Source organism: Candidatus Synchoanobacter obligatus (genome assembly GCF_024259865.1).
In the GTDB taxonomy this organism is placed as follows: Bacteria; Pseudomonadota; Gammaproteobacteria; order Comchoanobacterales; family Comchoanobacteraceae; genus Synchoanobacter; species Synchoanobacter obligatus.
Window position 1 is genome coordinate 82,672 of record NZ_JAKUDN010000002.1, and the last position, 57,671, is coordinate 140,342.

The 57,671-nt window shown below is 42.0% G+C and carries 58 protein-coding genes (2 of these 58 only partly in view); 24 read left to right on the forward strand and 34 right to left on the reverse strand.

Translation table 11 applies throughout. From position 1 onward, the window contains the following. Positions 1-413, forward strand: the 3' portion of a protein-coding gene (gene ung / locus MKS91_RS02140) for a uracil-DNA glycosylase (protein ID WP_258569195.1). It extends 226 nt beyond the left edge of the window; the window shows 413 of its 639 coding nt (coding positions 227-639); its start codon lies beyond the left edge, outside the window; the stop codon is at positions 411-413. Here the strand turns inward: ung and MKS91_RS02145 are convergent. From MKS91_RS02145 to rpsB, 11 genes are read right to left on the reverse strand one after another with little or no spacing between them, the layout of a single operon-like run. Beyond that, positions 403-4,152 carry a hypothetical protein gene (locus MKS91_RS02145; RefSeq protein ID WP_258569196.1) on the reverse strand — a complete coding sequence of 1,250 codons (3,750 nt, stop codon included), beginning with the start codon at positions 4,150-4,152 and terminating at the stop codon, positions 403-405. The genes ung and MKS91_RS02145 overlap by 11 nt on opposite strands. 38 nt (positions 4,153-4,190) lie before the next feature. Beyond that, the gene (dnaE, locus tag MKS91_RS02150) at positions 4,191-7,559 is read right to left on the reverse strand and encodes a DNA polymerase III subunit alpha (RefSeq protein ID WP_258569197.1); all 3,369 of its coding nucleotides are present in this window, start codon (positions 7,557-7,559) and stop codon (positions 4,191-4,193) included. A gap of 3 nt (positions 7,560-7,562) precedes the next feature. Next, complete coding sequence (locus MKS91_RS02155) at positions 7,563-8,126, reverse strand: ribonuclease HII (RefSeq protein ID WP_258569198.1); 564 nt, start codon at positions 8,124-8,126, stop codon at positions 7,563-7,565. Beyond that, on the reverse strand, positions 8,105-8,617 hold the full coding sequence (locus tag MKS91_RS02160) for an OmpH/Skp family outer membrane protein (protein WP_258569199.1): 513 nt from the start codon (positions 8,615-8,617) through the stop codon (positions 8,105-8,107). The genes MKS91_RS02155 and MKS91_RS02160 overlap by 22 nt, the downstream gene beginning before the upstream one ends. A 54-nt stretch (positions 8,618-8,671) precedes the next feature. Beyond that, positions 8,672-11,014, reverse strand: coding sequence for an outer membrane protein assembly factor BamA (gene bamA, locus MKS91_RS02165; RefSeq protein ID WP_258569200.1), 2,343 nt, complete (start codon positions 11,012-11,014; stop codon positions 8,672-8,674). A gap of 16 nt (positions 11,015-11,030) precedes the next feature. After that, on the reverse strand, positions 11,031-11,798 hold the full coding sequence (locus tag MKS91_RS02170; RefSeq protein WP_258569201.1) for a phosphatidate cytidylyltransferase: 768 nt from the start codon (positions 11,796-11,798) through the stop codon (positions 11,031-11,033). Beyond that, complete coding sequence (gene uppS, locus MKS91_RS02175) at positions 11,795-12,487, reverse strand: polyprenyl diphosphate synthase (RefSeq protein ID WP_258569202.1); 693 nt, start codon at positions 12,485-12,487, stop codon at positions 11,795-11,797. Before uppS ends, MKS91_RS02170 begins: the two co-directional genes overlap by 4 nt. A 1-nt stretch (position 12,488) precedes the next feature. Continuing rightward, positions 12,489-13,034 (reverse strand): ribosome recycling factor, encoded by a 546-nt coding sequence (frr, locus tag MKS91_RS02180; RefSeq protein ID WP_258569203.1) that lies wholly within the window; start codon positions 13,032-13,034, stop codon positions 12,489-12,491. Positions 13,035-13,044: 10 nt separating this feature from the next. Then, positions 13,045-13,746: a UMP kinase gene (pyrH, locus tag MKS91_RS02185; protein WP_258569204.1), complete on the reverse strand. Its 702-nt coding sequence runs from the start codon at positions 13,744-13,746 to the stop codon at positions 13,045-13,047. Positions 13,747-13,767: 21 nt separating this feature from the next. Beyond that, positions 13,768-14,574 (reverse strand): translation elongation factor Ts, encoded by an 807-nt coding sequence (tsf, locus tag MKS91_RS02190; protein ID WP_258569205.1) that lies wholly within the window; start codon positions 14,572-14,574, stop codon positions 13,768-13,770. A 3-nt stretch (positions 14,575-14,577) separates the two neighbouring features. After that, a complete protein-coding gene (gene rpsB / locus MKS91_RS02195; protein WP_258569206.1) occupies positions 14,578-15,582 on the reverse strand; it encodes a 30S ribosomal protein S2 in 1,005 nt (334 codons plus the stop codon). Positions 15,583-15,714: 132 nt separating this feature from the next. Here rpsB and MKS91_RS02200 point away from each other — a divergent pair, with 132 nt between their 5' ends. Beyond that, positions 15,715-15,987 carry a hypothetical protein gene (locus MKS91_RS02200; RefSeq protein ID WP_258569207.1) on the forward strand — a complete coding sequence of 91 codons (273 nt, stop codon included), beginning with the start codon at positions 15,715-15,717 and terminating at the stop codon, positions 15,985-15,987. A 134-nt stretch (positions 15,988-16,121) separates the two neighbouring features. Here MKS91_RS02200 and wrbA read toward each other — a convergent pair whose 3' ends face one another. Further along, positions 16,122-16,691 carry an NAD(P)H:quinone oxidoreductase gene (gene wrbA / locus MKS91_RS02205; RefSeq protein WP_258569208.1) on the reverse strand — a complete coding sequence of 190 codons (570 nt, stop codon included), beginning with the start codon at positions 16,689-16,691 and terminating at the stop codon, positions 16,122-16,124. A 329-nt stretch (positions 16,692-17,020) separates the two neighbouring features. On the opposite strand from wrbA, the gene MKS91_RS02210 reads away from it, so the two are divergent. The 3 genes from MKS91_RS02210 to MKS91_RS02220 are packed head-to-tail and all read left to right on the forward strand — an operon-like array spanning position 17,021 to position 20,287. Then, on the forward strand, positions 17,021-18,214 hold the full coding sequence (locus tag MKS91_RS02210) for an aminopeptidase P family protein (RefSeq protein ID WP_258569209.1): 1,194 nt from the start codon (positions 17,021-17,023) through the stop codon (positions 18,212-18,214). Further along, entirely contained in the window at positions 18,211-19,239 is a 1,029-nt protein-coding gene (locus MKS91_RS02215) for an FAD-dependent monooxygenase (RefSeq protein WP_258569210.1), read from the forward strand. The genes MKS91_RS02210 and MKS91_RS02215 overlap by 4 nt, the downstream gene beginning before the upstream one ends. Next, positions 19,226-20,287 (forward strand): FAD-dependent monooxygenase, encoded by a 1,062-nt coding sequence (locus tag MKS91_RS02220; RefSeq protein WP_258569211.1) that lies wholly within the window; start codon positions 19,226-19,228, stop codon positions 20,285-20,287. The genes MKS91_RS02215 and MKS91_RS02220 overlap by 14 nt, the downstream gene beginning before the upstream one ends. On the opposite strand, the gene MKS91_RS02225 is transcribed toward MKS91_RS02220, so the two are convergent. From MKS91_RS02225 to MKS91_RS02255, 7 genes are all read right to left on the reverse strand, one after another. Next, the gene (locus MKS91_RS02225; protein WP_258569212.1) at positions 20,288-21,085 is read right to left on the reverse strand and encodes a DUF2807 domain-containing protein; all 798 of its coding nucleotides are present in this window, start codon (positions 21,083-21,085) and stop codon (positions 20,288-20,290) included. Between the two features lie 8 nt (positions 21,086-21,093). Beyond that, positions 21,094-21,561 (reverse strand): OmpA family protein, encoded by a 468-nt coding sequence (locus MKS91_RS02230; RefSeq protein WP_258569213.1) that lies wholly within the window; start codon positions 21,559-21,561, stop codon positions 21,094-21,096. Positions 21,562-21,651: 90 nt separating this feature from the next. Further along, on the reverse strand, positions 21,652-22,491 hold the full coding sequence (prmC, locus tag MKS91_RS02235; protein ID WP_258569214.1) for a peptide chain release factor N(5)-glutamine methyltransferase: 840 nt from the start codon (positions 22,489-22,491) through the stop codon (positions 21,652-21,654). Beyond that, positions 22,484-23,569: a peptide chain release factor 1 gene (prfA, locus tag MKS91_RS02240; RefSeq protein ID WP_258569215.1), complete on the reverse strand. Its 1,086-nt coding sequence runs from the start codon at positions 23,567-23,569 to the stop codon at positions 22,484-22,486. Before prfA ends, prmC begins: the two co-directional genes overlap by 8 nt. Before the next feature lie 65 nt (positions 23,570-23,634). After that, on the reverse strand, positions 23,635-24,327 hold the full coding sequence (tatC, locus tag MKS91_RS02245; RefSeq protein ID WP_258569216.1) for a twin-arginine translocase subunit TatC: 693 nt from the start codon (positions 24,325-24,327) through the stop codon (positions 23,635-23,637). Beyond that, positions 24,324-24,491 carry a Sec-independent protein translocase subunit TatA/TatB gene (locus MKS91_RS02250; protein ID WP_258569217.1) on the reverse strand — a complete coding sequence of 56 codons (168 nt, stop codon included), beginning with the start codon at positions 24,489-24,491 and terminating at the stop codon, positions 24,324-24,326. The genes tatC and MKS91_RS02250 overlap by 4 nt, the downstream gene beginning before the upstream one ends. 8 nt (positions 24,492-24,499) lie before the next feature. Beyond that, positions 24,500-24,706, reverse strand: coding sequence for an HIG1 domain-containing protein (locus tag MKS91_RS02255; RefSeq protein ID WP_258569218.1), 207 nt, complete (start codon positions 24,704-24,706; stop codon positions 24,500-24,502). 122 nt (positions 24,707-24,828) lie between these two features. Between MKS91_RS02255 and MKS91_RS02260 the strand changes: the two genes are divergently transcribed. From MKS91_RS02260 to MKS91_RS02280, 5 genes are read left to right on the forward strand one after another with little or no spacing between them, the layout of a single operon-like run. Continuing rightward, positions 24,829-25,449 carry an SURF1 family cytochrome oxidase biogenesis protein gene (locus MKS91_RS02260; RefSeq protein WP_258569219.1) on the forward strand — a complete coding sequence of 207 codons (621 nt, stop codon included), beginning with the start codon at positions 24,829-24,831 and terminating at the stop codon, positions 25,447-25,449. A 4-nt stretch (positions 25,450-25,453) separates the two neighbouring features. Next, on the forward strand, positions 25,454-25,906 hold the full coding sequence (locus MKS91_RS02265; RefSeq protein ID WP_258569220.1) for a hypothetical protein: 453 nt from the start codon (positions 25,454-25,456) through the stop codon (positions 25,904-25,906). A gap of 1 nt (position 25,907) precedes the next feature. After that, the gene (locus tag MKS91_RS02270; protein ID WP_258569221.1) at positions 25,908-26,870 is read left to right on the forward strand and encodes a COX15/CtaA family protein; all 963 of its coding nucleotides are present in this window, start codon (positions 25,908-25,910) and stop codon (positions 26,868-26,870) included. Next, positions 26,828-27,706 carry a heme o synthase gene (gene cyoE, locus MKS91_RS02275; protein WP_258569222.1) on the forward strand — a complete coding sequence of 293 codons (879 nt, stop codon included), beginning with the start codon at positions 26,828-26,830 and terminating at the stop codon, positions 27,704-27,706. The genes MKS91_RS02270 and cyoE overlap by 43 nt, the downstream gene beginning before the upstream one ends. Further along, positions 27,703-28,377 (forward strand): class I SAM-dependent methyltransferase, encoded by a 675-nt coding sequence (locus tag MKS91_RS02280; protein WP_258569223.1) that lies wholly within the window; start codon positions 27,703-27,705, stop codon positions 28,375-28,377. Before cyoE ends, MKS91_RS02280 begins: the two co-directional genes overlap by 4 nt. Here MKS91_RS02280 and MKS91_RS02285 read toward each other — a convergent pair. The 5 genes from MKS91_RS02285 to MKS91_RS02305 all read right to left on the reverse strand — a co-directional run bounded on the left by MKS91_RS02285 (position 28,374) and on the right by MKS91_RS02305 (position 33,624). Then, the gene (locus MKS91_RS02285) at positions 28,374-28,739 is read right to left on the reverse strand and encodes a hypothetical protein (RefSeq protein ID WP_258569224.1); all 366 of its coding nucleotides are present in this window, start codon (positions 28,737-28,739) and stop codon (positions 28,374-28,376) included. The two genes, MKS91_RS02280 and MKS91_RS02285, sit on opposite strands and share 4 nt — an antisense overlap. 98 nt (positions 28,740-28,837) lie before the next feature. Further along, the gene (locus MKS91_RS02290) at positions 28,838-30,331 is read right to left on the reverse strand and encodes an NTP/NDP exchange transporter (protein WP_258569225.1); all 1,494 of its coding nucleotides are present in this window, start codon (positions 30,329-30,331) and stop codon (positions 28,838-28,840) included. A 118-nt stretch (positions 30,332-30,449) separates the two neighbouring features. After that, positions 30,450-32,312, reverse strand: coding sequence for a DNA topoisomerase IV subunit B (gene parE, locus MKS91_RS02295; protein ID WP_258569226.1), 1,863 nt, complete (start codon positions 32,310-32,312; stop codon positions 30,450-30,452). Positions 32,313-32,415: 103 nt separating this feature from the next. Next, positions 32,416-33,123, reverse strand: coding sequence for a bacteriorhodopsin-like (locus MKS91_RS02300; RefSeq protein ID WP_258569227.1), 708 nt, complete (start codon positions 33,121-33,123; stop codon positions 32,416-32,418). 24 nt (positions 33,124-33,147) lie between these two features. Then, the gene (locus MKS91_RS02305; protein WP_258569228.1) at positions 33,148-33,624 is read right to left on the reverse strand and encodes a hypothetical protein; all 477 of its coding nucleotides are present in this window, start codon (positions 33,622-33,624) and stop codon (positions 33,148-33,150) included. Between the two features lie 123 nt (positions 33,625-33,747). Here MKS91_RS02305 and MKS91_RS02310 point away from each other — a divergent pair, with 123 nt between their 5' ends. Further along, entirely contained in the window at positions 33,748-35,058 is a 1,311-nt protein-coding gene (locus MKS91_RS02310) for a TolC family protein (protein WP_258569229.1), read from the forward strand. Here MKS91_RS02310 and MKS91_RS02315 read toward each other — a convergent pair. The 5 genes from MKS91_RS02315 to petA are packed head-to-tail and all read right to left on the reverse strand — an operon-like array spanning position 35,021 to position 39,826. Beyond that, a complete protein-coding gene (locus MKS91_RS02315) occupies positions 35,021-35,782 on the reverse strand; it encodes a 1-acyl-sn-glycerol-3-phosphate acyltransferase (protein WP_258569230.1) in 762 nt (253 codons plus the stop codon). The two genes, MKS91_RS02310 and MKS91_RS02315, sit on opposite strands and share 38 nt — an antisense overlap. A gap of 16 nt (positions 35,783-35,798) precedes the next feature. Beyond that, positions 35,799-37,409, reverse strand: a complete 1,611-nt coding sequence (locus MKS91_RS02320; protein WP_258569231.1) for a hypothetical protein — start codon at positions 37,407-37,409, stop codon at positions 35,799-35,801. Beyond that, a complete protein-coding gene (locus MKS91_RS02325; protein ID WP_258569232.1) occupies positions 37,406-38,059 on the reverse strand; it encodes a cytochrome c1 in 654 nt (217 codons plus the stop codon). Before MKS91_RS02325 ends, MKS91_RS02320 begins: the two co-directional genes overlap by 4 nt. Then, positions 38,056-39,231 carry a cytochrome b gene (locus MKS91_RS02330; RefSeq protein WP_258569781.1) on the reverse strand — a complete coding sequence of 392 codons (1,176 nt, stop codon included), beginning with the start codon at positions 39,229-39,231 and terminating at the stop codon, positions 38,056-38,058. Before MKS91_RS02330 ends, MKS91_RS02325 begins: the two co-directional genes overlap by 4 nt. Positions 39,232-39,247: 16 nt before the next feature. After that, positions 39,248-39,826, reverse strand: a complete 579-nt coding sequence (gene petA / locus MKS91_RS02335; RefSeq protein WP_258569233.1) for a ubiquinol-cytochrome c reductase iron-sulfur subunit — start codon at positions 39,824-39,826, stop codon at positions 39,248-39,250. A gap of 115 nt (positions 39,827-39,941) precedes the next feature. Between petA and MKS91_RS02340 the strand changes: the two genes are divergently transcribed. Continuing rightward, the gene (locus MKS91_RS02340; RefSeq protein ID WP_258569234.1) at positions 39,942-41,291 is read left to right on the forward strand and encodes an NAD-binding protein; all 1,350 of its coding nucleotides are present in this window, start codon (positions 39,942-39,944) and stop codon (positions 41,289-41,291) included. Positions 41,292-41,294: 3 nt separating this feature from the next. After that, positions 41,295-41,564, forward strand: coding sequence for a hypothetical protein (locus tag MKS91_RS02345; protein WP_258569235.1), 270 nt, complete (start codon positions 41,295-41,297; stop codon positions 41,562-41,564). A gap of 1 nt (position 41,565) precedes the next feature. Here MKS91_RS02345 and MKS91_RS02350 read toward each other — a convergent pair whose 3' ends face one another. Next, entirely contained in the window at positions 41,566-44,319 is a 2,754-nt protein-coding gene (locus MKS91_RS02350; protein ID WP_258569236.1) for a hypothetical protein, read from the reverse strand. Between the two features lie 117 nt (positions 44,320-44,436). Between MKS91_RS02350 and MKS91_RS02355 the strand changes: the two genes are divergently transcribed. The 9 genes from MKS91_RS02355 to MKS91_RS02395 all read left to right on the forward strand — a co-directional run bounded on the left by MKS91_RS02355 (position 44,437) and on the right by MKS91_RS02395 (position 52,691). After that, on the forward strand, positions 44,437-44,655 hold the full coding sequence (locus MKS91_RS02355; RefSeq protein ID WP_258569237.1) for a hypothetical protein: 219 nt from the start codon (positions 44,437-44,439) through the stop codon (positions 44,653-44,655). A gap of 87 nt (positions 44,656-44,742) precedes the next feature. Further along, positions 44,743-46,536, forward strand: coding sequence for a translation elongation factor 4 (gene lepA / locus MKS91_RS02360; RefSeq protein ID WP_258569238.1), 1,794 nt, complete (start codon positions 44,743-44,745; stop codon positions 46,534-46,536). Positions 46,537-46,585: 49 nt separating this feature from the next. Next, on the forward strand, positions 46,586-47,491 hold the full coding sequence (lepB, locus tag MKS91_RS02365) for a signal peptidase I (protein ID WP_258569239.1): 906 nt from the start codon (positions 46,586-46,588) through the stop codon (positions 47,489-47,491). 57 nt (positions 47,492-47,548) lie between these two features. Continuing rightward, positions 47,549-48,211 (forward strand): ribonuclease III, encoded by a 663-nt coding sequence (gene rnc / locus MKS91_RS02370; RefSeq protein ID WP_258569240.1) that lies wholly within the window; start codon positions 47,549-47,551, stop codon positions 48,209-48,211. Continuing rightward, positions 48,204-49,067: a GTPase Era gene (era, locus tag MKS91_RS02375; protein WP_258569241.1), complete on the forward strand. Its 864-nt coding sequence runs from the start codon at positions 48,204-48,206 to the stop codon at positions 49,065-49,067. Before rnc ends, era begins: the two co-directional genes overlap by 8 nt. Continuing rightward, positions 49,057-50,382 carry a lipopolysaccharide biosynthesis protein gene (locus tag MKS91_RS02380; RefSeq protein WP_258569242.1) on the forward strand — a complete coding sequence of 442 codons (1,326 nt, stop codon included), beginning with the start codon at positions 49,057-49,059 and terminating at the stop codon, positions 50,380-50,382. The genes era and MKS91_RS02380 overlap by 11 nt, the downstream gene beginning before the upstream one ends. A gap of 56 nt (positions 50,383-50,438) precedes the next feature. Then, complete coding sequence (locus MKS91_RS02385) at positions 50,439-51,728, forward strand: hypothetical protein (protein WP_258569243.1); 1,290 nt, start codon at positions 50,439-50,441, stop codon at positions 51,726-51,728. Beyond that, on the forward strand, positions 51,725-52,345 hold the full coding sequence (recO, locus tag MKS91_RS02390; protein ID WP_258569244.1) for a DNA repair protein RecO: 621 nt from the start codon (positions 51,725-51,727) through the stop codon (positions 52,343-52,345). The genes MKS91_RS02385 and recO overlap by 4 nt, the downstream gene beginning before the upstream one ends. Then, positions 52,326-52,691: a hypothetical protein gene (locus MKS91_RS02395; protein ID WP_258569245.1), complete on the forward strand. Its 366-nt coding sequence runs from the start codon at positions 52,326-52,328 to the stop codon at positions 52,689-52,691. The genes recO and MKS91_RS02395 overlap by 20 nt, the downstream gene beginning before the upstream one ends. Here MKS91_RS02395 and MKS91_RS02400 read toward each other — a convergent pair. Together MKS91_RS02400 and MKS91_RS02405 are read right to left on the reverse strand one after the other, a co-directional pair. Next, positions 52,679-53,740, reverse strand: coding sequence for a tetratricopeptide repeat protein (locus MKS91_RS02400; RefSeq protein ID WP_258569246.1), 1,062 nt, complete (start codon positions 53,738-53,740; stop codon positions 52,679-52,681). The genes MKS91_RS02395 and MKS91_RS02400 overlap by 13 nt on opposite strands. Continuing rightward, positions 53,737-54,267: a hypothetical protein gene (locus MKS91_RS02405; RefSeq protein WP_258569247.1), complete on the reverse strand. Its 531-nt coding sequence runs from the start codon at positions 54,265-54,267 to the stop codon at positions 53,737-53,739. Before MKS91_RS02405 ends, MKS91_RS02400 begins: the two co-directional genes overlap by 4 nt. 267 nt (positions 54,268-54,534) lie before the next feature. Between MKS91_RS02405 and MKS91_RS02410 the strand changes: the two genes are divergently transcribed. After that, entirely contained in the window at positions 54,535-55,476 is a 942-nt protein-coding gene (locus MKS91_RS02410; RefSeq protein ID WP_258569248.1) for a P-loop NTPase, read from the forward strand. Here the strand turns inward: MKS91_RS02410 and MKS91_RS02415 are convergent, their stop codons facing one another. Next, the gene (locus tag MKS91_RS02415; RefSeq protein ID WP_258569249.1) at positions 55,477-56,226 is read right to left on the reverse strand and encodes an adenylate kinase family protein; all 750 of its coding nucleotides are present in this window, start codon (positions 56,224-56,226) and stop codon (positions 55,477-55,479) included. Positions 56,227-56,380: 154 nt separating this feature from the next. On the opposite strand from MKS91_RS02415, the gene dcd reads away from it, so the two are divergent. After that, complete coding sequence (gene dcd, locus MKS91_RS02420; RefSeq protein WP_258569250.1) at positions 56,381-56,950, forward strand: dCTP deaminase; 570 nt, start codon at positions 56,381-56,383, stop codon at positions 56,948-56,950. Between the two features lie 55 nt (positions 56,951-57,005). On the opposite strand, the gene MKS91_RS02425 is transcribed toward dcd, so the two are convergent. Beyond that, on the reverse strand, positions 57,006-57,671 hold the 3' portion of the coding sequence (locus MKS91_RS02425; RefSeq protein WP_258569251.1) for a hypothetical protein. The gene runs 108 nt beyond the window's last position; the window shows 666 of its 774 coding nt (coding positions 109-774); its start codon lies off the right edge, out of view — the gene reads right to left on this strand; the stop codon is at positions 57,006-57,008.

Here is a 57,671-nt window from a genome sequence, read left to right on the forward strand (position 1 = left end):
AAAACATTAAGCCCCCACCATCCCTAAAGAACATATTTAAAGAGCTAGAAGCAGACCTAGGCATTAAAAAACTGCATGGGAACCTTGAGAGCTGGACCCGACAAGGGGTATTACTACTCAATACAAGCTTAACTGTTCAACAAAAAAAACCTGCATCACACAGCAATATTGGCTGGCACCATTTCACCAACCGAGTCATACAAGCAGTAAGCCACAATCAACCCTTTGTGGTTTTTATCCTCTGGGGAAATCATGCGCAAAAAAAACAGGCCCTCATAGATGCACATCATGCTATTGTAACATCAGCACACCCATCACCACTTTCTGCCTATCGAGGCTTTTTTGGTTCCAAGCCATTCTCTACAACAAACACCTTACTCAAATCCAATCACTTACCTGAAATTATGTGGTAATACTTTTATACCCCCAAAACTTGATCATGCCTACAGTCTTCTGAGTGGCGGGGCCTGTTTGAGGGGGCGGACTCATCTCTCCCTTGATACCTGTACTAGCGGTGCCTTTAAAACACACCAATAACGTATAGGACGATTTCATCAGTTGAATACACTTTGCCTTAGCAAGCCACAAGAGCGTCGATACTATTGAGCGTAAGTCTGATATGAATGGTGCCACCTGGGCACTAACATCGGTGAATAATGCCAACAAAAAGTCTTTTAACACTGCAGGAAATTGCAGCAACTCAGATTCCTTGCCACAACTCACAATACCCATAAGAAAGCGCGCCAAAGTCATGGGCAATTGAATCACACAAGCAACCACTGCCACAGCGAGTTGTAAAAGTTTTGAGGCGATAAAACACATGTCTTGTACCAATATCCAGTCTACAGCAAGGCAAAATACAATGGCGACTGCAATCTCCTGCCCATAGACCAGTGCTGCTGAAATCGACAACATAGAAGATGCACAATAAATGGGATATGCCAACATGCCTATGATTGCCGCCATAGAGACATACCAGCCTACAGAATAACCGAAGCCTTTAATATCACGAATTAATTCCTGCAATGCAGCAAGCATCATCCAAAATGACAAAATATGCGGCCAAACCAGCAGGTGTTTATACGACTGTATGATAGTCAGCAAACGCATCATGTGAATCGTAACAATGCTTTTCCCCAGCAAAAACACACTCAAGCCAGAGAGAAGGACAACAGCATAAAACACAACACGACGCCATAATGGCACAACATAAGTGCCCTCCGGTGCAGCCCACTGAGATCTTCTTAGGGCAGCAGGGACGCTCAATAAAATGCCCAGAAGATTTTGGACATGTAACAGCACTTTCCATAGGCCACAAACTTCTATCGCAAATTGCTTAAAATAAGCCCTCGCATCGTTAACACTACTCGTTGCTGAAGCTTCAATAATACCTGTCTTTGGCACTAAGTAACCATACTTTGCCATTGCAAGGACATACAGCATATGCTTTTGCTTTTGAATTGCCTGAGATTCCGTTCCAGTAAGCTCATATCCCAACGTATGTAACATACTCGCCCATATTGTTTCAAATTCTAATAGTAATTCTTCATCTAAATATTCTACAATCATACACGCGGCTAAGCGCTCACGATTAACCAGAAGCAACCATTTGAGGGCACGCAATCTCTGATCAATCCCGCTTTCTGTGTCTTCAAATACTCTAATAGTGTCTTCATAGCCCGGTATGATACGCATCAATGCATTTGAAGCAAAGCTACCCCAGTCATCAATCTGGCGAGCCACGCCACTCTCCTCAAGCAAAATCATGATTTCTATAACATCAATAGCACTCATATTTTTGATATGACTGCTCAAAATTCTATACCAAATCTTCAACATAATTTCTTTATCTCGACTGTCTGCTTCTTCTAGCTTTTGAAGATATTGGTTAATATTATTTCTTTCCCTCTCGAACAGCTTAACCGGTGAAAAAAAGGCGTAAAGATCGGACTCAAAACCTGCACTAATTGAACTTCCAATATCTGAATCTGCTACCTGAAAATCTATTGACCGAAACTCTTGACAAAAAAGAGAAACGCTATGGTTATATCGATGCTGGTCTTCTTCTGATCCTGTATGCGTGAACGCTGAGCACTTCAAAAAACACAGAGAAAACATTTCAGACGGACTCTTGATGCTGACACCTTTTGGAACAAGATCTACTTTGCCCCTACCCTGATCCGTCACGCCAGAAAGATGCGGGTAGTAATCATTCAAGAATATATCTCTCTTCCTCTGGCCTAAAGCAAGGTCAACATCTCCTTGCAATATGTCATCATCACTAAGCCCAGAATCTTTCATCGTGTCTTCAAAAGTTTCTGCCAGCATAGATTGTAGGCCTCCTAAGTAGGCCACACCGCATGCATCAAATATCTCACCAAAACGACACAGTAGCTTTTTTGCTTTCTGACCATCCGTATGAATCGTATCTGCTAAATGCTTATATAGAAATGACAGCTGGCCTAAAATGACACTCGTGTCCTGTATGCCCCCTAGCATCTCCGCCCTTAATCTGCTCTCAGAATAATCTTCGCTAGGCCAAACGGCTTTAAAAACACTCTCAGAAATCCCCACCCTACACGCCTCGTTAGCACGTAATATTCCTTTTTCCTTCACCGCCTTAATGGCTGTAATCAATTCAAAATCAGATACTCCAGCATCAGCCAACCAATGCGGTGAAACCCCTCCTTCAATTAGCGTGAGCACACTATACCCTCGTCTGATGAGCGCTTTTGCTAAATTAATAACCGGCACCTCTGACTGCCCTACCTGCTGTCTGATAAAGCCAACAAACAAATATTGTTTAAGAACACAAGGAGACACACCCATTTCCCGGTTATCATTTACTGCATAAATATCATGTCTACCAATATCCCACGTAAGAAGGACTTCAACTAGCGCTTCAAAGTTCTCTTGAAAAAGGTGAGCATCACCCTGTTTTTCTAAAATCCTAGCATCCGGTTCGCTTACAAAAAACTTGTCTGTTAACTGTAAGAAGTTAGAAAAACGCATCACCTTAGAAAGCTTATGAATGGTTATCTCACCAGTAGTGCTGCCATCAAGCCTTTGGTCATGGCGATGACTTAAGTCCGCAAAAAGGTCTCTATAGAAGGTGATACCTTCTTTGGTTGAAGACCATATCATAAAGGGACCCTGAAGCACTTGTACTAGAAATCTATACAGGGAAAACTTGTTTAACCACTTCACAATAAAAGAATTGGCCACCACTTTATAAGGGTATGTTATAGCATAAAAAACCTGCAGCCATACGCGCTGAATCGTTTTGTGTCGAAAGACAGCCTTGATAAGTGATCGCAATGCTGGTGACACTTTCAGTGGCGATGCCAGCAACAAGATTATTCTGGCCAAAACGCCACATGATAGCTGATGAATCATCATCGATCCCTGCTGAAGCCATAAGAAAGAGTTTTGTAACTTCCCTCCATCTTCTGGATGATACCAGCCCTTATATACGACTTCCGACAAAAGCAATGAGCACAGCATAACCACAGAAACAAACGACACCCCCGTCACCGCTAGCTCATATATTGAAATAGACAACAATAAATAAAATATAATATCAGGACACAACTTCATCAAAGACAGAGTAAACAAATATAATGCAGACTCTTCCCTCCCCCCTTTAGGAGGTCCGAAATTGGGTGTTGCGTTCCCTTTAGTATCCTGATTTTTTGCGTCTTTTGGGTCTGGTCGTCGCCACCTTTTGGCTGTAGATGGTGAATCAAAGCTTGATTGTGATGCATCATCACTCACCTTGGCTCCCAGAGTCACTTCAACGGTCAAAAAATATGAAAGAATTAATTGTACTACCTGTATGCCATATATAGGAAAAAACTGCATTGACTGGACAAACGTATTGAGCATTTTTGGGATTCTATCTAATCTCAAATACGCGTAAAAGATATGAATAAAAATGACGACAAGGGCAACATACGATTGATACAAAAGAAATGACGGTGCTGCCCACACCACTATCAACAATGCCTGAATGAGTAATCCCAAAATTTGCTCAATAATAATGGAAGGATCGCCGCTCTTTCCTTGATGTTGTCCTTGTATTGATGTCCTCAAAGATTGAATACTGTATCCAGACATGATGCATGCGGAGACAGCTACAATGTCACTTAACATGTAAAACCATAATAATATTATCCTTTAAGCTGGCTTTATTATACATACTCACCGTAGGCTACACAACAGCTTTCAACACCATTCAATGATGCGATGCCTTCAATGAGAGCATCGCTAGCCATCACTTTAAAGGGCAAACTAAATTCCGCAATACCGTCTTGACTCAAATACTTGATAGTCACCTCACTTCTCCCTGGCTGACCTGATAACTTTGCAACAATCTCATTCACATTGATTGGCGCGCTTGCTTCTAACACAATTTCTATCTTTGGTGCTGATTTCTGACGACACTCATCTAAAGATTGGGCTTTAAGACATTGTAGACGCGTATTTTGAGTAAACTGGTCAAGGCTTGTTGCTCCTTCTGCTAAAATAATACCAGGCTGACTGAGCAACTCATATGCCTGTGTATAGACTTCATCAAAAAACGCGACATCAATTTTGCCGGTTTCATCTGACAATTCAACAAAAGCGATCCGCCCGCCCTTCTTCGTTTTAATCACTTTGATTTTATTCACCACGCCAGCAATTCGTACAGAAGACATGGATACACCCACTTGTGCAATCCGTTTAACCCCAAGACAATTTAATTCATCACGAGACTCTGCAACTGGATGACCTGATTGATAATAACCCAGCGTATCTTTTTCATATTGTAATGCCATTCTTTTAGGCATTGGTGGCACTTGTTTATAACGAAAAGAAACCTCCCCACCTAGTAAGTCCTGCTGTCCTTGTAGACTATCTGACGATTGTCTTTGAAACGTTTGTACCGCCGTGTTAATCGATGCTAACAATGTTGCTCTATTCTGACCAAATACATCACAAGCCCCTGCCTTAATCAATGACTCTAATAACTTTTTATTAACCTTTCCTCCTGAGGCACATACATCCAGTAAGTCCTGAAAACCTTCACTTGGACGGTCTTTAACCAACTGCATTGCAATACTGTGACCAACACCCTTTATCGCAGATAAACCATAACGAATCACACCCTCTTTAACCACCGAGAACATTTGCTGACTTGCATTGATATCCGGTGACAACACCGATATACCCATACCCGCCACATCCTCAAGGAAAATCATCACCTTCTCGGTATTATCCATATCTGAAGACAACACAGCCGCCATAAACTCAGTAGTATAGTTGGCTTTTAACCACGCCGTTTGGTAAGAAATTAATGCATAAGCTGCTGAGTGTGACTTGTTAAAACCGTAACCTGCAAACTTCTCCATTAGATCAAAAATTTCTTTAGCAATAGCAACATCGATCTTGGCTTCTATTGCCCCTGCAGAGAATATTTCTCTTTGCTTCTCCATCTCTTCAGGCTTCTTCTTACCCATAGCACGTCTTAATAAATCCGCACCGCCAAGAGAATACCCTGCCATATCCTGAGCGATCTGCATCACCTGCTCTTGATAAAGAATCACACCATAGGTATTGTTCAATATCGGTTCTAGTAAAGGATGTTGGTAAACGACCTCATCAATACCATGCTTACGTTTTACAAAATCATCGACCATTCCAGATTGAAGCGGCCCAGGACGATACAGTGCAACCAATGCAATAATGTCTTCAAAGCAATCCGGAACCAAACGATCAATCAGCTCTTTCATTCCCTGCGATTCAAGCTGAAAAACACCTGTTGTTAAGCACCCCTGCAAAAGCTCAAAAGCTTTTTTATCATCCAGCGGAATGGTTGCTATATCAATTGAAAGCCCTTGAGACGACTGAATATTTTTTAGCGCCCAATCAATAATAGTGAGCGTCCGTAACCCCAAGAAATCAAACTTCACCAACCCTATTTTTTCAATATCATCTTTATCATACTGGGTCACAATACCTGCTTGTGATTCATCTCGATAAACCGGAGAAAAGTCACTAATCTCTGAAGGTGCAATCACCACACCCCCCGCATGGGTCCCCACATTCCTAACCAAGCCTTCTAGTACAAGACAAAAGTCAATTAACTGACGGACCTCCTGCTCTTCAGCATAACGCTTTGTGAGCATAGGCTCTTGAGCCATGGCTTTTTCCAAAGTAATCCCCAAATCAAATGGAATTAGCTTAGCCAACTTATCTACAAACCCGTAGGGATGACCCATAACACGCCCAACATCCCGGATAACCGCTTTTGCTGCCATACGACCATAAGTTATAATCTGAGAAACATTCAGCCTCCCATACTTTTTAGCTACATAATCAATCACCCGATCTCGCCCGATCATACAGAAATCGATGTCAAAATCCGGCATTGAAACCCGCTCAGGGTTCAAAAATCGTTCGAATAATAAGTCATACACCAGCGGATCAATATCGGTTATCTCTAAGGCATATGCCACCAATGATCCCGCACCAGAACCTCTACCTGGACCTACAGGCACTTGGTTTAATTTTGACCACTTGATAAAGTCTGCAACAATTAAGAAGTAACTTGAAAAGCCCATTTTGGTAATGGTCTCTACCTCTCGTTGCATTCTATCATAATAGAGCTGTTTGTCTTTAGGAGGCTCAGCCATTACTGAAAAACGCCGCTCTAGGCCTCGTAATGACTCTTGTAAAAAAAAGTCTTTATCTGATACCGCAGCAACCTCAGGAAGATAGACTTTTCCCATGCTTAATGTCACATTACAGCGCTTCGCTAGAATATTGGTATTTTCTAATACTTGCTTTGCATCAGAAAAAACCTCATGCATTTGAATGGCACTCTTAAAATACTGTTCTTTACTATGTGACTGTGCTCTAGTTTTATCCTGAATAACCCGGCCTTGGTGAATGCATAACCGAATCTCATGCGCTTGATAATCCGCTTGCGCCATAAAGCACACATTATTCACAGCCACCAATGGTAACTCATACTGATACGCAAACGCTGTCCATGCATAATTTGCTTGCTCATACGTTAAATTTAACCGTGTCAAAGAACCGAATAAACGTCTTTTAAGCAACAAGGGTTTAAATGGCTCTAAAAGCTCAGCCAGTGCATTATTTTGTGTTGAGATTAAAGATTCTAAACCATTTAAATGCAGAATTACCGCAACACCATCAGATTGAATCACATGTTGGTGATTGACAACTGGACGTGAGTCAATTCTAACATCAGACAGATAAGCATCACTCAACAACCGAACAACCTGCTGATACCCATTGTCATTTAAACACAATAGCGTGGCTTTAATAACCGAACCATCAAGATCAAAGATAACGTCAGCACCTGGAATAGGCTTAATGCCTGCTTGACGCATTTTTTGGTAAAATTTTACCCAACCAAACATATTATCTATATCGGTTAAAGCAACAGAAAATATACGCTTCTCAGCAGAAGCTGATGACAATTCTGATAATCGGCACAATCCTTCAGATAAGGAGTGATCCGAATGCACTTGTAAATGGGAGAAATTCAACCTCTAGTTCTCCGGAACTTTGCAAAATGATTTTCTATGGTGTGGCAACACACCCAGAGCCCCTATCGCAGCCCTATGCTTTACCGTCCCATAACCTGCATGAGTATGAAAACCGTAACCTGGATAACGCTGCGACATTGCGTCCATTATATGATCTCTAATATGCTTTGCAACAATAGAGGCTGCCATTATTGCAAGTTCTTTTTGATCGCCCTTTACAATTGCCTGACATGGCATAGGAATATCAATCGTATCTCTACCATCAACTAAGACCTTATCTGGCACGATTAACAATTGATTAACCGCTCTTGCCATCGCCAGCTTTGTTGCCTGAAGAATATTGACTCTATCAATCTCTGCAACCGAGCCAACCGCAAAAGACCATGCGCGAGATTCTTTGGTGATCACTGAGAAAAGCTGGGCTCTTTTTAATCGCGTGAGTTTTTTAGAGTCATTCAAACCCAAAATGGGCTGCTCTAATATCACCGCCGCCGCAACAACAGGACCTGCTAATGGCCCTCGCCCTGCTTCGTCAACACCCGCAATTATTTCAGAGAACGTATACACTCTTCTGTCAGGCTAAAGTCGCTGTCCACATAAAGCAACGCCTGCTTTGGATAAACAACTTGAATTTTATACTTCTTAGCCAATTTTTCAGAAATTTCAGAAACTTGATTCATGTAATTTGACTTAATCTCTTGCTGACGTGAGTAGTATTCTCCGCTCATTTCAGAACCTTGCTGAGAGAGTTTCGTTGCCATTTCACGGATTTCACGCTCTCGATTCTCACGCACAATATCCGTCATAGTAGGCGCGTCTTTCTCTAAATCTACCTGCATCTGTTCTAAACGCTTCTTAGCCGCTTCAAAATCCGTATGCCTTGATTCAAAATCTTCTCTTAATGAGTCAATCTTATTACTAATAACCTGTGAAGAGAACACTTCTTCTAGGTCTATGTATGCAATGTGAAACTGCTTAATTGCCACACTTTCTGCTGATGTTAACGTGCTTAATGAAAGCAAACTTGCCAAAACTGCACTCGAAAAAAACCTCTTCATAACTAACTCCTCCTTCGTTCAATACATACTGCCAAATATAGCAGTTATAATCAATTAAAACATTCTACCTGGGCTTAATGAAAAGCTTTTAAACTCTTCCGAACTTTCTTTGTTAAATGGAATCCCCAACGACACAGTAAAATCTCCCATTGGTAATGCAATTGTCCCTGAAACACCTGCTGACCCCCTTAGTTCTGATAAAGAGATTGACTGTCCTTCTTCAAAAACATTCCCGACATCTACATACACGTAGGTTCTCACTAAATCAGGAAACGGGGATGGCGTTTGAACCTCTAAGTTTGCAACAAACAACTTATCTCCACCCTTACTGCGCTCAACCTTTGAATAAATATTCTTTGTCTGTTTTTTTGTTTCTTCATCAATTTCATAGGTAGTATCGATATATTTAGGACCTAACTGACCATAACCACGAACAGAACCTAGTCCACCTGCAAAATACCTTGCAAAAAATGGTACATCTGCACCTTCATTTTTATAGTCATTCACATACTTCGCCATTAAACGGCCTCTAAGAACAAATGGCTGTTCAAACATTTCACCTAAAGGGTAATAGCCCGTTACGCTACCTTCAACATCATAGTATGTCACCGCATCACCAAATGGCAAAGCGACTCCAACATGCGCATCAGCAACAATACCCTTCGTTGGTAAATAAGCACTATCAATATCCCTATAAGTAACACCAAAACCAGTTTTAACCTGAGTGACATCATCACTATCACGGTTTTCAAAAAACTTTCTAACCAATGATGACGCTTTATCCACTTCGTAATATTTGTTCATCTTATAACCCAATATTGTATTTGCACGCAAATGTCTCGATATAGGCATTGTGTATGCCGCTCCCAAGCCAAACGCATCAGAATGATATGTGAGTGTCTCCTTGTTTTCTTTGTCCATTTTGCTGTACGTCGCAGAGAACCCTAGAGAATGACCAGATAGCGTTATATTCGGGATCAGATACTCGAACGCCAGGTCACGCTTTTTGCTACCAACAGATGCTTTCGCACTCAAAGAGTGACCATAACCTAGTAGGTTTGTCTCCGACAATGAGGCTTTTGCAGAAATACCACCAACAAACTCCGCCCCTAACTCACCACCGAAAGTACTTGGGAGTTCTTCAATATTGACAAATACATCATAAACACCCTCTTCCACCTCTACAGTTGAAATAGCCACATCCTTAATGTATGGCAAGTTTTTTAAGGACTGTTCAGACTGTCTAAGCATGCTCTTATCAAATACTTGTGCTTCACCCACTTTGAGCACTCGTCTTAAAGGCTCATCTTCTGTACTTCTATTTCCCCTGAAAAATATCATGCGCGTCTTGGCAACGCTTTTATCTAACGTAACGGTCAGTTTAGACGTGTCCGCACCAACAATCACATCATCGACCAAAACTTTGTAGAACCCAGCATGCTTATCATCAGAAAAGAAATCTATCACCTCATGACGCAATGCCTGATGAATATTTACCGTATATGAGGCTCCAATTAACTTTTCTAAAATCCTTGCTTTTAACACTTCTGGCCACGGGGCCTGATCATTAACAAAATCAACCTCTGAGATAGTAAACTTGGGTCCTGGCACAATGTCAAATATCACTTTTTTATAGGTTGACCGCCAAATACGCTGCGTTGGCGTCACATCAACCACGCGGAATGTCACTTTTGGTGCCCTGTATCCCTTCGCTTTATAAAAGTCTACCAAACGCAGACGATCTTGTTCAATCATATAAGGGTTATATAAATCATCATACATTATAAAGGACAGTAACCCTGTTGTACCTGACCGGATTATCCGCTGTAAATCGCGATTCGCAAGATTAAAATCTCCAGAAAACTCAACCGCTTTCAACTTAATGGCGTCGCCTTCGTCTAAATGAATTTTCAAGGACACGACCCCTTCTGACAGCACTTCGCGATCAATTTTAATCACAGCATGTTCAAAACCACTGCCTCTCAAACCTGTCTGCTTCGCTATTCGCCATTCTTCTAAAGCTCTTTCATTAATCAGCTCGCCTTTAAGGACACCAATCGAGGCTAACTCTTTCTCAACAGACTCTGCACTAACAAACTCTGCCTCAACTGATACATCACCAACAACAGCATCTTCTGTCAAAATAATGGTTAAAACATGATCTTGTAGCTTGATCTCAACTTGAGAAAAGTATCCTGAACTATAAAGCTGCTGAATCTGATTTTTAATATCCTGACTGTCAACGTCTTGCCCAACAGAAACAGAGATATAGTGATCAACAGCCTCTTGAGGAAGAACACTAACCCCTTCAATATTAATTCGATCAATGACCTCGGCATGAGCAATGGAATATGCTAACAATGACACGAACAAAGGGAAAAAGGTCTTAAAATTCACCGCAAAACTCCAAGTTTTAATTTATTAACGCGATTAAATACACAAAAGGAATGACATACATCCAACTGTCAAATCTATCCAGCAATCCCCCGTGACCAGGTATCATACTCCCTGTGTCTTTTACACCCAAAATTCTCTTCTGGTAGCTTACGAGCAAATCACCTGTTATTGCCAATACGTATACCATGCTCAAAAACAATGTCAAGTATAATATCTGGATATCACGCACTATCAGCAGCATGAGAAAACAAACCATCAACCAAACGAAAGCTCCCATATATCCTTCTAAAGTTTTATTTGGACTTATTGCGGGAATGATACGCATCTTGCCATAAAACTTCCCAGCAAAGTAACCACAACTATCAATGCCCGCGATCAATCCTGCTGATATTAAGAGATAATCTGTATTTAAAAAATATAGCTGCTGCAAACAAAAGGTGAATACCGCGATATCAATCCATCCAATCCAAGTAAGCATATAACCCATATAATGATGCTTATGCCCATACAACATCAGTACAGATCTGATCAACCATGTAAATGCCACAAAACCCAACATCACATCAAAATAATGATGACACAATAGGTAACCTGGAACACCAAACACTCCCGCAAACAATCCCGGCAAAGGCATATCGAGCATCTGCATTGACTCTAGCAAAATCAGACCCCCAAAAGCGAGAAAAAGCCACCAGACCCAAGTATCCGGAAATACTGCGAAAACCAATGCGAATACAGACACTAATAATAGGGCTGAGATAATACGAGTTTGAGTTTGACTCACACGCTTACTCCTACGTTTCCGAACCGGCGTTCTACCTTTGCATATGAGGCCAAAACAGACTCTAAATGCTCTTGCCTAAAGTCCGGCCATTTCACATCAAGAAAATACAGCTCTGTATACGCCAAATGATACAACACAAAGTTACTTAAACGACGCTCTCCCCCTGTCCGAATCAAAATATCCGGATCAGATGGCAACAGCTGAGAAAAGGCTTGTTCAATCTGATCATCGCTCAAACTGACAGGGTTTTCCAATAGCTTTTGGGTCGTATGGTGTATGTGCCATTTGCCGCTAAAATTTAAAGCCACCGTAAGGGTTAACACCTTATTTGTTTTAGTTACCTCCTCCGCGTCTCTAACCGCTTTTGAAAGCTCACACCCCAATCCCTGAACATCACCTATAACTTTTAAACACACACCCATGTCATGCATCTCTTGAGTATACTCTTGTAAGCTACGCATAAAGACGGACAGCAAATAATGCAACTCCTCTTGCGGCCTAGCCATGTTATCACAACTTAAACCAAATACTGTCAATTCTTGAATACCCAGCCTAACCGAGCACTCAACAATTTCCCGGATAACCTTTGACCCTACTTGGTGCCCCACATGCCTAGCTTTGCCCAAAGAAGTTGCCCAACGGCCATTACCGTCCATAATAATGGCTATATGTTTTGGCTTCTTAGACATTCTAAACTGTCATTAACTCTTTTTCTTTCTCATTCGTTAGCCGATCAATTTCGGCCACCATCTGATCCATCACTTTTTGCACCTCAGCGCCAATTCGCCGCTCATCATCTTCTGATAGCAACTTGTCTTTGACTTGGTTTTTAGCTTCAGACAATGTGTTTCGACGTACATTTCTTAAACCTATTTTGGCATTCTCAGCCTCAGACTTTAAGTGTTTCACCAACTGCTTACGACGCTCCTCTGTTAAGTCAGGAATCGGAACCCTCACCGCATCACCTGCTGCCACTGCATTCAAACCCAAATCAGAAACCTGAATGGCCTTGATAATTAATGGTACCGCCTGCTTATCCCACGGCGTCACCATCAACATTCTTGCATCCGAGACACTGACATTGGCCATTTGATTTAGTGGTGTTTGACTTCCATAGTAATCCACTGTCACCTTATCTAACAAACCTGAATGCGCCCTTCCTGTTCTTAATGAAGAAAGCTCATTTTTATATGCATCAATAGAATTCTGCATAGTATTTTTCATCTCATCAATCATGAGTATACTCCTAACTTATTAATGTTCCCTCGCCACTGCCTCTTAAAACATCCAGAAGCGCATTTGGCTTGTTTACATCAAACACAAAAATCGGCAACGAATACTGTTGACATTGAATAAATGCTCCCATATCCATTACCCTTAACTCTTTGGCAATCACATCATTAAAGGATATTTTATCAAACTTATTTGCCATCGCTTCCTCCAGTGGATCACGATCGTAGACACCATCAACACGAGTGGCTTTCAGCAATAACTCTGCCCCAATCTCTACTGCCCTTAAGCTGGCAGCGGAATCAGTTGTGACCAAAGGATTCCCGGTCCCTCCCGCAAAAATTACAACGGTTCCCTTTTCCAATAGCTGGCAAGCTTTTTTTGCATTAAATGGCTCCGCCAAACCTGGCATAGGCAATGCCGACATGACTTCACAAGGCATATGGTTTTGCTCAAACATATCAGCCAAAACCACTCCATTAATCACGGTCGCTAGCATCCCTGCCGTATCTGCAGACAACCTTCCAACACCTTGATCAGATAACGACGCACCTCTGATCATGTTCCCACCACCTACAACGATGGCAACCTGAACACCTCTATCGACTGCAGAAGACACTTCTTTTACAATACGACTAATCCATACAACATCAACCGAGTCTTCTATGCTTCCCAGAAGCTCTCCGCTTAGCTTAATTAAAACCCGGCGATACTGCATAATAAAACCTATATAACTATCCTAAGATAATTCTACACGTTTAAAGCCTAATACACGAGCATTAGATTTAGCCAAATACTCATTAATTGTCATAGTTGTATCTTTTACAAAGGCTTGATCCAAAAGACACTTTTCCTTCAGGAACTTAGCAACCTTTCCTGCTACAATCTTTTCAACCAACTCTGGTTTGCTCATTTCTTGCGCTTGCGTCACAAAGATTGCTTTTTCTCTTTCAACAATCTCTTGTGGCACATCAGCCCCAGACACGGCCAATGGGGACATCGCAACAACATGCATTCCAATATCTTTGCCTAATTCAGCGTTATCAACATCTAGCAGCACTGCACACGCCACTTTATCACCATGACTATATACTGAAACAAACTGATCATCACTTTGATGGAAATAAACAGATGACAACTGAATGTTTTCACCAACACGTCCAACCAACTCAACACGCGCAGCCTCGACAGTTTCATCACCAAGACTTATTGCTTTTAAAGCCTCAAGATCAGACACACCTTCAGAGAAAACTGCTGAAACAACTTTATTAACAAACGCCTGGAAATCGTCCCCATTTGCGACAAAGTCAGTTTCACAATTCACCCCGACTATCGCAATACGGTGCGCATCAGACTGAATGCCTATCTTCCCTTCAGTTGCAGAACGGTTCGCTTTACTTTCAGCGCTCTTACCAAACTTAGCGCGAATTGCATCATAGGCTTTCTCTAAATCCCAGTCCGCCTCAACCAGCGCTTTTTTACAGCTCATGATTCCAGCACCGGTACGCTCACGCAGCTCTACAATTAATTTTGTGTTCCCACTCATCACTTACTCCTCCGTTGATTTTTTGGCACTTTCTTTTGCTGCTGGTTTCTTCGCAGCTGGTTTCTTCGCAGCTGGCTTCTTAACAGCCTTCTTAGGCGCCTCTGCTCCTTCCGCTTTAGCTTTCACAACTTTCTTTACAACCTTTTTCTTTGGCTCTTCAGAGACCACCTGAGCTTCAGCCGCCTTCTTCACAACTTTTTTCACAACCTTCTTCGCTGATGAAGATTCGGGCTCTTCCTGCTCTGACTTCTCAGCAACAACTTTTTTAGCTTCTTGTTTTTTCTTGATCACAGGCTTATTCTTCGCTTCAATCTTTTCACGCTCTTTTCTAAAGTCATCTGCTGCAGCCTTTACCACTGAAGACAAGCACTCTAAATAGTACTGAATCGCGCTCATCGCATCATCATTACCAGGCACCACATAATTGATGCCATTTGGTGAACAGTTGGTGTCTACAATACCAATCACAGGGATACCTAGCTTATTCGCTTCATTCACAGCAATCCGCTCTTGTGCGACATCAATCACAAACAACGCTTCTGGCAATGAGTCTAGATCTTTAATACCACCGAGGTTAACCGTCAACTTTGCACGTTCACGCTGTAAAATTAATCGTTCTTTCTTCGTTAATCCTTCGAGTCTGCCGGACTGAAAGCGCTCTTCCAACTGCTCAAGGCGGGCTACAGAGGAACGAACTGTTTTGAAGTTTGTCAAGGTTCCACCCAACCAACGCTGATCTACAAAGGGCATCCCCATCTCTTCACCATGCTTTTGCACCAAAGCTTGTGCAGACTGTTTTGTTGAAACAATCACAACCCTACCACCAGATCTAACAATCTGATCCACATACGTTAATGCTTCTGTGAACATCTCCGCTGACTGCGTAATATCAATGATTTGCATACCATTTTTTTCTGCAAATACATACTCAGCCATTTTAGGGTTAGAAAAACAAGAACGGTGACCATAATGGACACCACATGCAAACATATCTTTAATATCAATCATTTATACTCTCCTAGGGTTAGTCTTCCGTAGTAGCATTTTTCGAATCATAATACCATGACACCCCGAAAAAAGTTCATCACTACGTGCGTTTTGCCCATGTTATAACACAACACATACTATAATACAATGCTGATGGAAAAAAAAACCACTAAAACAGAAGCCTACTTGACGTATTGGCCATTATGTCAACATTATTCCACTGTCAATGTAGTACTCATTATCAGCCACAACGCTGCTGATTACCTTAGGTTTAGAACTTATAATGGTGCACGTGTAACACCCCCGAAACACCCTGGTGTAGCAAGCCTCTGGAATACTGAACAGAGCTCAAGAGATATAGATGCAGGAGAACATTTTTTAGAGCGTTTTTTTGCAAGGCCAATCAATGGCTCAACTTTACTCTGAATCAAGGCGCCTTTCCAGCAGCAAAACATAAACAAACATAGAACCCAATTAAGATACTGAATAATAGCAAAGCGCCGCTAGTATCTGTGAGATTTTCGTCAAAACAACGTTATGGGGCGGCCAATATAACCTACCTACTGTAACTTCTTAGCAATATTTGCCAAGCGGCGACCCAGAGCAATACATACGTCTCTCTCATGCCCATCCATCTCATGACCATACTGGTCACCAGTGACTGTTGAAGCACCGTAAGGTCCTCCTCCTTTTGTGGTATCATGAATGGCTTTTTCTGAATATGGGATACCGACAATAAGCATGCCATGATGAATCATGGGCATCATCATCCCCAATAACGTTGATTCTTGACCGCCATGCATCGATGCTGATGAGGTGAAGACAGCACCAGGCTTACCGATCATTTCCCCTGAGTGCCAAATATCCCCTGTTTTATCCCAAAATAAACGAACCGCAGCTGCCACTTGCCCAAAACGTGTTGGAGACCCTAAAATCATCCCTGCACAATTGGCAATATCCTCTTTAGCGACATACAATGGACCCAAAGCATCTCCCTTCCCTATGGGTTCAATTCTTCTAACCCTTGCTTCTAGCCCTGCTTGCTCAACGCCTTTTGCAATATATAGAGCCATTTTCTCTACTGATCCACTAGCACTGTAGTAAGGTATTAGTATATAGGGGCGCATCAATCATCCTAATTTTAACTACTGTGAGTATAGATGAGATCGAATTTTAATTCAAAATAAAAGTGTTCAGGTAGCATTTTGCTCTGAACTGATACGTTCAATTGTGGACATATTGGAAACGACTTATCAGGCGTCCTAACTCAATAGGCTTGCACAACAAAGCGCTTGTCCTCAGTCCCCAGTTATGGTTTGATTCGAGAGCAAACCTGCTACCAGAACATAATCATTATAACACACATTGAATAAATGTCAGAATTTTTTTACCCTGGATCCGTAGAGTTATTTTCAGCACGGAAGATTTATGCTACATTAGCACAAAAGGAAGGATACCTATGAAACACTTTACCCAGCGGCGCTCTAGAATACAAAACTCACTTCAAAAAAATGAGGTTTTATTGGTAAGACAACCTGCCGAAACCATTAGAAATAATGATGTTCACTACCCTTACCACCCAAATAGATACTTTTACTATTTAACCGGCTTCACTGAGCCGGATGCTTCCTTGCTCATCAGCAAGACAACCTGCATCTTATTTTCCCAGCCCAGCGATAGCCAAAGAACTTTATGGGAAGGTGCCCTGATAGCAGAACAAGCTGTAGCAAGGTACAATATAGATCAATGGTATGCAAACAATCACATTAAAGATCGTTTAGAAAAAGACCTCAAGACCGTTGAAACCATTCATATGATCGGCGATCACCCGCATACTCCAAAACACTGCAGCGTACAACCAGGGGAGAAAATACTTGACCCAATGCGCCTTATCAAAGATGCGCACGAAATATCCTGTATCAGAAAAGCCTGTGAGATTTCTGCACAAGCGCATAATGCGTTACTCCAGCACCTTGACCCACTACATGAAAGCGCCTTAGACGGTGAATTTATCAAGCAAACCATGCAAGCAGGATCAAGATCATTGGCTTATCCGTCTATTGTTGCCTCTGGCATGAACGCTTGCACACTACACTATACAAAAAACAACAACCCTATCGCTAAAGGTGATATTGTTCTTGTTGACGCAGGGTGCGAGTTTCAGCAATATGCTTCAGATATTACAAGAACATTCCCGGCAGACAAACACTTTACTGCACCACAACAAGCCCTCTATGAAGCGGTCTTAGATACCCAAAAATCCACCATTTTATTAGCAAAACCTGGCAATACCTTATCGCAACTCCACCAGCACGCCGTTAAACAATTAACCCGCCATCTCCTCGACCTAAAAATCATCAACACAAGTCTTGAAGACGCGATTGAATCAAAAGCTTACCTTGAATACTTCCCACACAATATTGGCCATACCATGGGATTGGATGTGCATGATATCAGAATTGAAGATGACATCTTAAAGCCCGGCATGGTCATCACTGTAGAGCCAGGACTCTATGTTCGCTCAAAAGGCGTATTCAAAGCCACGGGTATTCGCATAGAAGACGACATCCTCATCACCGATTCAGGTCATGAAAACCTCAGCAAAGATGCCATTAAAGAAGTCTCTGACATACACACAGCACGAAATACATGATTCATATTATTGGAGGAGGACCAGTAGGCTTGATTATGGAGCGCATTTGCCAATTAAAACAATGGCCCCATTTATTAATTAGCCCGCCTAATCAAACTGTTGGCAACAAGCACTTCCTCTTAACAGAAAAGAGTCGAGAATTCTTAGAGCACATCGGCTTCACACTTCCTGTGACACAAACGTATTCTCAATTAAAAATCCGCCAAAAAAACACATTTAGCCATATAAGCATTGAGGCCAAACACTACCACTCCCAGGCTCTTTGCTATGGCATCAAACAAAAGCACCTTGAAGGTTCGCTAGCGTCATACAGCAGACCACTTCAAGAATCTGTTGCGGCGCTTCAACCAATAACAGAAGGTTTTGAACTGAAAACTCAATCAAAAACCCTAGAATCGTCGTTTTTGATTGGCTGCGATGGCTATCACTCTCGAACCAGGAACAACTTAGGCATCCATCATCAAACAAGAGGCACTTACTATTGCAAAGTTATCTCTGGACAAATAGACGGTGACCACCTACTGCAAAAGTTTTCAGGCGATACAACCATAGGCGTTATCCCTGGATTGCACGGCACCATCATCCTATCTTCTCACAAACCACTTGATTTAACCCCACTGTCCCGAAGGATATTGCAAGATATGGTCGGTTTTCATGTCGATGTTAAAAACATCGTTAACACCTCTAGTTACCAGCTTGCTCCTTTAGTCGCAGAACAATACGCATTACCATGCTTACTCCTAGGAAATGCAGCCCTCGCGATTGAGCCTACTGCAGCACAGGGACTTAACCACCACATCCGACAACTAGAACAAATATATAACCTTGAGCACTGGTGTCCCACGACAATCTCACGCCTTAGCCAAAAACTGCAATCTGACAACCATAAACTTTATCATCAAATGTCTTATATAACAGGATACGGTTTCATCAACTCTTTACTAAAAAAACACATATTATCCCTTCCACTCCCATTTATACAAGATATCATTTATGACTTTGGAGCTGGCAATGACACACCCTAATACCATCATAGGAGCAGGCCTCGTTGGACAACTGATGGCCATAAACTTGGCACAGCATGGCGCAAAACCACTCCTTATCGGCCCACCACCAAAGTTTTTAAAAAGCATGGTTTTGGCCATTCATCCATCTCATATGCATTTTTTTCAACAACTGGGGTTAGACATTCCGTCTAAAGCCATTAAAAAAATGGTCCTACAGACTCACCATAACCTTCAAATTGACCAGAAGTATTCTAAGCACGCCCATTTATGCCACATAGTTCACTACGGAACCCTGGTCCACCATATTGAAAACAAGCGCAGACTTCATCAAATAGCTTGGCTGAAAGAGCAACCCAAAGCCCTAAATCAAGGGCGCATAAAAATAGGAGATGCTTGGATCGAACCTGAAAATATTATTGCGTGTGATGGCAGTCATTCGTGGACAAGATCACACACTCCAATATTGGTACAACGCGAACAATATGACCAATATGCCCATATTGCCATGATATCACATACCGCTGCCCATGAAATTGCATACCAAGCATTCCTGCCTCAAGGAACGTTAGCGTTACTCCCCACCAACAACCCCTATCTAACAGCAGTTATCTGGTCGTGCGACACACAACAGCATGTCAAAATAAAAACTGACTCATTTAAGAACCAGCTATCCGCTTACACCCACAAACTTGGTAAAATTATTAAAATTGAACACCATCATAATATGCCCATTGTGGCATCTCTTGCCGAGACCTATGCACACCAAAACATTTTTTTATTGGGCAATGCCCTGCACACAATACATCCATTAGCAGGCATTGGTTTTAACCTGGCTATTTCAGACTGCCAAACACTCACCGACACCATCCTGAACCGTCTGCCTCCAGAGACCTATACCAAAAAAAGAAAAGCGCAACACCTAAAAGCACACTACCTAACCCGATGCATCGCAAAAACCAGGGGACTACACCAAGATAAAGGACTAAATAAAATATTAAAGGGCCTACTACCTTTACAGACCTGCCAGCAGATTATTTTAGAACAAATAGACGCTATTTGCTTATAGCTATCGTCTGATTGCAGACGCCCTCTTTTCCATCTCAACATAGTTAAGCACAATGGAAGATGGGGCCTGATTTAATGGCGCATACACATCCGGCCTTGATTTGACATCAATAACTGCATTATTTTTGGTGTAAGCAAACAACTCTTCACGGGGAAAAACAGCCAGACGCGCATTACCCACCCCAGCAACCCAAGACCTATTTGCAATCAACCCAGCCGCATCAACACTTGCACTGTCTGTCGCTCTCATGGTTAAGAAATCAACCCGACCTGCCAGTACCACGTTCCCGTCAAAGACATCAACATTCAAATTATTTGAATCAACCCAATAAATTTCAACATCACTTGCACTCACAACTTGCAAATGATTCAGATTCATCACCCCTTCAACCATAACACTGCCCGTTGTCTTAACATCGATGGCCAATGACAAAGACTCGATATCCTTTGCAACCAATGAGCCTTGGTCACGTATATGTATTTTATATAAGTCCCGAAAACGATTATTGGATCGTACGACAACCGTTGGGTTACTGAACATGTTATAATGTCGGCCCAGTGATACCGGCGACACCTCTATCACATCCCCTGGCAACGTCTTAATAGAGACCTCATCGGGATCAAACTCAATAACATTTAGGTAACTATCGCCACCCATAATCACATTAACATTGCCTCGCACCACAAGCTGACGCGCATTGCTATATGGCACAAACTCTTCTGCATCCATCAAGCTATCTTGGGCCAACACCGCATTTGTTGCTAACGAGAAACATGCCATCAATAATCTAGCAAACATAATCACCCTCAACTTAATAAAATTTCGATTCTCTGATTCACATACCGTGATTCAGGCGTATTAAGATCCGCAATCGGTTCTGAAAAACCACGCCCTTTAAACTCTATATCAGACGAAGGAATCCCTCTGAACCACAAATATCCTGCAATCACCTGGGCCTGATAACTTGTGATATTTTGAGCAGACTCTTCTGTCAACGCATCGTCACAATGCGAAAAAATATTAATATGTGTAAAGTACTCTCGATTCACTTGAGCAAAAAGTGCACGTAAAATAGAAACAGCTTCCGGTTTCAATGTCACTCTATCTGATTCAAATATACTATTGGCATTTAAGAGTAACCTTGCACCATCCACTGAATATGACGTTGATGCGTAATCCTCATAAGTTAGGGCTGACTTACGTCCACCACCACAACCAGCTAACAAGGCCAGCACACTTAATATTAGATAAAACCTAGCTTTCATAACCGGCATTCCATCCCTAAATAAAGAAGCTTATATAATTATAACCTGATTTTAATTCGAAAGATACCCCCAATATAAATATCCCACTATTTTAAACTTTTAACGCGCAGATGGCTTAACCGCAGTCACAAAACGTGGGTGTTGATTGTCTGAGCCACACTCAATCTCTTGATACCCAGCAAGACACAATGCTGAAACCACGCGCTCTTGTTGCAAATATCCATGCTCTAACGCTATCAACCCGCCGTCTTTTAACACCGTCATCCCTACAGAAATGAGTCTCTGTAGATCTGCAAAACCATTGTCCTCTGCAAGCAATGCCGTTTTAGGCTCATAGGCCGCAACCTTTGGTGACAAATGACGATCGCCTGGTGCAATATATGGCGGATTGGATACCATCGCATCAAAACCCTCCCAAGTGCATTCTTGATACCAATCACCTTCAACCACCGTTATTTGATGACCAAGTCCCAAGATCTCAGAATTATTTTTTGCCACCTGACATGCCAAAATACTTTTATCCACCGCGACAATGCTAACGTTACGAATGTTTTTCGCTAACGCACAACTAATAGCACCACTACCAACACCCCATTCTAAAATCTTTGCTCTCGGGGCAAGTTTTTGGATTAAACAATTGACCATAAACTCTGTATCGACTCTTGGTACCAAGACGCCTTCTTCGATTTTGATCTCTAAGCCCAAAAACGGCACCGAGCCCAATATATAAGCTAGTGGCTTACCATCAAAGTACGCTGCCAACGCTTCCTCTAACGCAGTCATCTGGCTTTTGGGAAAATCATCACTGTGACGAACCATCAAATCTGCCCACTCAATCCCTAAATAATGTGCCATAAGCCAAAATACGTCATAGTATGCTTGACGACTGGTTGACCGCTTTACCCAGTATCGGTGAAGATCATCAAGCGCTTTACTCATCCACTAAGCCTGCCAACTTCTTGGCCTTATCTTCACGAATCAAGACTTCAATTAGCTCGGCCAAACCACCTTCCATCACTTCATCCAAGCGATATAACGTTAAATTAATCCGATGGTCAGTCATGCGTCCCTGTGGAAAATTGTATGTTCGTATTCTTTCAGAGCGCTCACCTGTCCCAACTTGTATCGAACGCTCCTGTGATAGTTCTTGCTGTTGCGCTGACTGTTGCTGTTGCAATATTTTTGCATTCAGCAAAGCCATAGCTTTAGCCTTATTTTTATGTTGCGACCGTTCATCTTGACACTCAACCACTGTTTGAGTTGGAATATGCGTAATGCGAACAGCAGAGTCTGTGGTATTCACATGCTGACCACCTGCGCCACTTGAGCGGTATGTATCAATCCTTAAATCTTGTGGCTGTATTGCTACCTCTCCTATTTGCTCCACTTGAGGCAAAATGGCCACTGTCACTGTTGACGTGTGGATACGGCCTTGTGATTCTGTTGCTGGCACCCTCTGAACTCTATGTGTGCCACTTTCATACTTCAGCATCCGGTAAACCTCTTTACCCTTTAATGCATATACAATTTCTTTATACCCTCCTTGTGATGAAGGGGATTGACTCATAACCTCATATTTCCAACGCTGGCTATCCGCATACATCAAATACATACGAAGGAGATCTGCAACAAAGAGTGATGCCTCGTCACCACCAGCACCAGCTCGAATTTCGAGATAAATATTCTTATCATCATCAGGATCTTTTGGCAACAACTGGACCATCAGTGCTTGCTCACATTCTGCCAGCTGATCATTCAGTAATACCTTTTCTTCTTCAGCAAGTGCAGCCATGTCTTCATCATCGCCCTCCAAAAGCTCAACGGCTTCTGCTAACGCCTTTTCAATGCCGCAGTATTCTTGGTATAGCTCAACGACAGGAAGAATTCCGTGTAACTCTTTTCCAACACGCTCAAATGCTTTATGATCGGACATTGCCTCCGGATCTAATTGCTCAGCCTCTAACTCTTGATGTCGTAGCATCACCGCTTCAAGCTTCGCTCTAATTGACTTTTGCATTTTTTCCACCTTGATATCTTACTGGCATACTATACAATTTCAATAATCATTTCAATCAGATATGTTCAGTCTCCCCGACTGAAATATTGTCCAACCCATAAAACAAGCTCAACCAGCAACCACATAGGTACCGCCAATAATATTTGTGAATACACATCAGGTGGTGTTAATACCATGGCCAAAGCAAAGATTCCCGTCACCCACCAAGGCCGCATTTTCCGCAACCAGTCTACAGACAACCAATGAAATATCACCAACAGCATCACGACCATTGGGATCTCAAAAGCAACACCAAATGCAATGGCTAAGTCAAAACAAAAATCAATATAACTTGAAAGCGTTGGCGAGAACAACACCTCTTTGGGTAACCAGCTTTGCACAAACGTTAAAACGACTGGCTGAATCACCACCCCCCCTATGATAGCGCCCAAATAAAATAGCAGTACGCCCATCACAGCCGTCACTTCCAATAAATGACGCTCACGCTCATATAATGCCGGCCTGATAAACAGCATTAAATGATAAACAACAACCGGAAACACTGTTAACAAACTTAGCGACATAGCAAGTTGCATCGGAATGACAATGGGGTCCACAATATGAATACTCATCAGTAAGCGACCGTCTTTCAGTGCCGCACTCTGGCTTAACCAGTAAAGTATTTTTTCATGTAGTGAAAAAAATACAAAAAAGCTGGATATATATGCTACCCCACACCATAAAAGCCGACGTCGTAACTCAAACCAATATTCAATCATTCGTTTGTTTGGCTAGTTTCATCAGTAATTTGTTGCATGGTATGCTTAACCGCTTTCATCGTCTCTGCCCATCTTTTAACCAAACTTTTGATTTGCTCCGGACCTAAAAACAACATCGCTACAAACACAACTACCAATAATTCACCTGACCCCATCCTAAACATAACCCCTCCTATAAATATTGTATCGACTCTGACACCTGAATACCCCCCAAGGAATACGCCAACAAAACACAGAGGAATAACGCCAAGGATATCCCTATTCTCCATTTTAATGAGCGATTTAGCATTTTTTTATCACCCACAAACAATCCTTTTAATCCAAATAGCAAAGCCGCTACCATTAACAAGAAACCCATAGCCACAACCCATGTCCACATAATGATGCTCCAATCTACACATGCTATCGGGTTGACTATAATTCATCAAGGCCTCGATATCCACCTATAGTTATCACAGTTAAAACATGATAAAGTACTTTTTATCAAACATAACGGGAGCCATGAACACAAAACGCCACAATAAATACATTATCATGGTTGTTTTATTCTTAGGCTTGGCATTAACAGTCTGGCAAATAAATCGTGCCCTGTATAAGTGGCAACTCGCTCAGCACATACCAACGGAGCTTTCAAGCCTCTCTACTATCTCTAAAGCCGACCATCTAAACACCATCCGTCTAAAAGGTAAATTCATTGAAAATAAAGCCTTCATTCAACCCAGAAGCAACCMAAAACATCAACCTGGTTGGCAAATTTGGCAACCCTTTCAAGCATCAGATAAGACTGTTATTGTCAGCTTTGGATATCAGTCCCAACTTGATATCACATTACCTTCAGAAATCCATGGCACGATTTTCTATTTAACCAAACCACCCTTCCGCCTATCTTCCCAAGAATCTACACACCACTTCCCCATGACGGTTGCACAGCTTGACCTTGAATGCTTTAGCCTGGCCCTGGAAAAGCCCATCGAGCCGTATATTATTGTACTAGACGACGCCCAGGACTTTTCGCTCGCTCAACACTCGATAGACGATGTTCTCAAACACATCAATTACGCCGGGCAATTTTTTGTAATAACCTTAATTCTATGCTACTATATTTTACGTAAAGACATATGAAACGATGAAGACGAATCATTACAAACTATACCTGATTGCTACACTGTTTACGCTACCTGCGTTCATGGCACTCGTGCTGAACCTTTCTCACTATACCGGGAAGCTTCAAAACCAAGGTACATGGCTTGAGAATGAAACGACCCTTACAGAAATCATGTTAACACCACCACAAAAAGATCAATACTATTGGCACATCATCCTACCCTGTGAAAACCAATGCCCAGAACACAGTCTTATGAAGGCTGGGCTATCAACTTTAAACACCAAATCTCAAATGGCACAACTTCATACCCTCTCATCGGATCAACTCACCCTTTATGGTCAAGACCATATATCTACCAATCTCATTTACCTTGCTGACCCTCAGCAAATATTAACGTTAAAATACCAACGGTCCCAGATATCTGATTTGATCCAGGACCTCAAGCGGCTGCTCAAGCCTATGGAAAAGCGTTGATATGAGCAGGGATCGAATTTTATCCGTAACGCTTCTATTGTCTCTCGTGGTTATCCTTCTTGGCGCTTATACCAGACTCAAAGATGCTGGCTTGGGCTGCCCAGATTGGCCAGGATGCTATGGATATGCGTTTATGCCGACATCTGAAGCAGAAATTCAAGAGGCTGAAGCATCATTTCCTCTAGCACGCCCCGTGGTTACTGAAAAAGCATTGCCTGAAATGGTCCACCGCTATCTGGCTGGTTTCTTTGGTCTTCTTTGCGTAAGCATAGCCGCATACCATATTGCTCACAAAAAACACCGCGTTGCAGCTTCATTTCTTGCTGTTTTAATCGCCTTTCAAGCAACACTTGGGCTATGGACTGTCACCTTAAAACTGCACCCGGTGGTTGTCCTTCTCCATTTATTTGGTGGATTTTCAATATCGACAATACTTCTATGGCTTCTTCTTGGCAACAAAAGAGAATCCACGCCATTTGACAAATGGGCATTCTTAATACTGGGTGTCATCTTAACCCAAGTGTTTTTTGGTGCTTGGACCAGCGCCAATTACTCTTCTATTATTTGCCCAGACTTTCCTTTTTGCCAAGGCAGCTTACTACCTGAGATGTCATTTTCAACCGCCTTTAATATTTTCCTCCCCTTTGGTGACAATTATGAATTTGGCATCTTAGACAATATCTCACGAGTGACCATTCACATGACCCATCGCTACTTCGCTGTTATAACAAGCTTTGGAATCATAACGTTTCTTTATATGGCATACTATAGCAATGCCATTAAATTAAAAACAGCCTTGCTTGTCTTATCGATTTTATCTGCACAAGTTCTTCTTGGCATTTTAAACATTTTGTATCTTATCCCGATTCCAATTGCATTGGCACATAACATCGGCGGACTTCTCTTATTGTTATCTTGGATATGGCTAACACACTCGCTTTCAAACAATCACTCCACAACGTAGCCGTTCTTTGTAAATGGCGCGTTGTAACACTGATGCTTATTACAGCATTTGTAGGCATGATGCTTACTCCTGACCAGTATTGGAGACTGCCCAATATTTTATTTGGTTTACTGGGCATATGCTTCTTATCCTGTGCAGGTGGCGCCATCAACCAGATACTAGAACATCATATTGACAAAAACATGCTAAGAACAAAAAATAGACCCCTTGCCTCTAAAAGAATCAGCATTGAACAAGCCTGCTTTATTTCAACTGCATGTCTTATTTTTGGCATGCTTTGTCTTTATCTTTTCACCAACCCTTTAACACTCGCTCTCACATTATTTGCTACCATTGGATATGGGTTTATTTATACAAAAATCCTCAAGCCTAATACCAGCCAAAATATTGTTATTGGGGGTATCTTTGGCGCCATGCCACCACTACTGGGTTGGACAGCCTTAACCAACAGCCTTCACCCTCACCCTATTCTATTAGTGCTTATCATTTTTATCTGGACTCCCAGCCACTTCTGGTCATTATCACTAGCACGTATTGACGATTACCGCAATTCAACAATACCCATGCTACCCATCACACATGGGGTCCGTTGCACACAGATTCATATTATGGCTTACAGCCTATTACTCACTCTGGCCACACAGCTACCCTATCTCCTTACTTTTCAATCAACATTTTACTTAATTGCCATCAATACAACGAATCTATGGTTTTTAACGGCTATGTATCGCACGTATCTCTCTAGTGATCCAAGAGTCTGCATGCAAGCATTCAAAATCTCCAATGTCTATCTATTAATATTCTTTCTAACCACTTTAACTGACCACTTCCTATGATCACCGTTACCATAAAAGACCTAAATAGCTTTAATCATGATATCTTATGCCCTAGTAGCATTCAGAGCGCTGAACCCTTAGAAATTATCTTATCGGATAATGGTCACCGCATTTTATTCAAAAACAGTGAATTCAAACTCAACTACCAAGAGAATAGTTTTCAGCAATTGCTACAAACACCCCACCCCTTACTTAAAGCTTTGGGCAAGAAGAAATCTACCGTTTTAGATGCTTGTGGCGGTTTCGGTAAAGACAGCTTCATCATGGCTCACCATGGCCACCAAGTCACTACCTGTGAATCAAACCCCGTTATTTTCACCCTACTTGATCAAGCCATCAAAAACTATTGTGCAGAAAGCCATCTTATGTGGACCTCTTACTTTGGAGCTTCACAAAAACTGATGTCAGCTTCAAGTTTCGATATTGTCTACCTAGACCCCATGTTCCAAATAAAGCGGAGCGCCAAACCCAAAATTGGTATGCAAATTATTCAATCATTAACCACACCAACACCAGCTTTTAACCTGTGGGTAACTGCGTATAATGCAGCAAAATCAAGGCTTGTTGTCAAACAACACCAGCAAGAACCGGCCATCGAGTCACTCCCCAAACCCCATCAATCAATTAACGGAAAAAGGAACATTCGCTATGATATATATCTCAAAGATTAATGCTTTCCTGGAACACGGTTATGTTGCGGCTGACCCTTTAAGTCCTGTTCTGGCTTAGGAGCCTTCATAGCCTTTCTCTCTGACAGACTATCTGAAGACCTATAAGATTTTTGCATCGACTCCAGCTGTTTTTGCTGCATAGCTGCGGGCATACCAACAGATTCTAAAAACGTTTCGCCAAACCTATAACTATAACCAGCCATCATCATTAACGGCAACAGCATACTTACCTCAGGAACCGTCTGCAATGCAATGATATTATACAACAAAGCATAGTTAGGGCCTACCTCTCCTGCCTCATGCCCTAATGGCGATAAGCCTCTTAATCCATCTCTATAACCACTACTCTTTACTGCTTCCATGATATTTTCTCCGTTCAATACTCTTCTTATAATTCGTTTTTTTATTTTGACAGAAAAAAAAGAGGGGCAATGCCCCCCTTTTCACAAAAATCAAGCAATTAAGCTGTTTCTTCAAGCATTTCCGCTTGTCTTTTTGCCTCATCGGCAGCAACAGCTTCATGATACATTGCCGACAAACGGTATACAGCATAGATCCAAAGCCCTGACAGTACCAGCAACAATACGGATACGTAAGGCATAATCTCAGGTAATTTACCGGCAGTGAATGCAAACAGGAACATTTGAACCCAACCAGCACCCGCTTTACCCAAACGGCCGCCAACACCATCAGCCGCTGCTTTACCCGTCATTCTCAAGTCCGGATCAAGAGGGATATACGCCATCTCTTTTGTTGGGTCAAAGAAAGAATACTTGGTACTCTTACTCGTGATAACACCGACCATTCCAAACGAGAAGAAAAACAACATCGGATCAGCCAAGCCTACAAGACCAAGCAACGCTGGCTGTAAAGCTTCTGGGAACAGCGCTGYRGAGAAATAAATCGCACAAGCAGTCACAATAACCAAAGGTGTGATGATAGCACACACGAACCAACCAAATCGGCTTAAAATCCATCGACCAACAAATGCCAGAACCATACCAAGCAAACCAGTGTATAGTGAATAATTAGACATCATTGCATGAAAGTCTTCTTTGACTGGATACATTAACTTCGCGTTACCTTTCCAGTAAACCTCTAACATGTTAATAGAAAATCCATAGGCAAGGATCATGACTGATAAGAACCCAATATATGGTGATGATGTCAAATGCTTAATACTCTGCCAAAAAGACAACTTGATCTTTGCTTTCTTTTTCTTTTTATCAACCTTTGCAAAACGTGGATCGGTTAGAACCTCACTATTGATGTATTTGAAGATAAATAGCATGCAAATACCACTTAAGATAACCAATATATTGGTTTCAAAAATTCCCCCAACAGCCTTCATAGACAAACCAACCAGCACTGTTGCAAAAGCATTCACAAACAAAAACGGTGGATAAAAACGCTTCGCTTCTTCAGTCCCTACGTTCTGGTTAGCAAACTGCCAAAACAATACAGACAGTGCATAAGTTCCCCACATCTCTGCCATGACATAATACAATGAGTATGTCCACGCTCCAAGAACCGGGAAAATCGCTTGGATTCTAGGATATGCTAACTGCAAAGCTTCTACTTTAGCAACATCCCAGTGCAATAGCTCTGCATTAGGGAACAAGAAGAAGTTCCAAATGCTGAAGAACACCAAAAAGAAGGTAACAATAGACACGTACGTTTTTTCAAACGACAGTGATTTACGGAGACGAACATAAAGCGTACCCATAATAATAACAGCAGGCATCACCATGAATGTTTTCAAGTAGCTGATCACTTCACCACCAGATCCTGGCGCCGTTAAAACCACACTATCTTTAATATTTCTTAACTGCGTAAAGTTAAACACAGTGATAAAAATTAATAATGCGAATGGTATGAATTTTTTTAATTCATGATTATAAATTGGAAATAACGACTTACGCCATTCCGACATCTGTGTATTCTCAGTTTTCATTTAGCTTCACATAAGTTAGTTAGAGTGCCTGGTGTTCACCAGAACCAGATCTTAGATACACCAAGATTGCTTAAAATTTAACCCATTATCACTAGCAATGCAAGTCCTTTATTGCCTTTCACGCTTCCAGCCACTGCTTGCGGTCTTTTGCGCGTTTTTTAGCCAGCAACAAGTCCATTTTTTCCACCGACTCTGACTCGTCTTCCATCAATAGCTGAACCATCCTACGCGTATCATGGCTCATGGCTGTTTCACGCAACTGCTTAGCACTCATCTCACCCAACCCCTTAAATCGGATCACACTAATGTTTTTAAAACCTTGACTTTCAAATTCTTTAATATGTGCTTCTTTTTCGGATTCATCCAATGCGTATAAAACCTTTCTTCCCGCCTCAATTCGATACAATGGCGGCATTGCAACAAACACTCGGCCACTCCGAACAAGCGCGGGGAAATGCTTCACAAAAAGTGCACATAGCAAAGAAGCAATATGCGCTCCATCTGAGTCTGCATCTGCTAGAATACACACCTTTCCATAACGTAAAGATGCCAAGTCCTCACTTCCAGGGTCAACACCAATTGCAACAGCAATATCATGAACAGATTGCGATGCCAGAACCTGATCAGAGGATACTTCCCAGGTATTTAACACCTTTCCTCTCAAGGGCATGACCGCTTGTGTTTTTTTATCTCGCGCCTGTCTCGCAGAACCGCCAGCAGAGTCTCCCTCCACCAGAAACAACTCTGAATACGCCAGATCTTCTTCAATACAATCCACCAACTTCCCCGGAAGCGCAATTGCCTGATGGGGCTTTGCTCGCGTCACTTTTTTCGCCTTTCTTAAACGAATCTGGGCTTTTGCCACAAAGCTTTCTACCAGTATTTTAGCATCATCCACATGCTGATTTAACCAAAGACTCATTGCGTCTCGTACCTGGGTCATAACAAAATGACTTGCAGTCCTTGAACTCAAGCGCTCTTTTGTTTGCCCTACAAACTGCGGGTCTGGCATCTTAAGAGACAATACAAAATGACTGTGACTACAAACATCCTCAAGCTTTAATTTAATCCCTCGGGGCAACAACTGATGTAATGCACAAAAATCTCTAACCGCCTCAAGAACACCTGAGCGAAAACCATTCTCATGGGTCCCCCCCTGAGGCGTTCGAATCACGTTCACAAAACTTTCTTGTAATGCAGTCACTCCTGGCTCGGTCTCCCAGGTAAGCGCCCACTCTACCATCATATCCGAGCTTTGCTCACCCGCAATTAACGTCGCTGGCAAAATGCTGTCTGAGCCGACCATATCTAGTAAATAGGTTTTTATACCCGTTTCATAACGCCAGGACTCTTTTTCCCCTGTTACCTCATTCGATAAGCATGTCTTCAAACCTGGGCACAATATGGCCTTTGACTGCAGCAGCTTTGCCAACTCAGCAGCCTGAAATGCCGCATCATCAAAATAGATGGGATCTGGTAAATACCTAACTTTCGTCCCGGTATCTCTATTGCGCACAGAACCAACTTCCTGCAATGGCGATACAACAACACCTCCAGAAAACCCTATGCTATAGCGCTTACCCCCTTGCTTCACCTCAACATCCAATCGTTTTGCCAAAGCATTTACTACCGACACCCCGACACCATGCAGGCCGCCAGAGAACGCATATTCTTTGTTCGAGAATTTAGCACCTGCGTGCAATCGAGTTAAAATCAACTCAATCCCCGTCACACCGTGCTCAGGGTGCATATCTACAGGCATTCCACGCCCATTATCCTCACATGATATTGAGCCATCTGCATGCATGGTAACCATAATCAAATCTGCATGGTCATTCATAGCCTCGTCTGCAGAATTATCAATCAGCTCACAGGCCGTATGGAACGGACTTTCAGTTTTTGTATACATACCTGGCCGCTTCTTCACCGGATCCAAGCCCTCTAAAACCTCAATGGACTGTGCTGTATATTGATTGCTCATAGGTAACTACCACTTAACTATGGGATAAGTATACCGAAAGATCCCTGTTTTACAAGGACAATACTTAGATATGGGGTACGTTCAAATACGCACCCCTCTTTGCTTACGAAACATGATGTGATGCAACACCTGTATCTCTATATGCAGCAGACCAAACAAATAATCCAAAGGCAATTTTATTCACAATGTCTGCAAAATTATAAATAACGTTTAAACTATTCTGATCAATCGACGGAGAGAGCACACCAAAAGCATAGCCTAGGGGATAAATTGCCCAACCAAAGGTAACAATCAAGCGAATGGCAGCATAGGCAAACGATGCGGCACTGTTCCCCGAGCTCTTCTGAGCCTTAACCCCCTCTCCAAACCAAATAAGGTATAAAATATAAAACCAAGCTAGCATACCAACTACAAATGACCAAGTGGCATCATACATACCTGCCTCGCCCACATAGCCACTACCCAACATCACGATAGATGCCAATAGCAGTTTCCAAAAAAAGCCTGCTGATACTCGGGATACCGCAGCAAGAATAAAGTAAAACTCTACAAATTGTAGGGGGACTGTCAAAAACCAATCAACATACCGATAAACAATCGGAGTACTTTGAGTTGCAACCCAAACGTCTCTCATATAAAGATAATGAAAAAACGCAATTAAGGTCACAAGCCCTGCAACCGTTACTGACAACTGCCAATGCGGCGCAACGCTTTGACGTTCAACAAACAAAAACACTGTCGTTGCCATCATTGCTGCTGTTGCTAACCAAAAAGAAACACCGACCAAGTCATAAGGGTTTAACATTGCCATCACTACCTCCATGTAAATATAACATTATTTAATAACCAAACTCAGGACATATTTGCCCCCTTCCTTCCCTATATTATACTGAAAATTCCCCCTGTGCATAGCATCAATTCCCCCAAATGAACGATTCATGGTGAATGTTAAGTCCCCATAATACAGTCCATTGTTATTTTGGAACTGTGCAACGGTATACTCATCCGCTTTATTAGAGGTCTCTTGTAAAGGCCCAATAACCGACAATAACAATGTTGCTTTGTCGTCTCTAAAAATCCACAACTCAACATTTTTTGTCTCATTTGGCTGGATGTTCCTATCTGGCCAAGACGCCAATATACAACCCTCCCCATAGCATTCAGGGGCTGGCTTGGTTGCTTGACAATACAAGCCAACTGGCTGTGCCGAATTATTCGTAATCTTCGCACTAATCGGCAACATATAACTCAATGCAAATGACGAGTGAGTTAAAAGTATTACAACGAGGAGAATCAATTTCCTATTCATCATCTAGACTCCATTAATTTAAATGATAATTACACATATTATGGCCAAGGTCAATGATGCTAAAGGTTTCACTTGCAGGCTTCATTAAATTATGGTCCATTATTGATACGCAACGATGAGATAGCTATGCGCATTGCCTCAATACTCACCTATATGATTCTATCTGTTAACATTCATGCCTTAAGCCTTGTAAACATTATTGCCCTTTCTCAGAAAGATGATCCAGAATACCATAGCAAAATTCAAGCATACCAAGCTGCGCAGCTTAGCGAGAAAAGTGCAGCTCATGCACTATTACCAAACTTAAATTTGTCATTAAATGCGAGCAAAAGCTCAACGGAAGCCTCTGGAGCCATGACTGTTTCTTCTGAAATCCCCCTCTACAACCCGGTAGGTCTCCAGGCACTTGTTGCCGGTCGATTAAAAAAAAATATTGCCCATTTAGAAGAAGCGTCTTATAAAACAAACCACACATTAAGCCTTATTAATAGCTACTTTGACGTTCTAAAAGCCGTAACTGCGTATCAAGCCAAGCAAACTGCTTTAAAACAAAATGAGCACGCATTTAAAGAAACCCTGGCACTCGAACAAGCCGGCATGAAAACCCATGTTGATACATTGCAAAGTAAATCATATTTAGACTTGGGTATACTTGCTGTTACTGTAGCAAAAAACAACCTTGACCGCACTGTGACACTCCTAGAGAATAAGATCAACGCTCCTATCACCGTCTTAAATCGCCTCCCAGATAACTTTACACCAAACTTTGCGCCACTGGATGTGCCTCAACTGGTTTCAGATGCTTTAAACAACAATACAGCGCTTCGAATCTCCCAAATCAAGACGCAACAAATGAAGCAACAAATGAATGCAGCATATGCACGGCTACAGCCCAAAGTGACGCTCAATGTTTCAGCATCACAAAACATTAATAGCTTAAAAAATGGCATACTGCCACAAGAAGACCGCAGCACCAGCGCTTCAATTCAAATGTCCTTTAACCTCTTTTCTGGCATGAAAGATTTTTATACCACGAAACAAGAAAGGCTTAATTATTTATCTGCTGAAAGCGCCCTTAGTAATGAGGTGTATAATACCAAACATGAAATGGAAAGTAGCTACCGCCAGCATCAAAATGCCAAACTCAAAGTACTCGCCAGCTTGTCTGCACTACAAAGTTCAAAAGCGTCACTGGATGCGTTACTTGAAAAACGCCAGGAAGATGAAGCCTCAGAGCTCGAGCTCATGAAAGCCATCACCCAATCTGAAACAGCAACACAAGAGTATTCCAATGCCTGTTATGACCTACTAAGCACCTATATTACTATCAAAGCCCAAGCTAACGCCTTAACACCGCAGGTGGTTGAAGAAATAGACCAGTATCTGACCGAAGAAATCCCTATTGATCTAAAAGCGCATCCTTCTGCTGCCATTTAGCTAAAATAAATTCTTTTGCATGATCTACTGCTACAGAGGATACACTGGCGTAGACTTTTGTAGGGCCAATCCTACCCATCAAAAAGTCCCAAATACCATGCGTCCCTTTGGCATAATCTAACGTTACATCAACTACAGGAACATCCGACTCAAACTGTTTAATAATATATTCAAAGCCCACTGTTTTGGGATTCAGTAAATTCCGATAGTCCGATACCTTCTCTACTTTTGTATAACGGGTTCCTTCAGGAAAAATGAGCATACCGTACCCATAGTCTTTTGCTTTTTGAACCGCTTCTTTTAAAACCTTTAGATTCTTTCTCCTTGAACGGCCACGATATAACAAAGGATGCCCCAGCCCCCAGCACACCAATCCAATCATAGGAATTCGAATCAAGCTTCGCTTCATCACAAAGACAAACGCCCGTTCTGGAGAAAAGACTGTTGCGTAAAGAACCAATATATCCAACCAGCTATAGTGGTTTGCAATCACCACATAATGACGATTTTTTGGCATACTATTATCAAATATTTCTTCAATTGGCACCAAGCGTTTCACCCACCACTGCAACATCATGACCCATGACGTGTATAGGAGCCACATGACTTTATGTAAAAACGCATTAGGAAAAGCCCAATACAACATTGCAACAATAAAACAGACCGTCCCCATGGTCACTAAAGACACCAACAGCCAAATAATCAAACCAATAGACATCAACATACTTTTCCTCTTCTAATTAATAGCCCAAAATACCTAATGCATTAAACTCTAGCTCTCTAACTACCCTTTCAGGTATTGGATCGAGAACAATTGACTCCCTTGCCTGAATATCCTCAGGCGTCATAGGCACCCTATATACCGAGCTCCTCCCGTCAAATTTAACCGAGGGCCACTGCTTTAGAGATTGGCGAGGAATCGACTTCCAAAAGTTATATGCTTTCCACAGAATAACAGAGAGCACCACACACATAAAACCAAAAGATAAGCCCAAGTGCCAAACACGGACGCCTTGGAAGAGCCCTGCCCCCACTCGCCATTTTTTGGCAGCAGCGACAATCTCTAAAATCAACCACACAACAAACATCACAGCCAATACGATACAGCCCAGAATCTTTTCATGATGATTCAAATGCCATCGAGGCTTTAATTGCTGATTTAGGTTTTTCTGATACAGCGACTCATGAAAGGCAAGATCCAGCTCAGGTGACTCTGACTGCACAGGCTCACGCGTATATCTCACCTGAGATAAGTCTGCCTGTGCTCGTGAAGACTCAGAACAGATAACATGATGCCCCACATAACTTATAGCATGCTCCTCTTTTTTGGGCCACGTTATCTGATACTCTGTTTGATAATAGACCTTTGACTCTGACAGTATTTGCGGCATAACTTCCGCATACAGCAAAACTGCTAGCCATTGATCATCAATAAATGCGTCTCCCTCTTTTATCGCTACCAATGATTTTTTTTGTTCAAATATTGCCACAACATATTCATGATTGAGACGAAAAACATATTGTTGCGTTGGAAAAAAACATTGCTTAATTTTTGCTCTAACTGGAACAATACGACAAGATTTTATGCTTCGATACACAACTGGACCAAAACCATACTGTTGTGCTCTCAAAACAACCGTATGATCCGAGACATCATAAGTAATCTTTCGCTTTCTATAAACACCATCAATCTGTAACATTTCCTGATAAGCCCTAACGAATAATCCTTTATTTAATGATATAAACTGCTGATCAAAGAATGCTTGTGGCCGAAAAATCTCTTTTGGCGCATCAATCGTCACAAGATCCTTTAAAACGTCAAGAGCTCCATGCCGGCCATCTGGATCATGAATCACATGAAGCGTGTTCTGTACTTGGCATAAAAAGGGATAGACAACGCCCTTATTTGGAAGATTCGCATTTCCTTGCTGTATTTCCAACGACTGTATCGCCAATGACTGCTCTGAACCCAGCCCTCTCAAAATTTGACTCAGCGCCAATATCGTATTTTTTTCTGAAGCGACCAGATAACTCGACGCCTGAGCCTCTGTACTATAATCCCAGTAACCGCCATCAATATGATACCGCACAGAGGGTATTGACTCATGAAAATACAGCACATAATCTTGAGCTTTATCTCGAACAATATACTTTTGTCCCTTAGGCTGAAACGGTCCTGAGACCCAATTCAATGCAACGAGACCAAAGCTTGCAAACCACTGGTTGAAGCAACGCAGTGCTTGATCAGCATCAGTTCCCGCATAACGATAGGTTAAAGCACCAATTGGCCTTTCGGATTTATAAACATTGCTTTGATCAGCATCCGGATGATACGGATAATAGTAGGTCATTGATGATCACCATGGATATCCTTCCAATAAGCAAGATCAAGAGCAATCATGATAACAATCATCACCGCAAGAAAACCCAGAACATAGTACCCGATATGCTCTCTATATGCTTGACTGGGATCACTGGCATACTCAAGATAGACAGCAATAGACGACACATAATCCTCAAATTCCTGAGGAGATTTAGCACCTCGATTCTTTAATTTTAGAGCCTGAAACAGCCTGACCTCTGGATCTGTCAATACCAGCTCTTGCTCACCTTGCATGGCAGCAAAAGGATTCGGCATTTGGGTGCCTGGCATGACAATGTTTTCAAACCCACTTGGATGCGTTTCATCAACATAGTAGCCCATAAGATAGCTATAGACGTAGTCAACACCTTTGGCTGCAGTAATGAGCGACAAGTCCGGCGGTGGATGGCCATTCCAGCTATCTTCTGTCCATTGTGGCGCTTGATCAGGCTGAATTCCCCCAGACAAACTCACAGCATCGGTTCGCATATACTTCATACTATGACAACTATAACAGGTTTGAGCAAAAGCTTGTGCGCCGGCTGCTATTTGACTCTCTTTATCAAATAAGTACTGTGGGGCGTCAGACACGACGCTCCAAGAAAAAATTGCCAATGCTGCTATTAAAAATCTACTCATGTCAAACGATCAGGTGCTGGTTTGTGTGTGTCATAATGGGTGTATATTGGCATGAGCAAGAAATACGAAAAGTATAGTACAGAACAGATTCTTGCAGCGCTAATACTCAACGGGCTCACCTCCATTCCCCCAACACACAATAAACCGATAAAGGCAACGACAAAAACCCCTAATGCCATCCGCGACAAGGGCCCTTTGTAACGCATAGACTTGACTGGCGAACGGTCTAAAAATGGCAGCAGCGCAAAAACCAATATGGATCCAAGCATTGCCAAAGCACCTAAGCCTTTACTTGGTATGGCACGCAAAATGGCATAATATGGCGCCAAATACCACGATGGCTTAATGTGTAAAGGTGTCACCATGTAATTCGCCACTTCAAAGTTCTCAGGCTCTAATATCAAACCCCAGCCTCGAGGCGCAAAAAACACCACGCTCAAAAAGATGAATAAAAATATACAGGCCCCCATCACATCCTTTACGGTATAGTAAGGATGAAATGCCACCCCATCGAGAGGCTTTCCCTTTTCATCAACATGATCTTTAATCTCAACACCATCTGGATTGTTCGACCCCACAGCATGCAGCGCTAACGTATGTAATCCCACAAATGCTAAAATAATCAAAGGAACCAGGACAACATGAAAAGCAAAGAAACGATGTAGCGTGACTTCTGACACTTCATAATCACCTTGAATAAACAATACCAACGAGTCCCCCACAAAGGGTATGGCTTTAAACAATGACATGATAACTCGTGCTGCCCAGTATGACATTTGACCCCACGGTAAAATATATCCCGTATATGCTTCCGCCATAAAAATCACCAGCATCAGACAACCCGTCCACCACAAGATTTCCCTAGGAGACTGGTATGACCCATATAGCAGCCCCCGAAACATGTGTAAGTATATTACAACAAATACAAATGAAGCGCCTGCAGCATGCAAATATCTAAATAACCAGCCAAAATTCACCTCCCGCATCATCAGCTCAATAGATGACATCGCCAAAGACGCATCAGGGGTGTAATACATCAACAACCATATGCCGGTAATAAACTGATTGGCAACCATCAATAATGCCAATGACCCAAAAAAATACCAGAAGTTTAAATTCTTTGGTGCTTGGTAATTTTTTAGATGATCAAAAAGCTCTTTAAATACCGGCATACGTTGATTAAACCAGTCACTCACTCGAACTCTCCGAACCAACTACAAGCGTATTATCATCCAAAAAATGATGAGGGGGAACTTCTAAATTTGTGGGGGCAGGAACACCAGAGAATACTCGGCCAGCCATATCAAACTTTGACCCGTGACATGAGCAGAAAAACCCTCCTGGCCACTCTGGATCAATAGATCCTTTTTCCGGTCGATAGGTTGGAGAACAGCCTAAATGCGTACAAATCCCAATCAAAACCAAATAATCAGGTCGAATAGAGCGATGAAGATTCTGTGCATAACTTGGCTGCTGCTCCACTTTTGACTCTGGATCACTCAACAAACGATCCAAACCCGTTAAAGAAGACACAACACTTGCCGGTCTTTTTACCACCCAGATAGGCTTACCTCGCCACATGATGGTTCTTTGATCCCCCACTTTCATCGTGGACAAATCAACCTCAATTGGCATACCCTGCAAACGTGCGGATCTATTGGGCGTCAAAGAGCTAATGAAAGGGGTCGCTCCTCCTACGATTCCCGCAGCGCCCCAGACTCCAGCCAACTGCAATAAGCGACGTTTTTTTAAATCAATCTCTGACATAGCATCCTGCTCCAGTTCAATTCAGCATAGGGGGTTTCAACAATTATTGCAACCTTCATAAAAAAAACCTGTCAAATACATATTACTTGCTAAAATGGTCTCATGGAGGAAGAAAATGGACGGCGCAACAATCATCTTAGGAGCAAACCCTATTAGTGAAAAGCTCATTGCAACACTCAACCGATATGGCTATGATATCATCTTAATTGATGAGAATGCACATCATCTTAAAAAAATCAGCTTGGAATATGATATCAACACAATTTGTGCTCATCCATCCTTCCCAGCATCATTACAAGAAGCCAATATTGAGCAAGCCAACCACCTTATTGCGACAACATCCATAGATGAACAAAATCTTACAGCCTGTTTATTGCACCACAGCCTCTACCCTAAGTTAAACTATATCACTACTCTGAATCACAGCCATTATCAACATGCAATGACTCACTTGCCTGGCGCTAGCATCTCCCCCCTGTCAAATAACCAATCAATTTTTGAAGATATTAAATACCTCATTCATTACCCACTCTATAGCCATATACACTCATTAAGTAGTCGCCTGGTTGCTGCCACCATTCAGGTTGAAGATGAATTTTCTTACATGGGAAAAACGCTGGATGAGATGAAAACTGATTTACCAAAGGGCATCATACTTTCAGGACTTAGAAGAAATGACCAATGGTGTAAATACCGTGGTAACATCAAAATATCATTGAATGATGAGCTACTGGTTATTCTTCCGCCCGACCATCTAGATTATTTTCACCCCCAAGAATTCATACATCAAAAAAAGCCGATCATATTGCTTGGCATTAGCTCGCTCACTTTCCACTTATGTAAAATGTTATCTGAAAATCACCCGATAACCGTTATTGACGCATCAGCATCATCGTGCCAAGATTTAAGCCGACAGTATGGCAATATTACCGTGTTAAATGAAGACCCACAATCCCCCAAAACTTTAATAAACTGTAACGCAAAAAATGCCTTGGTTTTTGCATGCAGCAATGACGATGAAGACAACCTGATTTGCTCCTTCCAAGCCCATGAGTGTCAAGCCTCTCATGTATATACCTTGATCTCAAATGTCAGACATGGGCATATTTTTGACCAAAGCCCTATACATTATACCATTAATGCGCCACAAGTTATCTCAGATGAAATCATCAGGAACTTACTACAAAAAAATGGTATTGGTCATTTTTACACCAAAAACAACTATCTTCAAATGGCTGAAATCTTCATAGCAAAAAACCATCCCTTTCAAGGCAAAACATTAAAAGAGATACAGCTCCCTGATGGAATCTATGCAGGCTGTATTATTCGAGACCAAAGCCCTTTATTTACCTCGCACAACACCCCGACCCTGATCGGTGACTCAGTGATTTTATATGGACCTCATAACAGAGACCAGGAGAACCCTCTAGAGCGGATGCTTCTTCCTCCTGGAGCCAATCGCTAATTTATGCAAACCATTCCATTCAGATACTTTGTTCTCAACCCCCATCACTACCTCATGATACTCTTACTGCCTTGGAAACTATGGCCTTTGTGTCTTGCTCTCAAACTGTACCACCCATCCGCCGTTGCATTATACCAGAAACAAAACATACTCTTTTATATTTCAAATGATGGTGAAATGATTCGTATTGGGCCCATAGTCTCACAAACAAAGCTAGCAGCTTTTCAAATAATCACCTGTAAGTTATCCAGGTTTGTCGTTGTGCTTAAGTAAGTTAATAACTTGTTCCTCCAATTTCCAAGTACTCTCCTAGGCTGTCAACAGCCATGCTTAGGCGCTCTGATAGAGAGCGGCTCTCAACCCATTGACTCCATTCTGGTCCACTCTTACGCGCAAGAACAAGTGGCGTCGTCGTTTCACGATCTTGGTGCAGGTCAAATGACGTACTTAATCTATCTTTTACTATCGCACCCCACTTCGATGCCAAACAAATATTAAACAACCACTCGGTCATGATATCAGACTCTAGAACAAGTGCTATCGCACTTTCTCCAGCATTCACTATCCCTCGTGTAACCGCACACAATGCTGTAATGAATTTAGGAGAAGAAGAAAATCCTTTGTAGCCTTTATGCATTAACCGCTTAAACAACCCATCTTCTTGCCCACCATATCGCAACAATGCCAACAAAAGAGAATGGCCTGCATACCAACCATCCTCAAACACGGTGCATAGCGAATCTATAAAAGTAAAGCGCTTATCCTCTAAAATCAGCTTTTCAACAATATCTAGGTAACCGGCTACTGCTTGCCTATGTTGAAAAAAAAGATAGAACAATACTTGTGCTCCAGCCTCATGCCACAACATCAGCTGAAACGGTGTTTTTTGCGTACCTCCTATAACTACAGGAGTAAACAACCGCTCCAAAAATATCGCATGGAAATTTTCTAAGGCTTGAGAATATTTGACCAAAAACTGATACAAAATCCTGCTACCTTGATCGTCTGAAGCCAATATCATGACGGCGGAATATCCTCTGGTATCTTGTTGGTCAAATGGACTCGTCAAAGCCACCATTGCTTCCTTTAGGCTCCTTTCAAATATCGTATGATATTTAGAGATTAATCGTGAGACAACCAAGCGCCCATGCCCCGTCATTGTGAGTAATGAGAAAACCGAAAATCCTGCCCTATCCCTTTCTTCAATTGCAAATAACGCGATAGAAAAATGAGCCCTTTCTGTCTCAAAAAATTCTCCCTGTGTTTCTAACAAATAATCCAGAACCTTTAGCCCTTCCTCTTTTTGGCACCATACTGACAGTAATGATCGCCCTTTATACTGACCGTATAATATCTGTTTAGAAAACGCTTGAGCCAATACTTGAGCGTACCCTTTGACGCCGTCTTCGTGAATGGCTTTGAAGTAACCTAATAAATCATACTTAGGGCTCGCCAAATAAGCAAAGTTAGAAAAGTCATTCGTTAATATGTGTATAAAAATACTCGGGTACTGCTGCAACAAACGGGCAAAAAAGATACGCCCTTGATGATGACTTCCAAGCAGCTCCAACGCATTGGTGCCCATTGTGCCATCAACTTTTGCCAAACAATATGCCACCTTCTCTAAATGTGCTGACAAAATTGAAGGATGCTTGCAAATCAATAACACCAACAAGCTTTGTGCTATCTCTGTTTCAACCTCTTTGCCCGCTATCCTAGGCATGGCTTGTAGATAAAGACCTGATTGCCCAGCTTTGGATTCTTTCCATAAAAGCGCCAACATTCGCTCCGCCATAGGCTCACATAAAATACCGTCTTTATTAAAAAATGTTCGAAGAAACCCTTGGCCATCATCTCGCTCACTCAATTGAAAAAATAATGGATCTTGCTCCTCATTCTTTTGCTGCTCTAAAACCTTCATCACTTCAAACTTTTGGTCTACGAAAAATTCCCGGTTATTTTCTAACGCATCTTGCATAAAAACAAGTGTCTCTGGATGACTTAATAACATAGAAAAATAGGACGCACCCCCATCCTTTTGGCCTTTGAACATATTCATATGTAACCAGAGATACGGGTTTTCTTTAGGGTATAGTGTCAGTATATACTTTGCGCTCTGGGGGTGATGTGCCATCACCGCAGCACCCAGCCCAGGTCTTTCAGCCATCACATCAGTCAATAATTTTCCATAGGCTGGGGCACAAGCCGTACTCAGTATCCTAGCCAATTCATCCATTTCATGCGAAAGAACATTAACCCTTAGTAATAAAAATTCACAAATCTTTATGGCACCCTCACTTCCTGCAAGCAATAAGTGCCGAAATACAGTATCGCCCTCATACATATGGCCCGCCATTCCAGTCACTGGAAGCACCAACATGGCTCCAACCTTATCCGCACGATTAACCATAAGCGCATCAGATATGTTGTCTAGAAAGGTCCTAAGCAAAGATACATCGCATGATGCCAATAACGTCCACATAGAACGCTGATATTTATCAGGCCTCAATGTTGCTACTAAAAGAAAGTCATGACTTATGTTAGTTCGCATAAACACTTCATTTAAAAATGCTCTTCCAGAACGGCTAGCTGCCAGCATCAATAAAATATTCCTCCCTCCTTTAGGCTCAATAGCTAAAAACTTTAATACTGCCATTGGGGCACACTCTAGAATTGAAGGCTGATCGGCCCACTGGCGAATATGGGCAACCAAATCTGTTTGGCTTGCAAACAGTTGGTTATGAGGAATGAGCCACAATTTCTCGCTAGATACAATATAAGACAGAAAAGACCGGTGTCGCAAGCTATCTGCCACACCAAAATGGGCTATTTGTGAAAACACTGATAACCGAAATTCGCCGCCATCATCCAGATGTTCAAAAATCGACTGAAGTGCCTCTGATTCCTGGCAACTTGTCGTTGCCGCATCAATTGATTTCTGAATGGCTTGAGTGATCTTACACAGTTCAACCGCTTTAAACAGTGCGCCTAAGCTGTGATTTGCCATTAATTCTTGTAACGTCGACATTCTCCACCTCCTTATAGCCAAATATCATCATAGACCATGACAACCCCCCCTGTCTACAAAGAAAGATGTTGATTATTACTAGGAAAATGATATAGTGCAGAAAAACATTAAAAACATATGGCTATATACGAATCAATCATCAATCTTTGGAACTGGTTTTTTGCGCCAAACGACAGCGTTTCTTACATTGGCTGCAACTTTCATGCACCTCAGATGACCGCCTTAGTAGACATGGGGCTTATGCCCGACTATATGGCAGAAATTGATGGCTACGTTAAAAAGCCTACACAGCCAAGTGATCCTTACTTGTCTAAAGCTGTTGGAAATAGCCCTTAGCATGCCTTTACACCCCATTGCCCGATGATTCAGCTAGACATTGTATTATCTTGTGCTATAGTTTGATAAGCCTAAACATTGTATTCCATGGACCATATTCGTAATTTTTCTATCATCGCTCATATTGACCACGGTAAATCAACCCTGTCAGACCGGCTGATCGAACACTGCAAAGGCCTTACCGATAGAGAAATGCAAGAACAAGTTCTTGACAACATGGACATTGAGCGGGAAAGAGGCATTACCATCAAAGCACAAAGCGTTGCCTTGGACTACAAAGCACAAGACGGAAAAACATACCGCCTCAACCTTATTGACACCCCAGGGCATGTAGACTTTGCCTATGAGGTATCTAGATCATTGGCTGCTTGTGAAGCAGCGCTTTTGGTTGTTGATGCAGCTCAAGGCGTTGAAGCCCAAACGGTTGCTGTGTGTTTTATGGCATTGGAGCAAGAACTTGAGATATTTCCAGTTTTAAATAAAATTGATTTACCCCAAGCGCGTCCTGATGAAGTAAAAGAAGAAATCCATGAAATGATTGGGCTTGATACCTCAGATACCGTTGAGACCAGTGCCAAAAATGGCATAGGCATAGAAGACCTGCTGGAATATATCGTCAAAAATGTTCCAGCTCCTGTTGGTAACACTGAACAAGCATTAGAAGCACTAATCATTGACTCGTGGTTTGATAACTACCTAGGCGTCGTATCTTTAGTCAGAATTGTCAATGGAACATTAAAAAAGAATGATCGAATTACCATGATGTCTACAGGCAAGTCTTACACAGCAGAGAATATCGGTTTATACTGCCCACACCAAACCCCCCAAAATGTATTGGACTGCGGACAGGTTGGCTATATCATTGCTGGAATCAAAGACATTCATGGCGCACCGGTTGGTGATACAATCACCCATACCAAAAACCCAACAACCAAAGAACTTAGTGGCTTTCAGCAAGTGAAGCCCCAAGTATATTCTGGACTATTTCCGCTCTCTGCAGAACAATACCAACTATTCAGAGACTCACTGGCCAAACTTAAATTGAATGATGCATCTTTGTTCTATGAACCCGAGAACTCACAAGCACTGGGGCATGGGTATCGGTGTGGTTTCTTGGGCATGTTGCACATGGAAATTGTGCAAGAACGTTTAGAAAGAGAGTATGGCCTTGAACTCATCTCAACTGCCCCAACAGTGATTTACCAGGTGACAATGAAAGCAGGCAACACCATTATGGTTGACTGTCCTTCCAAGCTCCCAGAAAAGAACCTCATTGACTATATAGAAGAACCCATTGCTCATGTCACCATTATTACCCCGCCTGATTACATAGGCCCTTTAATTACCTTATGCATTCAACGAAGGGGTATCCAAAAATCATTAAGTTATGCTGGAAAACAAGCCACCATTCAATTCTACATCCCAATGAATGAAATTATCATGGATTTTTTCGACAAAGTTAAATCTTTATCCAGAGGCTTTGCCTCCCTTGATTACCAGTTTGTCCGATACGAAGTATCGCCCTTAGTCAAAGTCGACATTTTGCTCAATGGTGACCCGGTTGATGCCCTAGCTTCTATTGTGCATCAAAATAGTGCCCCCCAATTAGGACGAGCTTTGGCATTGAAGCTTAAGGGGCTCATACCCAAACAAATGTTTACTATTGCCATCCAAGCATCTATTGGCGCCAAAATCATCGCAAGAGAGTCTATCAGCGCCATGAGAAAAAACGTCACTGCAAAATGTTATGGTGGCGACATCTCCAGGAAGAAAAAACTTCTTGAAAAACAAAAAGCAGGGAAGAAACGAATGAAACAAATTGGCCAAGTTAGCATTCCTCAAGAAGCGTTCTTGGCCATTATTAGAACGGACGATAATTGACTATTATAGAGCCTTTCATTATACTGTAAAAAATACACAGGATTTGTACATGAACTTTATAATCATAGCTCTAGCAATTATAAGCTCTTCCCTTTGTGTCAACGCCTACCACAAGATCAAGAAGCCTTTGCCGCAACAGCCAGCCTGGCTATATCGCCTAAACTATGCCAGTATCATTGCCACATCTTACATTATTATAGAAGCCTTCAATGTTGCCGCATTTCTTACCATTGCTGTTATCGCAACCCTCATCACGAAGGGAGTTACCTCCCTTATGTCTCATAAAGGAAAATCCCCGTCAAAAGACTCCGTGATGGTTGAACTAAGCCATGATGTTTGGCTGTTCTTACTGGTCCTATGGGCGATTAGAACCTTTGCTTACGACTATTCTCCGATTCCTTCCGGATCCATGGAGCCAACACTGTATGCAGGGGATGTCATCGCGATCAATAAACTCTCCTATCAGGTTAAAATTCCTCCGCTTGAAAACCCTTTATTCACTTTTAACACACCAAAACCAGGGGATGTTGTTGTATTGAACTCACCGATTAATCCTCAAGACTTTTATATCAAGCGTATCATTGCTGGTCCCGGCGATCATGTTCTTTACAAGAACAAACAGTATTTTGTGAATGGAAAGCTCTACGAGCAAACCAACAAATCATTTGATACATCTGTCAACAATGATAAACCCATGTTATTAACAGCCGATGAAAAAATTGGCAATGTCACACATAAAATACAACTTGACAACAGGCAGTTTGACGACATTATTTCAATTGAAGTTCCTGAAGGCCACTACTTTATTTCTGGTGATAACCGAGACTTCAGCTTAGACTCAAGAACTTTCGGACCCATCCCAGAAAAGCTCATTGTTGGCAAAGCCACCCACTTAATCACACAGCTGACACTCCCAACACTGCTAAGCTTTAAAAGATCAGGAACAATATATTGAAAAAACACAAAAAATGTGTTACTATAGACGAATTGAAGATTAAAAAAGAGGCCGTTTATGACCGCATGGGCAAAGCTACAACAAAAAATTAACTATGTCTTTAAAGACAGGTCGCTGTTGCAACAAGCTATTACCCATAAGAGCGCCTGTAAAAGCCACTATGAAAAAATGGAATTTCTAGGGGACAGTGCCTTAAACTTTTATATTGGATATTTGCTCTATACCGAACACCCAGATATGTCAGAAGGCAACTTATCTATTGCGCGGTCCAAATTGGTCAACAAAAACATACTGGCGGCAATTGGTGAAGAAATTGATATTGACGCCTTTATACGGGTTGATAAAAACCAAGCAATTAGCCAGTCCATTCGCGCTGATGTTATAGAGGCCATTATTGGAGCAGCTTTCCTAGACGGTGGTGTTTCTGCAAGTGAACTCATCATTCTTAAACTGTTCTTCCCCCGACTAAAAACAATCAACTGCTTGATACTAAAAGACCCTAAAAGCCGACTCCAGGAACATGCACACAAAAAATCACTCAAGCCCCCTGTCTACCAAATCATAAAACGGTCTGGGGAAGAGCATTGCACAACGTATCTTATCGAATGCCAACTCTGCACTCACACCACACAAGGCATAGACAACTCAAAGCGGCGCGCAGAAATGGCCGCTGCAACCGCCATGCTTCAACAATTAAACCAGGAACTTTGTCATGAGTAAATTTGGATACATGTGTCTCATTGGACGACCCAATGTTGGAAAGTCCACCTTAACGAATCACTTACTCAAGACGCCAATTGCTATTGAAAGCGCCAAACCTCAAACAACATGGTATGAAGTTAAAGGCGTATTAAGCACCAAGGGTGCTCAAATCGTTATCTCTGACACGCCAGGGATACATGACATGATTCACCGCCAACAAAATCAGACCATGAATCGAATCGCATACAGTGCTGTTAGTAGCGCTGATATTATTTGCCATCTCATTACACCACCAACATGGACAGCCAAAGATCAATATATTCATGAGTTCCTACAACCTATGAACAAACATAAAATACTGGTCATCAATCAAATAGACAGATTCAAGCCACATGAGCTCCTACCATTTATTGCCAAACTCCAAGAACAATCCTGCTATCAAGCAGTTTTGTCCACCAGCGCCAAACATGGCACCAACTGCGATATCCTATTAGAAGAGATTACCAATGCATTGCCTCAAAACTCTCCCATGTTCAATAAAAAGCACATTCATGATCACTCTGTTGCGTTTCTAACTCAGGAAATGATTAGAGAGCAACTAATGCAGCAGCTCCAATCTGAGATGCCTTATACAACACACATTGAGATTTTCCACGTTGTTCAAAAAGACAAGATTCTTGAAGTCCACGTTAACCTGCATGTCAAACATATTGGGCAAAAAAAGATCCTGATTGGCCAAGACGGAACTAGAATCAAAGAGATTGGTCAGACCGCAAGAAAAAGGCTTCAAATAATATTAAAAAAGCGTATTATGTTAAAGGTATGGGTAAAACTAAGCCAGAAAGTAACCGAGCCAAGCAACATTGAACAGTAACATACAGCCAAGAGTGCCATCTACCCAGGGACCTCTTGAAAAAAAAAGCGTCTTCAACATTCATTTGTTACTGTACTTCATCTTATCATTAATCTCATGGCGTTTAACTATTATAGCCACGGGCGCTGCGTCTCAATGGATCGGTGCCAGTCGATTTGGTGATTTTTCTGTATCGCTGCGCTTGGCACACAACCTGGCACACCTTTTTGTTATGGGGCAAGAAGCCACCATTCTAATGTACCTTGCAAAATACAAAAATCAGCCAGAAAAACAAACCGGCCTTGTGCGCTGGATTATCTCTAGCACACTGCTTAAAACCCTTGTTGTATTTGCTCTAATTATCTGCTGCCATCAACTATATCTACATACTTTCTTGCCCACGGTGTTGGTAAACCCCCATATTTGGATTGCGTGGACAGCCATCCCATTTATCGTTATCTGTGGTATTTATGAACGCTTTTTCTTATATCTAAAACAATTTTTTGTCTCATCATTGGCTAGAGGAATTTACCAACCTTTAATCTTCATCGCGCTATTATATCCTATATCACAAATCTGGCCACCATCAGCTGCCATCGCACTGCTTGCATACACAATAGCATTTGCCCTCTCCAGCTTAATCTATTGCGCCCATGGCTATTTTGGTCCTTTCAAGTTATCACCTGCTTACGACCAATCAGATAAAAAAGAATGGCAACTTTCAGGGCTTTTTTATACGTTTAGTACGCTTATTATAAAAAGCACCCCATCCATTGCACTATTCTTTCTTGAAAGACACGGCAGTAGTGAAGCGGTTGTTGGACACTTTTCTGCCTTATGGTCTATACTTTATGGCTTCCACCTTCTCACCAAACCCTTTGATAGTTACTTAAAGCCTCTTATTGCCAACTATTACTCTACCAATAAAATTGCGCAGCTACAACATGAGCTCAACACCATCAATAAAGCGAGATGGCTCATTATCCTTGGTGTACTTTGCGGGCTAGCCTATACTGGCAAGGCCACCTTGATTGGCTACGGTGATAGTTTTGCCAGTGCCTACGAGCCCTTAATGCTTCTGTCTTTGCTCACTGCAATACAATACTTAGGCTATCCTGCTCACGAAATGCTTAACTATACCGGCAATCAGCAAGCCTTGTCTTTCATTATGGCCTGTCAATTTTTTAGCATTGCTACCATAGCCGTATTGCTCATTCCAACCTACGGCATCTGGGGGGCTGTTTTAGCCCAAGGTATCCCCTGTATTGCCGCCTCGATTGCCAGCAGCATTGTCTTGAGGAAAAGGACTAGGATCAATGCTTACTTTTTTTTCTAATTGCTAACCCTGCGAAAGTATATTAACCTATCCATAAGGGAATACGTGTAATTGATTTGGATACCAACAGACAAGACACAGCCATTATTTGGCTTTTATGCACAGGCATCATATGCTATGGCGTCTTTTATAGCGCAAATATTTATATCCTACAGCATATTACCATTGCATCATACGGAAACTTCGCTGTCAGCCTCAAAATACTATCGATGCTTTGTGCATTACTTACGATTGCCAAACAGTTTTCCTTAACCATTTATATGCCTCAATATGAAAAGTCACACAAATACATTCAACGGACTTCTGTCACCACATGGCTCTTTAAAAATCTTTCACTCTCTGCCTTCATTCTTACAATAGGTCTGGCCACAACCTGGTTTTTGTTTTATCTCATTAATAATGAAACTTTCGTCAATGTCTTTCAGGACAGTCCCTTCCACTTTACCCTTTTCTTCTTACCCATATTGGCTTTTTTTATTATCCTGTCTTGCTTAAGCTTGGCTCAGAAATCACTGAATAAAAGCGTGGCATCATTTGTAACTATTTTACCCAACATTCTCATTACTGCCGTATTTATTTTAGGAATATTCACCATCAACACCAAAACCATGTATACCATTGGTTTATTTTTAACCTGCCAAGCGACTGTTCTGGTATTATATTTGTTCATATCTCAAACCCAATATGCACCAAACTTTGCCTCCGGGTACGCCATTCAAGAGCATAATCACTGGTATACCAAGTCTAGCATTTATTGGGCCAGCACCATATCACACCACTTTAGCATTATTTTATCACTGTTAGCGCTAGAAATACTGTCTCCTGAACATTATGTTGGTGAGTATGCCATTATCCTACTATTTGTTATCGCATATTTCGCGCTCATTTCACCATTACATACCTACCTATCTTCACAACTAGGCGTCCTACTTGACACCAACCATGAAAGACTCAACAAACTCATTAAAATTATTAGCAAACTACAGCTTGTCATCATTCTTTTGGGCTGCATTATCACAATCATATTTGGCACTTCGCTACTCGCCTATATTGGCGCACCATTAAGCATTCTCCCACTACTCATCACCGCCATGATACTGTTTGGTCTTGCCATCATCACGTCCATTCCTCTTCGAATAGTGGTTCACTCTGAACTAGGCCATTATGCGCTTTACCTAAAAGGTTTTCGTTTAATCGGGTGCTGCTTACTTCTGTCTGCTTTAATCCCCCGCTATGGCGTACTGGGAGCCATTATTTCAGACACAGTTCCATTAATTATCATCAATATTATAGGTGCCCTCATTTGCTCTAATCGCCTAAAGATAAATGGACTAGCCTTAAAATGACCCCAAACCCTGCTTACATCATTCATGAAAGAGCTCTCAATGAAAAGAAAAAGTTTGTGTATCTCTTTAACCGCAATGATGGCATGAAATCGATAACCACCGCCACTAAAAAAGTACTACACTATTTTAGCCCATACCAGACGACTCAAAATCGACAGCGAACCACACTGCATGCACCACTGTCCTCCCCTCTTATTTTGCAAGGAAGATCTTTATACTGTGGTCTTTATCTCAATGAAGTCATATATAAATTCTGTTATCAGTCTGATCCACACCCATTGCTTTATGATCAATATGTCATCACGCTTGATGCCATCCAATCAGGAATCCCTATTGAAGCAGCTTTAAGACTCTTTGAGCTGCGTTTATTTCAAGCAACAGGTTATGGAATTGACATTGTTCATATTACCGAACCCTATATTGAATTTAACAAACACCAAGGCTTTATCGGAAAAGACAAACCCTCGCAACAAAGCATTCCTCGTATAAAACTACAAGATATGTTATATGACTTCATTCCTTCTCAAGAAGTAAAACTTTTTTTTCGAAATATGATCGGCACACTGACGAATAATACCATACAATCTAGGCGACTATATGAACAAAATATTACTTAAATCCTTTATTTTCTCTTGTATCGCTGCATGGGTCGTAGCAAACGATACTCCCATCATTAATATACTGAACATGAGTGATCAGGACATCCAAGTTAAAATAGCCCCTAACTGCACAGAAGTACTCACCCAAGAGCCCATTCACATAACCAAGCATACACTACAAAAAGATGTATCACTGCCTGAAGATAGCGCTAAAGTTTGTTTACTGGCCCAATCTTCGACCAATCATGAAGAAAAATGGAAGATGCTTGAAATCATGCTTCCAACCAAAAAGTGGGTCATCGTAAATGAGAAGACTGATGAAATTCTCTTAAGCACAGGCGAGTTCACCACTCATGACAACTGATCATCTTGCATCACACTCTCTAACATTTTGACAACATCAGTCACAGCCCCTTCTTGCGCATGAACATAAGACAGAAGGTATTTCAGATGCTTGTTATCACTGTCCTTTTCTAGAAGCTGGTTTAGCAAGGAAATCTTTTGATCATAAGGCACATCAAGGGCCGCCAACAGCGGCATGTCTCGCTCCTGCAAATTACCCACTTGAGCCAAAAGATGCAGCGCCTGTTGGTCACTGCCTTGAGCCAACAGTGCTTTTACGTTGTAGTAAGTCATACTTGGATCAGACTTCAGGCACTTCGGAAGCTGGCTTAACGCTTTACGAAGACCATCCCAATCTCCTTTAGCTATATAACCATCTAAATACACACCTGCGCCCTCAAGAAGTCGAGAATAGACACTGCCTTGATCCACATAACGGCACAATAACGAGTAGTGTTTCAATAATGCTGAATAATGCTTTTTGGGAGAGGCCTGAGCAAAAAAAGCTTGAGCAATGCGTTGATTGTACATGCCGCTATCAATAGCATCGAGCAACATATCCGCAGCAAGGTCCGACTTGCCCCTTTCGGATAATAAATACGACCGAAACCATATAATCCAGCCCTCGGGTACTTTTCTCATACCTTGTATCTGGCTGATAATATCCTCTAATTTTTTAACATCACCCAGTTTATTAACCCAAATGGCATGTAAGATATAGTCTGAAAACTCAGCACAATCTGACTCTAACGGCAAATGTCCAACAGCGATCTCAAAATCATTTGCCAACGCATAAATCATTGCTTGTCCTCTCGCATACTCTCGCTCTTGAACCAATCGTCTCTGACGATAGCTTCGATACTGCTTAGGCAAATACATCAACTGCCGTCCCTGAACAATTAACCATGCACCCAACAAGTAGACCAAAATCACAACCAACAAGACAAACCATGCATTGAGTGCAATATGCGACGGTCCATAGGAAAATGAAACTTGTGCCGCGGACTCATCCAGAAGGATAAACCCTAAAGCCACAACCAGAAACGTTAAATACAATATTGGCCGTATCATCCTCTCTCCTCAAGCGCACAAATTTCTAACAACTGATCTCGAATACCCTGGTGCGTATCACCCAAAGAACTTGCGTACAGCATCAGCTCTTGCTTAATGCCCTCCCAGCCTAGAAATCCTGTTTCTGACGCATGATATGAAAAATACAATAACTGCTGGAGACGCATAAAATCTGGCACCGTTTGCTCTCGTGATGTGATTCTCACCACATTCTTAAGTGCATAATATACTTCTTGATCACCACCCTCATGAATACTTTGCCAAACCGCCAAGACCCGCTTCTGAAAACCCTTCTGAAATGCTTGGCGCGCAACCAAGTCTCCACGAATATCACGACCAACTTCAACAGAAACCGAATCAAGATAGCTCTCAGCCAATTGATATTGCCCGGTAGCTACTGCATGTTTTGCCAATGCCAATATTACCGAACCATCATCTTTAATAGGAGCAACATCAAGTTTAGAGCGATGCTGTAAGGCTACCAACGCTTCACTTTGCTGTACCAAGCGATCTTCTATTGCATTCACCTTGGAAAAGAGCGTTGCTATAGCCAACAAAAGAAAAAAAATCAATGTCGCTAAACCACTCCACTTAATATAACTATTCATCATTGGTCTTAATAAGAATCAACCATTTGTACCATGAATCCATAACACATGCAATAGCTTGCACCATACCATTTCACCCTTTATTTTCTCATTACAATCATCACAGACCTCAACTCTAGCACCTATGATTCTTCTAGCCATATCCCTTTAAAACTGTTAGGATCTCAATAGCAAAAACTGATAGCAATGATGCAAAATTTTTCCCACAATCAAACCATCTACAAGATATTAAGTGGTATTCCTGAGATATCTCAGCTACCAAACATCAACCATATCTTTGACATTCAAGACGGAAGAGTTCGGTTTAAAATCCCAATAGCCCACATCCACAACCAACTGACCATGGCCTTAAGAAAGGAATCTGTCGATTTAACCATTGTTCAAGACATTCCCACTTTTCATAGCAAAAAAACCATGCCGCCAAAAATAAAAAACATAATCGCCATTGGCTCAGGAAAAGGCGGTGTTGGCAAGTCCACAATCACCTATTTACTTGCACAAGCATTACATCATTGTGGCGCAAAAGTTGGCGTACTTGATGCTGATATTTATGGCCCTAGCCAAGGCCTCTTATTTCATTTAGACACAAAACCCAAGATAACCACTGACAAAAAAATCATCCCCTTCAACCGTGACGGGATTCAAGTCATGTCAATTGGTGTTTTGGCACAAACGGAAAAAGCACTCATGTGGCGAGGCCCCATGATCTCACAAGCGTTAATGCAGATGTACTCCCAAACCGAGTGGCAGGACATCGACTACCTACTCATTGATTTACCTCCAGGAACGGGAGATGTTCACCTAACCTTAATACAAAAGCTGGCTTTAACCACAAACCTATTAATTGGAACCCCACACCCTCTCGCAATGCTTGACGTTAACCGCTATAAGAGTATGCTCAACCATCTAGAGTCACCCATCTTATCAACCATTGTTAACTTTGCAGAGAATGACAATCCCGACTCAGACGAAAGCTATGCCATTCCAATGAACACCGCATTTAGAGACACGAAAGCCATAGCGCATCCTGAGTTTATCCAGCTGGCACAGCATCTCTGCGCAAAACTGACTGGCTATTCAGAAGCTACAACCAACCCTTTTGATAACATCCAAATAGCCACAACCTAACTAGCATGACGTCATTGGTCCATCAAGCGCTTTTTGCTGCTGACAGAGCGTTTCCCAAACCTGATCAAAACTTTGGCTTGCATCAACAAATACCATGTTTTTTACCACGCCCTGAGGATTGTCAACCTGCTTTTTAGCCCACGCGACGATAGGAAAAGTCAGCTTATGATAATCTTTTAAGCGCGCCTCAACAATATCTGCTCGATCATCTTCTCTTTGAGCCAGTGGCTCACCAGTTTCGTCATCCTTGCCTGGAACCTTAGGCGGCATATGATCAATATGATACATTCTACCAGAAGGCAAATGAATGCGTCGACCTCCCATTCTTTCTACGATCTTAGCATCCTCAATCTCTAGCACAATCATCAAATCAACTTGAATGCCCACTTGTGCAAAAAACTCACTTTGAGCAATGGTTCGAGGAAAACCATCAAATATGGCTCCTTTTGCATATTGACTGCCTTCCAGCTCTTTTGCCAACAATGACATCACCAAGCTATCTGGCACAAATTTTCCTGCTGACATCAGCTCTTGCACTTCGGAGCCTGGGGTCATATTCTTTTTCAATACAGAGCTCGCTGTAATCACCGGAATGCCTTCTTCTTTTGCCAATTTTAAAGCAAGTGTCCCCTTTCCAGCACCAGGAGGCCCCACCAACACATAATATACCGGGTTTTTATTCACATCATTCAACACGTACACTCCCAAAGCCGCAAAAAAAATACAAAGACCTAATAATAAATATTTCATTTCTATCTCAAATATCCCCGATTAAGTATACAAAGACCTCCTTAAAAAAGCAACTATGCTCTTAATAATACATATGAACCCAAACCAAAGTCTATACCTCGTGAGAGACATAACAATATTTGGTAGAATACCCTATACCAACAAGGAGGATACGATGGCCGCAAAGAACGATAGATGGATACAGCAACAAGCCGCACAAGGCATGATTGAACCCTTTGAGCCCAAACTGGTTCGTGCTGACACCAACGGAGATCCCATTGTTTCATACGGAACCTCTAGTTATGGTTATGATTTACGCTGCGCTGCAGAATTCAAAATCTTCACCAATATGAACTCTACCGTTGTTGACCCAAAAAACTTTGACCCTAAAAGCTTTATTCATGTTGAAGGAAACCGCTGCATCATACCACCCAATTCTTTTGCCCTAGCCAGGTCAGTAGAATATTTCCGCATGCCGAGGGACGTTATCGCCATCTGCCTTGGAAAATCAACCTACGCAAGATGTGGCATCATTGTCAATGTTACCCCAATAGAACCTGAGTGGGAAGGCCATATCACACTAGAGTTTTCTAACACCACGCCTCTTCCAGCATATATCTATGCCAACCAAGGCGTTGCACAGCTGGTCTTTATATCCGCCGACAAGGTCTGCGAGGTCTCTTATAAAGATAGAGCCGGAAAATACATGGGCCAAGAAGGCATTACATTACCAGAAGTTTCCTAAGGCAAAAAAAAACCCGGGAATCCCCGGGCTTTTTATCAATGAGCCAAATGAGTAATTAGGCTTTTCTACAGGCAAGATTGTTAAATCTTATTGTATCGCCAGCCTCTGCCATATCAACCATCTCAAACGCTTCATCTTCCTGGGCAGAAGCACTGCCAGCCAATCTTGCAACCTGACTAACCGACCTTCCAGCCAAATCAGCAACACCAGCTGTTAAGTCAACCGCCATGCGTCCTACCACAGGAGCAACGCTAACAACCTGTCGACGCGCATATGCTGTACCGTTATAGGCCAGACCTGCTGCAAAAAGTCCCATAGCTGCCATACCTCGACCTGCTTCTACTGTAGCTTCACGCACAACAGGCATAACCGGCGCCATTACCTCTGCAGCCTGATTTACGTACTCACCAACAACACCTGCGGCGTTACCAGTCACTTCTACAGTCGCCTCTCTCACATCACGCAAACCGTCTCTCGCAGCAACAGCTCCCTTAGAAGCATCAAAAGCTAGAGCTCTAGCACCGTCATATGCAACATCTGTTGCACGACCAACGACAGTGGTAGGTGCTGGAACTGCATCAATAGCTTCTGCATATAAAGCACGCTCCCTAACTTCGTTAAATCTATCAGCAATATGGGCATTAAGCAGATTTATAGTAGCCTGCCTCTGAGCTTGCTTACGACCAATAAAGCCACGAAAAGCACTCTGAATCTTTACAGC

Bases quoted from the DNA above. Each gene is read 5' to 3' on its own strand.
- MKS91_RS02145 (WP_258569196.1), bottom strand. From the start codon at position 4,152: ATGTTAAGTGACATTGTAGCTGTCTCCGCATGCATCATGTCTGGATAC.
- MKS91_RS02160 (WP_258569199.1), bottom strand. From the start codon at position 8,617: ATGAAGAGGTTTTTTTCGAGTGCAGTTTTGGCAAGTTTGCTTTCATTA.
- uppS (WP_258569202.1), bottom strand. From the start codon at position 12,487: ATGTCTAAGAAGCCAAAACATATAGCCATTATTATGGACGGTAATGGC.
- frr (WP_258569203.1), bottom strand. From the start codon at position 13,034: ATGATTGATGAGATGAAAAATACTATGCAGAATTCTATTGATGCATAT.
- pyrH (WP_258569204.1), bottom strand. From the start codon at position 13,746: ATGCAGTATCGCCGGGTTTTAATTAAGCTAAGCGGAGAGCTTCTGGGA.
- tsf (WP_258569205.1), bottom strand. From the start codon at position 14,574: ATGAGTGGGAACACAAAATTAATTGTAGAGCTGCGTGAGCGTACCGGT.
- rpsB (WP_258569206.1), bottom strand. From the start codon at position 15,582: ATGATTGATATTAAAGATATGTTTGCATGTGGTGTCCATTATGGTCAC.
- MKS91_RS02200 (WP_258569207.1), top strand. From the start codon at position 15,715: ATGGAAAAAAAAACCACTAAAACAGAAGCCTACTTGACGTATTGGCCA.
- MKS91_RS02210 (WP_258569209.1), top strand. From the start codon at position 17,021: ATGAAACACTTTACCCAGCGGCGCTCTAGAATACAAAACTCACTTCAA.
- MKS91_RS02215 (WP_258569210.1), top strand. From the start codon at position 18,211: ATGATTCATATTATTGGAGGAGGACCAGTAGGCTTGATTATGGAGCGC.
- MKS91_RS02220 (WP_258569211.1), top strand. From the start codon at position 19,226: ATGACACACCCTAATACCATCATAGGAGCAGGCCTCGTTGGACAACTG.
- MKS91_RS02225 (WP_258569212.1), bottom strand. From the start codon at position 21,085: ATGTTTGCTAGATTATTGATGGCATGTTTCTCGTTAGCAACAAATGCG.
- MKS91_RS02230 (WP_258569213.1), bottom strand. From the start codon at position 21,561: ATGCCGGTTATGAAAGCTAGGTTTTATCTAATATTAAGTGTGCTGGCC.
- prmC (WP_258569214.1), bottom strand. From the start codon at position 22,491: ATGAGTAAAGCGCTTGATGATCTTCACCGATACTGGGTAAAGCGGTCA.
- prfA (WP_258569215.1), bottom strand. From the start codon at position 23,569: ATGCAAAAGTCAATTAGAGCGAAGCTTGAAGCGGTGATGCTACGACAT.
- tatC (WP_258569216.1), bottom strand. From the start codon at position 24,327: ATGATTGAATATTGGTTTGAGTTACGACGTCGGCTTTTATGGTGTGGG.
- MKS91_RS02250 (WP_258569217.1), bottom strand. From the start codon at position 24,491: ATGTTTAGGATGGGGTCAGGTGAATTATTGGTAGTTGTGTTTGTAGCG.
- MKS91_RS02255 (WP_258569218.1), bottom strand. From the start codon at position 24,706: ATGTGGACATGGGTTGTGGCTATGGGTTTCTTGTTAATGGTAGCGGCT.
- MKS91_RS02265 (WP_258569220.1), top strand. From the start codon at position 25,454: ATGAAGACGAATCATTACAAACTATACCTGATTGCTACACTGTTTACG.
- MKS91_RS02270 (WP_258569221.1), top strand. From the start codon at position 25,908: ATGAGCAGGGATCGAATTTTATCCGTAACGCTTCTATTGTCTCTCGTG.
- cyoE (WP_258569222.1), top strand. From the start codon at position 26,828: ATGGCTAACACACTCGCTTTCAAACAATCACTCCACAACGTAGCCGTT.
- MKS91_RS02280 (WP_258569223.1), top strand. From the start codon at position 27,703: ATGATCACCGTTACCATAAAAGACCTAAATAGCTTTAATCATGATATC.
- MKS91_RS02285 (WP_258569224.1), bottom strand. From the start codon at position 28,739: ATGGAAGCAGTAAAGAGTAGTGGTTATAGAGATGGATTAAGAGGCTTA.
- parE (WP_258569226.1), bottom strand. From the start codon at position 32,312: ATGAGCAATCAATATACAGCACAGTCCATTGAGGTTTTAGAGGGCTTG.
- MKS91_RS02300 (WP_258569227.1), bottom strand. From the start codon at position 33,123: ATGGCAATGTTAAACCCTTATGACTTGGTCGGTGTTTCTTTTTGGTTA.
- MKS91_RS02305 (WP_258569228.1), bottom strand. From the start codon at position 33,624: ATGATGAATAGGAAATTGATTCTCCTCGTTGTAATACTTTTAACTCAC.
- MKS91_RS02310 (WP_258569229.1), top strand. From the start codon at position 33,748: ATGCGCATTGCCTCAATACTCACCTATATGATTCTATCTGTTAACATT.
- MKS91_RS02315 (WP_258569230.1), bottom strand. From the start codon at position 35,782: ATGTTGATGTCTATTGGTTTGATTATTTGGCTGTTGGTGTCTTTAGTG.
- MKS91_RS02320 (WP_258569231.1), bottom strand. From the start codon at position 37,409: ATGACCTACTATTATCCGTATCATCCGGATGCTGATCAAAGCAATGTT.
- MKS91_RS02325 (WP_258569232.1), bottom strand. From the start codon at position 38,059: ATGAGTAGATTTTTAATAGCAGCATTGGCAATTTTTTCTTGGAGCGTC.
- MKS91_RS02330 (WP_258569781.1), bottom strand. From the start codon at position 39,231: ATGCCGGTATTTAAAGAGCTTTTTGATCATCTAAAAAATTACCAAGCA.
- petA (WP_258569233.1), bottom strand. From the start codon at position 39,826: ATGTCAGAGATTGATTTAAAAAAACGTCGCTTATTGCAGTTGGCTGGA.
- MKS91_RS02340 (WP_258569234.1), top strand. From the start codon at position 39,942: ATGGACGGCGCAACAATCATCTTAGGAGCAAACCCTATTAGTGAAAAG.
- MKS91_RS02345 (WP_258569235.1), top strand. From the start codon at position 41,295: ATGCAAACCATTCCATTCAGATACTTTGTTCTCAACCCCCATCACTAC.
- MKS91_RS02350 (WP_258569236.1), bottom strand. From the start codon at position 44,319: ATGTCGACGTTACAAGAATTAATGGCAAATCACAGCTTAGGCGCACTG.
- MKS91_RS02355 (WP_258569237.1), top strand. From the start codon at position 44,437: ATGGCTATATACGAATCAATCATCAATCTTTGGAACTGGTTTTTTGCG.
- lepA (WP_258569238.1), top strand. From the start codon at position 44,743: ATGGACCATATTCGTAATTTTTCTATCATCGCTCATATTGACCACGGT.
- lepB (WP_258569239.1), top strand. From the start codon at position 46,586: ATGAACTTTATAATCATAGCTCTAGCAATTATAAGCTCTTCCCTTTGT.
- rnc (WP_258569240.1), top strand. From the start codon at position 47,549: ATGACCGCATGGGCAAAGCTACAACAAAAAATTAACTATGTCTTTAAA.
- era (WP_258569241.1), top strand. From the start codon at position 48,204: ATGAGTAAATTTGGATACATGTGTCTCATTGGACGACCCAATGTTGGA.
- recO (WP_258569244.1), top strand. From the start codon at position 51,725: ATGACCCCAAACCCTGCTTACATCATTCATGAAAGAGCTCTCAATGAA.
- MKS91_RS02395 (WP_258569245.1), top strand. From the start codon at position 52,326: ATGAACAAAATATTACTTAAATCCTTTATTTTCTCTTGTATCGCTGCA.
- MKS91_RS02400 (WP_258569246.1), bottom strand. From the start codon at position 53,740: ATGATACGGCCAATATTGTATTTAACGTTTCTGGTTGTGGCTTTAGGG.
- MKS91_RS02410 (WP_258569248.1), top strand. From the start codon at position 54,535: ATGATGCAAAATTTTTCCCACAATCAAACCATCTACAAGATATTAAGT.
- MKS91_RS02415 (WP_258569249.1), bottom strand. From the start codon at position 56,226: ATGAAATATTTATTATTAGGTCTTTGTATTTTTTTTGCGGCTTTGGGA.
- dcd (WP_258569250.1), top strand. From the start codon at position 56,381: ATGGCCGCAAAGAACGATAGATGGATACAGCAACAAGCCGCACAAGGC.